Below are 57,671 nucleotides of genomic sequence, written 5' to 3' on the forward strand. Positions count from 1 at the left end.
TGCCGCCCAGATGTTTGACCTCGTGGCTGCTGTCGACAAATACCCTGAATTCATGCCCTGGTGTGGCGGCAGTCAGATTCTGTCCGAAGATGAACAAGGGATGCGTGCTAGTGTCACAATCGCTCTGGCGGGAATTCGCCAGACCTTTACTACCCAGAATGTACACGACTATCCGAACTCAATTGAGTTGTCCCTAGTCGATGGCCCATTTTCTTCATTGAAAGGGCGCTGGAACTTCATTGCACTAGCTGATGATGCGTGTAAAGTGGAGTTTTCACTGACGTATGCGTTTTCGAGTCGTACATTGGAAAAAATTGTTGGACCCATCTTTAATCGGATTGCCAGCAGTTTTATCGACTCATTTACAAAACGGGCTGAAGCTTGTTATGCATAAGCCCGACGACGTCAACTACCCCTCCCTAAAGGAAGGGCTTGTGAAAGCAAGCCAGGTTGACCAGGGTCAGCGGTTTCGCACCGCTACGTTTGTAACAGGTCGCTAAGACCCACTCCGGGATGATTTCTCAGTCCCGGACACTGGAAGGTTTGGATCATGCTGGCGAAAGGTAAAGCGCCGAAGGTTCTCACTGCAGTACGTTGTGCTGGAGCCGGTTACCAACATTCCCGAGGGGAGATAGGGCGCAAGCCTTGCGTGACTAGGCCTATGTTGACACACAGGGGGCTTTGTTTTGAAAGGAGTTTCGTCATCGCTGTATATGTATTGGACAAGCGAGGCAAGCCATTGATGCCCTGCACTGAGAAACGAGCCAGGTTGCTGCTGGAGCGCGGGCGTGCGGGGTACACCGGAGGGTTCCTTTTGTGATTCGGTTGATTGACCGAACACAAGAGGACAGTGTGTTGCAGCCACTACGCTTAAAAATTGACCCAGGCAGCCAAGGAACCGGCATGACACTGGTGCAAGATAAAGAAATCATCGACACAGGCACCGATGAGATCATCCGTCACGTCAAAGTACTGAACCTGATGGAGCTGCAACACTGGGTCGATACGACCATGGCCTGGATCAAGCGTCTTCAGCGCTGGGCACCGCTCACGGCCTTGTCGTATGAGCAGGTACGCTTTGACATGCAAAAGCTGCAGAATCCCGCAATCACTGGGATTGAATACCAACAGGGCACATTGTTCGGATACGAAGTGCGCGAATACCTATTGGAAAAATGGAAGCGCTCATGCGCTTACTGCAAGGCGGTCGATGTGCCTCTGGAAGTCGAGCATATCCAGCCCAAATCAAAAGGCGGCAGTGATCGTGTGTCCAACCTGACGCTTGCGTGCCGTCACTGCAATCAGCAGAAAGGCAACCAACCCATCGAGCAGTTTTTGGCTAATAAGCCGGATGTGCTCAAACGCGTACTGGCTCAAACCAAGGCCCCCCTACGGGATGCGGCTTGTGTCGGCACGGTCTCTGCAGTCACCCATATTCACCGACCAACCCTACTCATTCAATGTACGAGCCGGGACAGCTACCAAAGAACCCGATTAACTCGGCACGGCTTTCCCCGTAGCTACCTAATGCGTCAGAAACAGGTACATGGCTTTCAGACCGACGATCGGGTCAAGGCTATTCTGCCTTCGGGCAAAAAAGTCGGAACTCACATTGGCCGCGTCGCTGTTCGGCAAATCGGCAGCTTCAATATCCAGACACAGACCGGTGTCATACAAGGCATTGGCCACAAATACTGCCAGTTACTCCAACGGGGTGATGGCTATGGTTACCACCTGATAGCACAACACAAGATGGAGGAAGCGAGAGACAGGGTGGTCTAATGACTACGCGCTATCCCTCCCGGCACTAAAGTACCGGGTTTCTCGCGCAAAATTGATGACAAAGCGTGTGTCTGTTCAAGCGGGTGCGCGACCTGAAAATCATGAAGTGAACCCGGATGCCTTTGAAGTCACGGTGTGTTATGCCGTGACCAGTGATCTTATCTGGTATAAGTCATGTTCGCTGACGCTGGGCGCCTGTGTACAGGACGCCATTGAGGCAAGCGGTTTTGAGCAGGCGTTTCGGGAAGTGGATTGGGTTCGGGCAGGTGTAGGCATCTATGGTCAGCGCTGCTCAGCCAATACGCAGTTGAACCCGAATGATCGGGTTGAAATCTATCGACCTTTGGTGTTTGATCCCAAAGAGTCCCGGCGTCGTCGCGCACAACACCGCAAAAAACAAATTGCTAAAGGAGCACGCTCGAATGGAAAATAGTTTGTTGGTTGAAACGATCAGCTGTACAGATGGTAGTTTGGTTGGGATTGCAACGTTAAATCGTCCTCAGGCGCTAAACAGCCTGGATCTGGAAATGACCCGTATCCTGGATAAAGCGCTCAAAGACTGGTCGCAACAACCTGAAGTGGTTGCGGTGATTTTCCGGGGGGCTGGTGAAAAAGCGTTTTGCGCAGGTGGTGATTTGCACAGCCTGTACGACACGATGATTGAATACAAAGGTCAACCTGCCAGTGCCAATGAACACGCCAACCGTTTTTTTGCTGAAGAGTATGAGCTGGATTATTTGATCCATACGTACCCCAAACCCATCATTTGCTGGGGGGATGGCATTGTAATGGGCGGTGGTATGGGTCTGATGGCGGGTTGTAGTCATCGGGTTGTGACTGAAACGTCGCGTCTTGCCATGCCAGAAATCAACATCGGTTTGTTCCCGGACGTGGGTGGCTCCTGGTTGTTATCCCGTAGCCCAGGTCATACAGGCCTCTTTTTGGCGCTCACAGGGGCCTTGATCGGTGCTTCTGATGCCATCTATTGTGGATTTGCGGATCATGCGCTCGCCCGCGACCAATGGGAGCCTTTGTTGCAAGCGTTGCAAAGCACGCCTTGGGCACGCACAGCCGAGGATTTCCAGAAAGTCACTGATTTAATTCATGCATTGCCATCCATTGAGTTGCAGACCGGTCCTTTGGAGTCTCATCGCGCACTGATCGATCGGATCTGCCAGGAATATGACCTTGAGCGTATCGGTGTGAGTATTGCGGCATTGAGCCAGAATGAAGACAAATGGCTCTCCAGAGCAGGCCAGACTTATATGAATGGTTGTCCAGGCACAGCACGCTTATCGTGGGAGTTGTTGAGACGCGCCCGCCACATGTCATTGGCAGATATTTTCCGCCTGGAGTTTGGCGTGGCCGTGGAATGCGCAGCTGCGGGCAACTTCCAAGAAGGCATTCGTGCGGTGCTGATTGATAAGGACAGACAACCTAAATGGGAGCCCGCCACACTCGAAGAGACGGCAGGTGATTGGATGGCACCGTATTTTGCATTGAGCATTGACGATCCATCCCATCCATTGGCGACATTAGGACGTTAAAACTCGCTGACCTGATTTAAATGCGTTATTAAAGTAATGAACGGCTGATTCGTTTTGATGGCGAATCAGCCGTTTTAAATGGGCGGCTCATTTATATTGAACAAGCTTGTGCTTGCCCAATCTGAGGCGTTGAATTACTCAGCCGCTGTGCTGTAGGGCAGTGCCACGAGCTCAATCGCTTGTGCACCGTCTTCATTCATAACGGCAAGCTTTTCTGGATCTAGCTTGTCTAGGGGAGCTTCAAACAGAACAACGGCGTGTGCACCTTGATTGATTTGAGCCGTTTGAATCACGCGACCAACGGGTCTGTCGGATGCATCTTTCTCAACAATATCGGCGGCGGGTGCAAGTTCAATATTAGACTCCAGCGTTTGTCCAGCGTGCATACGACGTCTGACTTGCGTCCGGTAGTGCGCACGTGCGACAACTTCTTGACCTGGGTAACAACCTTTCGAGAAGCTCACGCCATCAATCAAATCCATGTTGAGCGATTGTGGGATAAATAAATCGCGCGTACTTTCAGCAATCCAAGGCAGTCCCGCCAGAATGTCTTGTGCTTGCCAGTCTTGATTGTCTGCAGGTTTGAGTTGACCCTCAAAAGCCATTGGCTTGTCGGTGGGACGTACAAGCCAAGCCCGAGCCTCATCTGTGTTTTTGGAGGGTGCGCGAGTGATCTGTCCCTGTTCGGTTGTGATGGTTTGCCAAACTGTGTCTGGTAAGGATGGCCAGTCGGCTTGGACAGCATCGGCAGACCAGTTTAATCCTAGAATACTTAGATCGTCTCTAACGGTAAATGTGGCTTTGCTGCGCATCACGAACATTCGGATACGTTTTAAAAAGCTCTCAGCCAAATCGGCTCGAATCAGTATACGCACGTCTTCTGCAGTGGGCCCTGGCAATAAAATCATGGTTGCCAGTAATCGGCCTTTTGGGCTGCAGTAGCCTGAGAGCGCTGCACGACCTTGGCTCAGAAGCTGTACATCTTGTGTGAGTTGTGATTGTAAAAAAGTGATTGCGTCGGCACCTTGCACTTCAATACAAATGATTTCCGGGCAAGAAACGAGTGTGGCAACCCCCGATTGCTTTGCTTGCATATTTTTTCCAGTTGTTCAGTTCATCAAATGCACATGGCAATGTCAACGATCAAGCACGGCAGTTCAGTGCATCGACCGCCAACATTGTGGTAGCTATGGCAAAATGATACCTACGTTCGGTGGTCAATGGTGGCAAACCCGTCCTAAGACTGGGGCTGCTGCTTCTCAGTTTGTTCGATTCGCCATCTTCCTTATCTCAACTGATTAGTTGCTATTGGCACGAGTCTGGAGCTGCTTTTTCAATGCGTTGGATGATTAAAACTCTGCTGGTGCTGTTGTTGCTTGCTGTGATTGCCGCGGGTGCGCTCGCGGGCTATGCTTGGCACTGGGTGCATCAACCGCTGGCTTTGTCTGCAACAACAATCGATGTGCGAGTGGCTCGCGGTGCAGGCTTGGGTGCGATTGCTGACACCCTGATTGAGCACGGTGTCACCATGCCCAGAGAGGCGTTTATCTGGTTGGCTCGTCTGAGCGAGAAAGATCGTCTGATTAAAGCAGGTGGTTATCAGATCAGTGAAGGCGAAAGTCTCTGGGATGTACTCAATAAAATGGCAAGTGGCGATGTGTCTCAGCGTCAAGTGGCTTTTATTGAGGGGTGGACGGTTCCTCAGGTGTTACAAACGCTACAAAACCATCCGGATATTACAAAAACATTGTCCGATGAACTGCTAGCAGATCAAACAAAATTGAGTAAGCATTTGGGTTTGAATGAGACCTACCTAGAAGGATGGTTGTTTCCAGATACTTATTTATTCCCTGTTGGATCGACCGATGAGGAAATTCTGCGTCGTGCTGTGCGTACGCAGCAAGAAATTCTACAAAAAGCCTGGGATGAGCGCGAAGAAGGCTTGCCCCTGAAGTCACCTTATGAGGCGTTGATTTTGGCATCCATCATCGAAAAAGAAACTGGCCGTCATGCCGAAAGAGCGCGCATTGCCGGTGTTTTTATCAATCGCTTAAAAACTGGGATGCCATTACAGACCGATCCCACGGTGATTTACGGCATGGGTGATTTATATCAGGGTCGCATTCGTAAAGCGGACCTACAGCGAGATACACCTTGGAATACGTATACGCGCAATGGTTTGCCACCGAGTCCGATCTCGACAGTCAGTCGCGCTTCACTCGAAGCTGTTTTACATCCTGAGGCGCACGATTATTATTATTTTGTGGCACGCGGTGATGGCAGCAGTGAATTTGCTAAAAATCTGCGCGATCACAATCGCAACGTGTCTATGTATATTTTGGGTAAAGGTAAACCACCGGCCAAGCCGCAGTCTGACACGGCTGGCGACAAAGCTCGTCCTTGATGTCATACACGGGTAAGTTGGACCTATTTATTTAGAAAGGAGCACTGAAGATTGTGAAGACCACAAGAGGTCGTTTTTTAACCCTAGAAGGTGTAGATGGTGCGGGTAAAAGTACCCATCTGGAATGGGCCGCCGAGCATCTCAGACAACTGGGGATTCCAGTGCTCTTAACTCGTGAGCCTGGTGGTACACCGTTGGGTGAGCGTTTGCGTGAGATTTTACTCAGTACGCCGATGGCGCTTGAAACAGAAGCGCTTTTGATGTTTGCGGCCCGTTGTGAGCATCTTCGCACAACAATTGAGCCCGCGCTCGCACAAGGGACCTGGGTGGTTTGCGATCGCTTCACGGATGCGAGCTTTGCATATCAAGGGGCAGGGCGAGAACTGGGTACAGCCCGCATCAAAGCGTTACAGCAATGGGTACATCCTAATCTTCAGCCTGATCGCACTTGGTTGTTTGATCTTGACTTAGGAACAGCGCGCCAGCGGATGACCGGTAGCCGCGATTTGGATCGGTTTGAGCGCGAAGATGCCGCTTTCTTTACGCGAACCCGCGGAGCCTACCACCAATTAGCTCAAAACGAGCCGAGCCGGTTTTTAGTGATTGATGCCAGTCAGTCGATTGAAGCGATTCGTGATGAGCTCGGCGTAGATTTAGATCGTTTGGCACGATCGAGTTCAATCTCTTAGGAAAGCTCGTTTGAATCTCGCTTATTACCCTTGGCAACGTGATTTTGCACAAATATGGCTTGCGCAACAGGATCAAATGGCCCACGCCTGGTTGTTTCATGGCTTAGAAGGCATTGGCAAACGGCAGCTCATTTTGGCGCTGGCAGCACGCCTTTTATGTGAAACACCTTCAGGGATTGATGCCTGTGGTCAGTGTCAGTCTTGTTTGTGGATTAAGCTGGGCCATCATCCAGATTTGATGCGAGTGCGACCTTCTGCCGTTGAGATTCAAGAAGCGCTTGATAACCCTCAGGAATCAATCGAAGTTGACAAGCCTCGTAGTTCAACGACCACCAAGCCGTCATCGCACTTGCTAGTTGATCAGATCCGTGCGCTTGAGCCCTGGTATCATCGCAGCACGCATCGATCAGGCTGGCGCATTGTGCTTTTATATCCGGCACAAGCCCTGATGGTTGAAAGTGCCAACGCTTTACTCAAGTCGCTTGAAGAGCCGCCCCCAAATACGTTGTTCTTATTGTCTACGCCCACACCCGATCGGCTGTTACCGACCATTCTGTCGCGTTGCCAACGGCGTCTACTCCCGACGCCGGATATACAGGTGTCCCAAACGTGGCTGAAAGCGCAAGGTGTTCAAAACCCTGAGTCCTGGCTCGCAATGGCGGGTGGGGCGCCTGTGCAAGCGCAGTTGCTGTCACAAACCATGGACAGCCCGTGTCCAGGCTGGTTGCAGACTTTAATTACTGATTTGGCCAGACAAGGTCAAACCAATTTGGCTGCGATTCAGACAGCTTTACAGGATGTGGAAGCCACCGCTTGGTTGGATAGTTTGCAGCGTCTAGCCATTGACTTGTGTCTGAGTTGTGCGCAGCAACCTGTGCGTTATCTTGTGACCTTACAAGCGCCGATTCAGGCATTGGCAGCACGTCAGCCGTTGACCCAGTGGATGCATTGGCAGCAATGGATTACAGAACAGCGCCGTTTTGCGCAACATCCTTTTAATGCACGGTTGTTTATCCGTGCTTGTTTACAGAAATTAGTGGATACCGTTCATTCATGAGTATTTTTATTGACTCACACTGTCATGTGAATTTTGATGCGCTGCGTGATGATTACCCAGCCATTGCCGAAAAAATGAAACAAAATGGTGTGCAACAAGCCCTGTGCGTCAGTGTCAATCTGCCCGATTGGGATAGCATGATGACCATGGTCGATGCACAACCCACGCTCTGGGCGTCCGTCGGTGTGCATCCGGGTTATGAGGATGCAATCGATCCAACGATTGATGATTTAGTCACACGTGCGCAGCATCCTAAAGTGGTCGCCATTGGTGAGACGGGGTTAGATTATTACTATGCGAAAGGTGATTTGACGTGGCAGCGTGAGCGATTTAGAACCCATATTCGGGCTGCGCGTGAGGCGCAGTTGCCTTTGATTATCCATACGCGTGATGCCGTTGAAGACACTTTACGCATCATGGAAGAAGAAAAAGCCCATGAAGTCGGTGGCGTGATGCACTGTTTCACAGAGTCTCTGGAGATGGCACAGGCTTGCATGGCGATGGGTTTTTACATCTCTTTTTCTGGGATTGTGACTTTTAATAGTGCCAAAGATCTTCAGGAAACAGCCAAATCGATTCCGCTAGAGCGTATGCTGATAGAAACAGATTCACCTTATTTGGCGCCTGTGCCATATCGTGGCAAACAGAACGATCCTTCCAAAGTGATCCACGTAGCTGAAAAACTGGCCGTCTTGAAGTCTGTCAGTCTTGATCAGATTGCGCAATCCACAACTCAAAATTTCTTCAATCTTTTTAATAAGATAGATGAAAAACATCATGTTAAACATTAAGAAGAGTTAATATGACATATTTCAGTTTAAGAAAATCCTATATCTATTTGTTTTTATTTACTTTGTTGATGTCATTTAGCTTGATATCTCAGGCACAAACCTCTCCGACTTCTAAAGACTTTTGGATTGATGTAGCCAATGATCGCAGTGATCGAGTGCGTACGCAATTGAATAGTGGGCTCGATCCAAATGTTCGCACAGAAATCGGTAATCCGCTGATTATGCAAGCAGTGCGCGATGGTGCGTGGGGTGTGTTTGATGTGGTCTTGGCGCACCCACAAACTGAAATTGACATTATGAATGGTTACCAGGAAACGCCTTTGATGTATGTGGCGCTCGTGGGCGATCTTGAGCGCGCCAAAAAACTGGTGGCTAAAGGTGCACAGATCAATCACCTAGGATGGACACCTTTGCATTACGCAGCAGCGAAAGGGCACGCGGATGTCGTGGAATATTTGCTTGGACTAGGCGCCATGCCCAATGCACCTGCACCCGATGGTACGACACCCATCATGATGGCTGCTCAAACAGGTGGCTTGACGGCTGTGCAAATTCTGCTTAAAGCTGGTGCGGATCCTGAAGCCATCAACCTCAGTGGAGAAAATGCAGTGGCCGCAGCTAAAAATGGTGGGCATAAGGATTTAGCCAAGGCCTTGAGCGATGTGATTAGTAAGCGCGATGCACAGCGCCAATCCAATTAAGAATGTCAGTCTTTGTCAGCTTTGGGCGCCGGTATGACAAAATAGAGCGCTTTCAATTCTCAAGTTGATTTGACCTTATAGGATGCAGATGAAAACAATTCAAACCGATGTCGCTATCATAGGAACGGGCACCGCAGGCATGACCGCTTATCGAGCCGCTGCTCGGACAGGCCAAAAAGTGCTTTTAATCAATGGCGGACCCTATGGTACGACCTGTGCTCGTGTGGGCTGTATGCCTTCCAAACTCCTGATTGCCGCAGCCGATGCGGCTCATGCAGTGCGTACAACGCGAGATTTTGGGGTGTATGTAAACGGTGATGTGGAGATTGACGGTGTCGCCGTCATGGATAGAGTCCGACGCGAGCGCGATCGTTTTGTGGGGTTTGTGTTAGAGGATGTCGAAGGCTTTCCTGAAACGGACCGTTTGGTTGGCTATGCGCGTTTTACCGGACCGAATACGCTACAAGTCGAAGACCACACACAGATTCAGTTTAAAAGTGCTGTGATAGCGACTGGATCCGCACCTTATATTCCTGAGAGCTTTAAGACCCTGGGTGATCTAGCGATCGTCAACGATGATGTGTTTGACTGGCAAGACTTGCCTGAAAGCGTGGTCGTCTTTGGACCGGGCGTGATTGGTTTAGAGCTGGGTCAGGCCTTGTCACGTCTGGGTGTTCGAGTTCGTGTCTTTGGTGTGAGTGGATCGCTTGCCGGGCTGACGGATCCCGTTGTACGAGAAGAAGCCAAAACCATTTTTCAGAAAGATTTCTACTTAGATACGAAAGCCGAAATCTTGGAAACATCCCGAGTGGATGACCAGGTTCGCGTACGCTATGTGAATTTAGATGGTCAGGAAGTGACAGAATCGTTTGATTATGCACTGATGGCCACGGGTCGACGTCCCAACCTTGCGGTACTGGATCTGTCCAAAGCTGGCATAGAGGTCGATGAATCTGGTTTGCCAAGCTTTAATACGCAAACGATGCAAATCGAAGACAAGCCAGTTTTTATTGCAGGTGATGTCAACGGCTATCTACCTTTATTGCATGAAGCCGCTGATGAAGGTTCGATTGCGGGTTTGAATGCAGCGAAGTATCCGGATGTGCAACCTGGGTTGAGACGTGCACATTTGGGCATTATCTTTACAGATCCACAAATTACGACCGTGGGCCAAGGGCCTCATGAGCTGGTGGAAGGGCAGTATGTAACCGGTTCTGTGAGCTTTTCGAATCAAGGTCGTTCACGAGTCATGCTTAAAAATCGTGGCGTGCTCCATTTATATGCAGAAAAACAAACGGGCCGTTTTTTAGGAGCACAAATGGTTGGACCTAGTGCGGAGCATCTTGGTCATCTGTTGTCATGGGCGGTTCAGCAAAACATGACGATTTCGCAGATGCTGCAAATGCCGTTTTATCACCCTGTGATTGAAGAAGGCTTGCGCACTGCCTTGCGTCAGACTAGCGCGGCGTTAAAGAAAGCAGACTAATCAGAAACAGATTGTAAACATATTGGGCTGCGGGTTTAGCAGCATTGAAAAACCGCATAACTTCCTGAGATTTCAAGATTTATGCGGTTTTTATTTGAAGGTTAAATGCCTTTAACTCTGGCTTAAGCGTCTTACGATCTGCCAGCTTTCAGAAACTCAGGCTTTAAAACACCTTGGAGTTCAGAGTAGGGGATCGTCAGGCTAGGTTGACCCATGGAACCGGGACCCAACACGTATTTGGCAAATGTGACCGTTAAGCCATTGGGCATCAGAGCGACATTATCCGTTGTCGCAAAAGGCCAGGTTTTTACGAAATCATCGATGTTGTCAATGTTGCCTTGTTTTTTCTGTTCAGCCAACCATTTTTGATGTTGCGCTTTTAGACGCGCTTCAAAAGCAGCTTGTGCATTGGGTAAGAGCATGGTTTCAAGCGTTGCAAAGGCGGGCGCGCCGGTAAGCCAGTTCACATACTGACTACTGGGTTCACCATGTGCACCGCCTGTGTCGATGTAATGCTCTAGGTTTAAAACAACCAGATTGTGCTGATTGCGCAAAACGTCTGTTTCAAGAAACTCGATAGTTCGCCAAGTGGCATGACGGTCAAAGTTTTTGATCAATGCGTCTACTGAATCAAAACCCGCAGGTTTTTCCGTCAGACTGCTGGCCATTGACAGCAGTTTTTGGTTCACCTGACGAGAAAATGCTTCTTGTTTATCAAACTGAACCGTTGAAACCTGAAGCTGTGCACATCGATCTTGCTGACAAGGGCCTGTGACGAACTGCTTGAGTTCGGTATAGGCCAGTGGACTTGTATCGTTTTGTGTGGCGATAGGCTGGGCAAGCGCAGAACCTGAAAAGGCCAGAGCAACACCCGACATCAGAAGAGGCAGTTTTTTAAACGAAGACATAAAAAATTTTCCTTAACAATGCATAGAGGGCGTCAAATAGACACCCTCAGAATACGCAAAGTTCCCGAATCTGCCAATTACCGACGATTTAATGGCGTTGCTTTTTCGCTGATAGTCTGACCTATTTCGTAAACGCGTTGGGTTGCCGGTCGGCTCGCAATGGCATCAAACCAGCGGGCCAAATTCGGGAAATCATCCAGATCCTGCTGCTGGCGCTCATAGGAATTCACCCACGGGAAACAAGCCATATCGGCAATGGAGTATTCGTCCACAATGAATTCACGGCCTTCGAGGCGTTTATTCAAAACACCATAGAGACGAGCGGTTTCCTTGACGTAACGGTCGATAGCATAAGGAATGCGTTCAGAAGCAAAGACACCAAAGTGATGGTTTTGTCCGGCCATGGGGCCCAAGCCACCCATTTGCCAGAACAACCACTCAGAGATTTGCAAGCGTTTGCGCCAATCGGTACTGGTGAATTTTCCTGTTTTTTCAGCTAAATACATCAGAATCGCGCCAGATTCAAAGACAGAAACAGGACCGCCACCTTGGGTAGGCTCGTGGTCAACAATCGCAGGAATGCGGTTATTGGGGGAGATTTCTAAAAAAGAAGGTTGAAACTGTTCATCCTTACCGATATTAATCGGATGAATAGTGTAGGGCAGTCCAGTTTCTTCGAGAAAGAGTGCGATTTTCTGACCATTGGGTGTCGGCCAGCAATAAAAGTCAATCATTGTGTGCTCCGTTTAGTTTTGTTTGTTGATTAAAAGTTGCTCAATTTGTTGTTTAAGAGAGATGGGTGGGGTCTTTGGCCCAAACCGTTGAACATTCTCGCCAGAACGATCAATCAGAAATTTGGTGAAATTCCACTTAATGGCTTTTGTGCCCAGTAACCCAGGTGCTTTAGACGTCAACCATGTAAAAAGAGGTGCCTGGTTTGAGCCTTTCACATCCATTTTGGATAAGAGCGGAAATTGCACGTCGTAGCGCGTTTGACAAAAATTTAAGATCTCATCTGATGTTCCAGGCTCTTGTTGGCCAAACTGATTGCATGGCACACCTAAAACAACCAAGCCTTGTGATGCATAATCAGCAAATAATTGCTGTAACTGAGCATACTGAGGCGTAAAGCCGCAACGGGAAGCGACATTGACGATCAGAACAACTTGCCCCGCATGTTGTGACAGAGGGTAAGGTTGTCCGTGAATATCATTCACCACAAAATCAGTGAGTTTGTTTTGTGTCAGCGTCAAAATAATCCTTTGGTCGCGTTGATGCGATGTCGAAATTTATTTGGGTCACATGGGTTGTACTGATTCAGATTGCGTTTTAAGTGCCAACTCTGATTCGCAGTCAGCATAGATTCTCTCAGAGAGGACAACTCTAGACCAGTGTTTGCGCACAAGTGGTGTGGTTGTCAGTCTACATCTAAGTTTAGCAACTGCGCTTAAAGTCAGTACTGTGCTCAGGTCGTATTCGCAGATGGGGCAGCAGACAGTTTATGATGTTCATAAGATGAATCAAATTGACTTTTATAGGATAGAGCGTGATGTTGACAATTAAGCGTCTCAGAAATGTGTTGCTGACAACTTGTGTGTTGGGAGTTTCCGCAGCGGGATCGAGTCTGGTGCAGGCACAAACAACTGAAAGAATACGTTTGGCGCCTGATTCCAAAGACAACATTTTGGCGCCAGCAGCTTCCTACGATGAGATCCTGAAAACCTTTGAGCGTGAAGCCAAAGCGGCTTACGCCATCGCCAAACAAGAATGCCAAGCGCTCAGTGATGCGCAGGAACGTAATCAATGTCTGGCCAAAGCCAGATTACAATACGATCAGGATTTACGCTACGCACAAGAACGTGCGCAAATGGGACATTAATAGAGGTCATTTGAAGTCGTCTTGATCGAGAAGGTGATTGATGATGGGTTATGCGCAAGGTTGAAATCCGTACAAATCCGATGAGATCAAATCAGGTTTTAGTCTTTTAAGTGTGGACTGCGCACGCTACATTGTCAGCCTTCGTTTAATCAGAAAGGAGGGCAGTCGTCATGGACACACAGTTAAAGCTAGATTTTTTGGGGGCGGCAGGGACCGTCACGGGCTCTAAAACACTGATCCGCGATGGCATGCACAAAATTCTGATTGATTGCGGCTTATTTCAGGGATTTAAAAACCTACGTCTATTGAACTGGGCACAGTTTCCCTTTGACGTGCGCAAACTGGATGCCGTGGTTTTGACTCATGCTCACCTAGATCACAGTGGCGCGTTGCCGCTGTTGGTGAAAGAAGGCTATCAAGGACCCATTTACGCCTCGAAATCGACAATCGATGTGTGCGAAGTGCTACTCAAAGACAGTGCCAAGCTTCAAGAAGAAGAGGCAGAATACGCAAACCGGCATAAAACAACCAAGCATGCGCCTGCAAAACCACTCTATAACTCTTCGGATGTGGCTGAAACGTTAAAGCTTTTCGAGCCATTAACGTTTCATGAGAAGCAAGAAATTCTGCCCAACGTGAATGTTACTTTGCAGTATGCGGGACATATATTGGGCGCTGCGAGTGTGCGTATCCATATTCGAGATCAGGAGATTCTGTTTTCTGGCGACCTGGGTCGTGCTGATGCGCCAATCATGATGTCACCAGAACCCGTGGGTGATGCAGATTATGTCGTGATGGAGTCGACCTACGGTAATCGGCCTAATCATCATGATCACCCAGAAGAGGAATTGGCTGAAATCATTAATGAAACGGTGCGACGGGGTGGGGCGATTCTTATTCCCTCGTTTGCGGTGGGTCGAGCGCAAATGCTTTTGCATGCCATCTCGTCCATGAAGCAAAGACACATCATTGGGCAAGATATTCCAGTTTTTCTGGATAGTCCGATGGCTGTGAATCTCACCCAGCTTTATGAGAAGCATCACGAAGATCACCGTTTTAGCCGACGCGGCATTCAGGATATATTTGATGTGGCGCACATGGTTCGAACCGTCGAAGAATCCAAGCAGCTCAATGCGATTAAGTTTCCGAGAATTATCATTTCTGCAAGCGGCATGGCTACGGGCGGTCGGGTTTTGCATCACTTGCGCACACTCGTGACGGATCATCGTAACTCTGTTGTGTTTGCGGGTTTTCAGGCTGGTGGGACTCGGGGTGCACGCATGGTGAGTGGAGAGCCCACTGTGCGTGTATTCGGTGAAGAACTTCCCGTACGTGCGGCTGTACATTGCATTAACGGATTTTCCGCGCATGCTGATGCGAGTCAGTTGTTAGATTGGTTGAGAAGCGCCAGTTCGCCACCTCGACGCGTCTTTTTGAATCACGGTGAGCCGACAGCTTCCGATACGCTCAGGCAACGCATTGAGAGAGAGCTTCAATTGAATTGCTGCGTACCACTCTTGGGTGAGCAGGTCGTTTTGGGTTGATTGATAACATTATCAATAGATTATTTAAAACTATTAAAGTAATCTATTGAGTAAAACCACAAACAAAATTTATCCTTAAAATAACTAATAAAAGACTTTAACTATGGCTGATACAACACTGAAATATAAAGAGTTAGGCATAGACACGATGCAGGAGTATGTGGCTTTTCTACAGATGGATTGCCATATTGTTCGTTCCGAAGGGATTCAGGCGCAAACGCGCGTTGAACTGATTGCTTGTAACATCCGAATTGTCGCGACAGTGAATGTGATTCACTCGGACATGATCGAGTGTGGTGAGATTGGTTTATCGATGAGCGCACAAGCCGCATTGGGGGTTCAGGAAGGTGATGAAATTATCGTTGCACAAGCGCCCGTAATGGACTCTTTAAGTGAAGTGCGCGGAAAGATTTATGGTGTACAGATCGATCGCCATGGCTTTGATGCGATTATTAAAGACATTTCAAAAGGTCGCTACACCGATATCCATATCGCGGCTTTTTTAACTGCAATGGCAGCGCATCCACCCGTGATCCAGGAGATTACCGATCTAACAGCAGCTATGGTGGATGTCGGTGAGTATTTGGATTGGGGTGCAACTCCGGTGGCCGATAAACATTGTGTGGGAGGCCTGCCAGGTAATCGAACCACCCCCATTGTGGTGGCGATTATGGCTGCTTGCGGTGTCACTATGCCTAAAACATCATCCCGAGCCATCACATCGCCTGCAGGTACGGCCGATGTGATGGAAGTGGTGACGCCTGTCGATTTGTCTGTTGAAGACATGAAGCGCGTCGTGCAAGAGCAGGGGGGATGTTTGGTTTGGGGTGGTGCGCTGGCTTTAAGTCCAGCGGATGATTTATTGATTCGGGTCGCTCGGCCTTTAGAGCTTGATAGTGATGCCCAGCTTGTGGCATCTGTTCTATCTAAAAAAATTGCAGCAGGTGCCACCCACGTGGTAATCGATATTCCCGTGGGGCCAACTGCCAAGATCCGAACTCAGGAACAGGCCATTCATCTTGAGAAAGTTTTGACTGAAGTTGCATTTGCCAATGGTTTACATCTGCGTGCGATTCGCACCGATGGTCGTGCACCCGTTGGACGCGGTATCGGGCCGGCTTTGGAAGCGCGTGATGTTCTTAAGGTTTTACGTTGTGAAGCCGACGCACCGCAAGATTTGCGTGAACGGGCACTAAAAATTGCTGCTGAGCTCCTGGAGTTTTGTGAAATCGTCAAACCCGGTCAAGGCATGCTGCACGCCGTTAGCATTCTGGATCAGGGTAAAGCACTGGAGCGATTTATGGCGATTTGTGAGGCGCAAGGTGGTTTTACAGAACCTCAGACAGCACCGATTCAACACCTCGTGCGTGCGAACCAATCCGGCGTGATCCGTGACGTACACAATAGGCGCTTATCGAGACTGGCGAAGTTACTCGGTGCGCCTGAAGCACAAATGGCAGGGATTGATCTGCATGCCAACTTTAAAGACACCGTGGCGCTGGGTGATCCTTTATTCACATTACATGCGCAAGCCTGGGGCGAAATGGAATACGCCAAGACGTATTTAGAAACCCATCCGTTGTTTCTGATTGAAGCGAGTGATTAATCCAGTATGTGATTAGTCACGCAAAGCTAGACGGGGAATGTTTGATCTAGGTGTTTTTGATGAAGCAGACTCGTCTAGAACTATATCTGAAAATTATGACTGAAATCGCATAATGTGTATTATGTAAAGTTGGGTGGCAACATAGTTGAATGATTCGGTCTTTTTGATCCTCAGTGATACCATTGACGTTTTATGAACAAACCACGGTTCTGACCCCGCAATGCGATGAATCGGTGGTTTGTCTTGTTTCTGAATAAGGGTCCCCCGATACATGGGCGTCACAATACTGTTAGAGCTGATGGGCGGCGTTGCACTCCTGCTATGGGGGTTGCATATGGTTCAGTCCGGCATCATTCGTGCATTTGGTGCCAAGCTGCGCCGTTGGCTCTCCAGTGTGCTGCGTAATAGAACCCGTGCTTTTCTAGCGGGTATTGGGGTGACCTCCGTTTTACAAAGCAGTACAGCCACGGCTTTTATGCTGAGCTCGTTTACGGCCTCAGGTTTAGTCCAGCTTGCCCCGGCCATGGCGGTCATGCTCGGTGCCAATGTGGGCACGACATTAATCGTACAGGTGCTCTCTTTTGATACGTCGGCATTTGCGCCCGTTATGATTTTGGTGGGTGTGATTAGTTTTAAACGAGCCAGCCGAACAATTTATCGAGATTTGGGGCGTGTCGCGATTGGTCTGGGCTTGATGTTGCTTGCGTTAGAAAATCTCGTGCAAGCGTTAAGCCCAATTGAACAAGCACCGGTTGTGCATGAGTTGTTCATGTCAATCACGGGTGACCCGATCTTAACCATTCTGATTGGCGCTGCCCTCACCTGGGCTTCGCATTCTAGCGTGGCCACGGTTCTACTCACGATGTCATTAGCATATTCCGAAGTACTGACACCGACGGCTGCCATGGCATTGGTGCTTGGGGCGAACTTGGGTTCTGCCATTAATCCATTGATTGAAGGTGTTGGCAGTGGCAATCCAGCCGACCGACGTTTACCTGTGGGCAATTTAATCAATCGGATTGTGGGTTGTGCGATCTTTGTACCGTTGCTGGATCCGATTGGCAATTTTTTACATTCCATCGAATTGAATCCAGGTCGGGCAGTTGCGGATTTTCATACGCTCTTTAATCTCATTATGGCCGGACTGTTTATTGTCCCTTTGATGCCGTTTTCGAGATTGCTGGAAAAGTTACTACCTGATCGTCGTAAAACGGCCGATCCAGGCGCCCCACTCTATCTTGACGAAAGTGCGATTGAAACACCGGCTGTCGCACTCACAACAGCCACGCGAGAAACCATGCGCATGGGTGATCTGGTCGATGCCATGTTAGATAACACAATGAAGGGATTACTGACAAATGACCGCAATTTAATCTCTGATGTCGGTAAAAAAGACGATATCGTTGATCGTTTGCATGAGGCTGTGAAGCTCTATGTAGTGAAAGTCACGCAGCAAAGCTTAGATGACAGACAAAGTCATCGCGCCATGGAAATCATGGGCATGGCAATCAATCTGGAACATATTGGCGATATTATTGAAAAAAATCTGGTGGAGCTGGCCAATAAGAAAATCAAGCGCCAATTGCAATTCTCCAAAGACGGCGCCGATGATTTGCTGGAATTTCAAAGCATTGTCCGCGACAATTTGCGTTTGGCGATGACGGTGTTTTTGACGTCAGATACGCGTTTAGCCAAAGAATTACTTGCGCAAAAGTCCAGAATCAGTGAGCTCGAGCTCGCTGCGTCAGAGAATCACATGCAACGCCTGCGTGAAGGTCGCATTGAAAGTATTGAGACAAGCTCGTTACATTTGGATATTTTGCGTGACTTTAAACGGATTCATTCTCACATCACTGCGGCAGCCTATCCAACATTAGAGGCGGCCGGTGAATTACAAGCCTATCGCCAGCATATTGCGTTATTACAAGCCCAACGGACTAAAGCGCAAGATGATCGTAAGAAACGCTAGAGGCCTTTGTGAATTCATTGCGTTAATTAGTTAGATAAACCATTCGTACTGATAAAACGAAGCCCCTAAAGTAATCGACCAGAAGCTATTGAGCGTTCTGGTCGATCAATCAAACAACGTAGATTATCTTTAGATTAGAGCCGCAATTGCATTACCTAAATCTTGAGTACTAGCAGACCCACCAAGGTCTGGTGTTCTAGGTCCATCAATCAGAACCGTTTCAATGGCTTTGACAATCTCATCATGCGCTTGGATCCATGCACCCTGCTCTGCCTCTGGCAATCCGCGCCCCAAGAAGTCAAGCATCATGGCACCGGACCAGATCATAGCAATGGGATTTGCAATGTTTTTTCCGTAAATGTCGGGCGCTGAACCGTGCACGGGTTCAAATAAAGATGGGAAGAGACGATCTGGGTTGAGGTTGCCGGACGGTGCAAGACCAATGGTTCCTGTACATGCAGGGCCCAGATCCGACAAAATATCACCAAAGAGGTTGGATGCCACCACCACATCAAAACGATCGGGTTGCAACACAAAACGTGCGCACAGAATATCGATGTGATGTTTTTCAGTGGCAACGTCTGGATATTGTTTGCCCATTTCCTCAGCACGACTATCCCAATAAGGCATGCTGATGGCAATGCCGTTGGATTTGGTTGCGATGGTTAAGGATTTGCGGGCACGTTGGCGAGCCATATCAAAGGCGAATTTAAGAACTCGATCAGTTCCTGTGCGGGTAAAGACGGCTTCTTGAACCACGATTTCACGGTCAGTGCCTTCAAATAAAACACCGCCTAGTGATGTGTACTCACCTTCAGTGTTTTCACGTACGACCATGAAATCAATGTCACCAGCTTTGCGACCGGCCAACGGGCATGGAACCCCATCAAACAAACGTACTGGACGAAGGTTGATGTACTGATCAAATTCGCGACGAAACTTCAGTAATGAACCCCAGAGTGAGGTGTGATCAGCCACGGTATCAGGCCAGCCCACTGCTCCAAAATAAATCGCATCGCAATCTTTGAGTTGATCTTTCCAGTCATCTGGCATCATTTGACCGTGTTTGGCGTAATACTCGCAGCTCGCCCATTCGTGATGCTCAAAAGTGAGTTTCAGATTGAGTTTTTTGGCCACTTTTTCGAGGATTTTCAAACCCTCAGGCATCACTTCGCGACCAATGCCGTCGCCAGCTAAAACTGCAATACGCATACCTTGACTCATAATCAATTATTCTCCAGATTCTTATTGATGACGATCTTTAACCGTCGCTCTATTTGTTGCTCTGTTTGCTGTACGGTGTGTGTCGATTACGTTCAGATCTGGCCGAACTCATCAGATAACTCAGCAGCACGGATGTGTGCAGCTTGAACCGCTTTGACGATTGTCTCCATAAAACCCTCTGACTGCAAGACATCCAGTGCCGCCGCGGTCGTTCCGCCTTTTGAAGTGACGTTTTCTCTTAAGGCGTGGATAGGTTCTTGGCTATTGGCTGCCAGAGCTACCGCACCCTGTACGGTTGCAATCGCAAGGGCTTTCGCTTCATCTGCGCTTAGGCCAACTTCAACGCCGCCTGCGATGAGCGATTCCAGAAATCGAAACACATAAGCAGGTCCGCTGCCTGAGACAGCAGTGACGGCATCAATTTGCGCATCGTTTACGACCCAAACGACTTGCCCTACGCTTTCTAGGACCTGTGTAGCCAGTGCCTGATGAGCTTGATTCACGCCGCTGCCAGCTGCTAAGCCTGTGACCCCCTGATTTACAAGGGCTGGGGTGTTCGGCATAGCTCGAATGATGTTGGTAAACGGTTGATCCGTTTCACCCAACCAGTTCGACAAGCTTGAGAGAGAAATCCCCGCAGCAATGCTAATGACCAGTGTGTCCGGTTTCAAAAATGGACGAATGGCTTGTGTCACAGCATGAAGCTGTTGTGGCTTGACCGCTAGAACCCAAATGTCACAACCTTCTAAAAAAACATCGGGTTTTGGTCGTGTTTTTAATCCTTGCGTAGCCCAGCGTTCCCGAGTTGGCTCATGAATATCCACCACCAGTAATTGGTCAGCTGGCAACCCTTGGCTGAGCAAACCGTTAATTAGTGCGCCGGCCATATTGCCGCCACCCAGAAAGGCAATTCTAGAAGGTATACTCACAAAAATGCATCCTGAAAAGTTGGGGTCAAAAAATAAGCACCCTACTTCAGGCGCTCAATGCATACTCGAGTACAACGCCCGCAAAAAGCGCAGCACCAAACCAGTTGTTGTGACGGAAAGCGCGGAAACAGGCATCGCGTTCACGATCACGAATCCAGTACAAATGGACACCTGCAATCGCGGCAGCCACCAACACACCGAGTGCGTATGGCCAACTAAAATCAAGCCAAACACCACACCAAGCCATCAGGGCAAGTGTGAGTCCATAGCAAATGCCAATAGCCAACACGTCAAACTCGCCAAATGTAATGGCGGCAGTTTTGAGTCCTAATTTCAGATCGTCATTGCGATCCACCATCGCGTATTCGGTGTCGTAGGCCACTGCCCAGAAGATATTGGCAACCAACAAAATCCACGCAATGGCGGGGACTGTGTCATTGATCGCAGCAAACGCCATGGGAATACCAAAGCCAAAGGCAATCCCGAGATAGGCCTGCGGTACACCAAATAAGCGTTTCATCAGTGGATATGTGGCCGCAATGGCTAAAGCTACAAATGAAAGCTGGATGGTCAGTGTATTTAATAAGAGCACTAAAAAGAATGCGATGAGCGACAGACCGGCTGCAACAAGCAACGCTTCTTTGGGTTGAATCTGACCAGTTGTCAGTACTCGATGCTGCGTGCGTTCGACATGCAAGTCAAAGTCACGATCAAAGTAATCATTGATTGCACAGCCTGCAGAGCGCATCAAAAATGTGCCAACAACAAAAACGAGGAGGATGGGCCATGGTGGCACACCTTCGGCCGCAATCCATAGTGCCCAAAGTGTGGGCCAAATGAGCAGCAGTGTGCCAATAGGCTTATCAATACGAACGAGTCGGGCATAAAGCCCGACTCGGTGCAATACGGCGCTGTGTCCCATTACTGCAGCATGGAACGCAACATCCATGCGTTTTTCTCATGCACATCCAGACGCTGCGTGAGAATGTCAGCGGTTGGCTGATCATTGGCGGCATCGGCTTTTGCAAAGGCAGCACGTGCCGTTTTAGCAACAGCCTCATTGCCTTTGACCAGCATTTCAATCATCTCCATGGCGCTAGGCACACCTTGTGGCTCTGCGATGGTTGAAAGCTTGCCATATTCGGCGTAAGTCCCTGGTGCATAGTGACCCAAGGCACGAATACGTTCTGCGATTTCATCTAGTGCGTTCCATGTTTCGGTGTACTGATCCATGAACATCTGGTGCAACGCATTAAACATAGGACCCGTCACGTTCCAGTGAAAATTGTGGGTCATCAAATACAAAGTGTACGAGTCGGCTAGCAGCTTGGAGAGTTCTTGCGCAACCGCGGCACGATCTTCTGAAGTGATGCCAATATTGATGGCGGGTGCATTATTTTTATCTGTCATCGCGTACTCCTTAACATTGTGATTGATGCTTTAAGCATAACATTTTCACGCGTGTTTAAGTGATATTTCCATGGCAAGAACGCGGCTTAAACCATGAGTTCTCGACGTACACCCTGTAAATCGGTGGCCATGATCGCTTCAGCGAGAGCTTCAATTGCTGGTAAGCGCGTAAATGTTTTGCGCCAAGCTAAAACAACTTGACGACTGGGCACCGGATCTCTAAACGGAATGTATCGAATCAGCGCTGATTCACTTGGATCCGTGGCAGCCACTGCGGTTTGCGGCATAACGGTCACCCCAATTCCTGCTGCAACCATATGGCGAATGGTTTCTAGTGAAGAGCCTTCAAATGTGCGTTGCATGCCTTCAGAGGTATCTGAATAATGAGAGAGCTCCGGACAGACCCCGAGCACATGATCTCTGAAACAGTGACCACTCCCCAGAAGCAACATGTTTTCTTGTTTGAGCTCGTCGGCTGCAATGGATTCTTTGTTTGCCCACGGATGTTTGCTCGGGACGGCAACGACAAAGTCTTCTTCATACAGGACTAAGGACTGCAACCCCGCATCGGGTAAGGGTTCAGCCATAATGGCACAGTCCAATTCACCTTGACGTACGAGCTCAATCAATCTGACCGTAAAGTTTTCTTGCAAAATCAAAGGCATTTGTGGTGTCTTTTGAATTTGCAAAGGGATCAGTTTAGGTAAAAGATACGGCCCGATTGTATAAATTACGCCAACATGTAAAGGCCCGGCCAATGGATCGTGACCCAAACGGGCGATGTCACGAATAGTTTCACTTTCCTGTAGGACTTTGTGCGCTTGCGCAACGATTCTTTGTCCAATCGGGGTCATGCTGACTTCTGCCCCACCGCGCTCAAACAAAGTCACACCCAGTTTGTCCTCTAATTTACGAATGGCAACAGATAGCGTTGGCTGACTCACAAAACAGCTTTCTGCTGCTTTCCCAAAATGGCGTTCTCTGGCTAATGCCACGATATATTTCAATTCCGTTAATGTCACTACCTACTCCATCGGTTGACCTAAAAGTTCAACCATTTAAATAGCTATGTCGGTTCGGCATCCAGCGATCAAGATGGGCTTGTGCAGATTCGGGATGATTTTCAAGCAGTTTGGTTGCCAGCGCCCTTGCCTGCTCCACCCAATAAGCATCTGCCTGATAGTCGGCAAATCGGAGTAAGGCCAAACCAGATTGTCGTGCGCCCAAAAATTCACCAGGTCCGCGTAATTGCAGATCACGCTCGGCAATCTTAAAACCATCGTCCGTTTCATACATGGCGCGAAGACGCTCACGTGCAATTTTTGAAAGCGGCTCTTCGAACATTAGAACGCATATTGACGCCCTTTCCCCACGACCAACCCTGCCGCGCAACTGATGGAGTTGCGCCAAACCAAATCGTTGTGCGTCTTCAATCACCATTAATGCGGCATTCGGTACATCCACGCCCACCTCAATCACGGTGGTGGTCACGAGCAAATCCAATTCATGTTCAGCAAAAGCTCGCATGACTTCACTTTTCTGAGCGGCGGGCAAACGACCGTGCACCAATCCGATGCGTACATGTGGCAGGGCTTCTTGCAACATTTCAAAGGCTAGTGTGGCGGTTTGTAGTTCAAGTGTTTCACTTTCTTCGATGAGCGGACACACCCAGTAAATCTGACCACCCTCTTCAATGGCGTTGGAAATCCCAGCAATCACTTCGTCGCGGCGTGCTTGGTTAATGAGCTTGGTGACAATTGGTGTGCGACCTGGCGGGCGTTCATCGATGACAGAGACGTCCAAATCTGCAAAAAATGTCATAGCCAACGTGCGAGGAATCGGTGTGGCACTCATTGACAACTGATGTGGAAAGATATTGGCTTTTTCTGACAAGGTCAGGCGCTGCATCACCCCAAACCGGTGTTGTTCGTCAATGATGGCTAGACCCAAATCATGAAACGCCACGCCTTGCTGAATCAAAGCTTGGGTGCCCACGATTAAATGCGCTTCACCGTTGGCAATTTGTGCCAGTGTTTCTCTTTTTTGCCGAGCACCTAAAGCACCATAAAGCCACACGCAACGGAGGCCGACCAATTCCGACCACTGATGAAACTTTTGAAACAACTGTTCTGAGAGGATTTCAGTCGGGGCCATGATGGCGGCTTGTTTGCCGTTTTCGACGGCCCTTAAAGCTGCCAACATAGCCACAATGGTTTTGCCACTACCCACATCGCCTTGCAATAAACGATGCATCGGGTAGTTCAGCGTCATGTCGTGATGAATTTGATCCAGACACCTAGTTTGCGCATTTGTTAACGTAAACGCCAACTGCGCCATCAATTGCTCAGTGAGTGATACTTGCGGAGGCACGGGTGCCTTCAGCGGAATGGCCTGCCGATGATGGCGAGCATAGCGGGCAGTGGCCAAACTGAGTTGCTGCGCTAGAAGTTCATCGAACTTGACCCGAACCCAAGCTGGATGGGTTCTCGACTCTAACGCATCGAGGTTTTCAGCCGGTGTTGGGGCATGCAAAATATGCACAGCGCGCGCAAAAGGCATGAGACCAAGCGGTTCATAAAACTCAGCACTGACCACCTCATCGAGCGTTGTGCTATCGATAGCTTTGCGCACTGCGTTGGCAATTTGCTTTTGACCTAAGCCATCGGCAGAGGGATAAATCGCTGTTAATGTTGTCGAGAGTGGCGCGTTGCAAACACTGACTTTAGGGTGCACCATTTCCAGCGTATGAAAGCCATGGCGCACCTCACCGCGAATTCTCCAGCGCTTGCCAGACTGCATTTGTTCGCGCTGACTCGGATAAAAATTGAGCCATCGTAATTGAATCTGACCACTATCATCTCGCACTGTCGCTACTAATTGACGTCGAGGCCGAAAAAGAACTTCTGAATGTGTCACCTCGGCTTCGATTTGAACAGATTGACCTGCTCGAGCTCTTGCGATGGGCATGACACGGGTTTCGTCTTCATAGCGTAAAGGGAAGTGCAAGACAAGATCCATTTGGGACGTCAGTCCCAAACGAGTCAGAACGCTGGCAGATGAAGTGGTTTTAGTCGCTTTTTTAGGAGAAGACATCCGAGACGCTGTGTGTTACGGATAAAAACTAAACAACGACCACTGCGTCGACCTCAAACGAGGCACCTTTGGGCAAGCTCGACACACCCAAGGTAGAACGTGCCGGATAGGGTTCATCAAACACTTCAGCCATGATCGTATTGACCTCCCCGAAGCGAGATAAGTCTGTGAGATACAGCGTGAGCTTTACCACATCGGTGCGTTGAGCACCGCAGGCTTCAATCACGGCGAGCAAGTTGTCAAAAGCCTGACGGACTTGGTTGTGAAAGCTGCTTTCAACCAACGATCCACTTTGTGGCTCAAGACCAATCTGACCAGACAGATAGTACGTTGTGCCTTTGGCGGCACCCACTGCCTGAGAATACGGACCGACGGCGCTGGGGGCCTGATCGCTGTGAATAATTTGATGGCTCATAGAGAAGACCTCATTCAGGTAACTTGTCATGGCTAAATATTCAGATTGATCACAAACGGATTGTTTAGATCATCTGTGCTTTAAAACCATGGTTTCTTTGTGTTTGCTTGTACTGAATCTTATCTGAAATTTCATGGAAAAGCCGAGATCACGAGCACTTTCTATCCACCAATGAGGTCTTTACTGTGATTTCTCGGCATCACCATGACTTCAGCGGATGTGCATTGATCCGCTGAAGTGTTAGAAAGCTTTTAAAGGCTGTAGTACATATCAAATTCAACGGGGTGGGTTGTCATGCGCAAACGCGTGACTTCCTGCATTTTTAGATCAATGTACGCATCAATCATGTCATGGCTAAAGACACCGCCTCGGGTCAAGAACTCACGATCCTGATCCAAAGCTTCAAGTGCTTGCTCTAAAGAACTACAAACCGTTGGAATTTTGGCGTTCTCTTCCGGTGGCAGGTCGTATAAGTTCTTGTCTGCGGGGTCGCCTGGATGAATTCGGTTCTGAACACCATCAAGACCCGCCATCATCAAAGCAGAAAATGCGAGATAGGGATTGGCTAATGGATCTGGGAAGCGAGCTTCGACGCGACGCCCTTTTGGATTGCTCACATAAGGTATGCGAATGGATGCAGACCGGTTTCTAGCTGAGTAAGCCAGTTTCACAGGCGCTTCAAAATGAGGTACCAAACGCTTATAGGAGTTGGTGCCTGGGTTGGTGATGGCGTTCAGTGCGCGGGCATGGCGAATAATGCCACCAATGTAGAACAAAGCGAACTCAGATAATCCAGCGTAACCGTCTCCAGCAAAGAGGTTTTGGCCATCTTTCCAGATGGATTGATGCACATGCATGCCAGAACCATTGTCACCGACAATGGGTTTGGGCATAAACGTGGCTGTTTTGCCATAGGCGTGTGCCACATTGTGGACGGTGTATTTCAAGATTTGGTTCCAGTCAGCACGTTGCACTAAGGTGTTAAACACCGTACCAATCTCGAGTTGCCCGGCGCCACCCACCTCATGGTGGTGGACTTCAACACCCACGCCCTGCTCTTCAAGGAGCAGACACATTTCGGAACGTAAATCGTGATGACTGTCGACGGGTGGAACGGGCACGTAGCCCCCTTTTGTCTGCGGACGGTGGCCTAGATTGCCACCTGGAAACTCAATGCCACGACTCCAAGCACCGGTTTCTGAATGGATTTTGACAAAACAGCCAGAGAGACCATCGTCCCAAGTGACGCCATCAAACACAAAGAATTCGGGCTCAGGCCCAAAATAAGCGGTATCACCTAATCCAGTTGACTGCAAATAAGCTTCGGCGCGCTTGGCTAAAGAACGCGGGTCGCGATCGTATCCCTTCATATCGACCGGGTCGACAACATCACAGGTCAGAATGAGGGTCGGTTCTTCGCGAAATGGATCCAACCGGGCTGTGTTGGGATCAGGCATCATCAGCATGTCTGATGCTTCAATACCCTTCCAGCCTGCCAGTGAGGATCCATCAAAAGGCTGACCCGATTCTAGGCTATCCTCATCGACTGTATGCGCGGGTACCGTCAGATGGTGTTCTTTACCGAGTGTGTCAGTAAAACGAAAATCAACAAATTTAACGTTGTGTTCGGCAATTTGTTTGAGAACGGCTTGTATATCCATCTGTTATTGTGCGGGAAACTTGAGGCGTGCCAAGTTTGATAGTCTGACACTGCGCTGTGTCTGATACCCGCTTCCTCCGGTTTGCTTGTGGCTATCAACTGATTAATCGGTGCGACTGCGTCCCTATCCGTATCTGGACTGACGATCAGCCTTTAAAACTGTCGAGATTGCAATATTGAAATCAATCTCTTAGCTCAGGTGTATTTTCCCATATCTTAAAGGTTTTCAGGCAAAAAAATGCTTTGCAGTGTTGTTAGATGACGCCAACCGAGTTCGGTTGCCACAATTCGTGTGGGATCTTCAGATAATAAGCCTTCATCCATTGCCCGATTGAGCGGTGCTGAAATTTCCCGCAGAGGCATGCCGGTGTAGCTTTCAAAGAGATCGCTAGGTACACCCTCTTTCAGTCGTAACGCATTGAGCATGAACTCAAAAGGCATGTCTTGGCGCTCAATGGTGGCATCATGCGTAATGTGCGAGTCATCTCTGCGTAAGGCGTTTTGCATCCACTGCTGTGGATTACGGGTGCGTGCTTGTCGAATGATTCGGTCTTGAAAGGACAACTTACTGTGGGCACCCGGTCCGATGCCTAAATAATCACCAAATCGCCAGTAATTCATGTTGTGCTGGCATTGTTGGCCGCGTTTGGCGTAAGCAGAAATCTCGTAACGATCCCAGCCATGGGACACGATTTCATCCGTGATCACATCTTCCATATCAGCCAAGGTATCGTCATCGGGCTGTTTGGGTGGATATTTTGCAAAGACCGTTTGAGGCTCGATTGTGAGCTGATATAAGCTTAGATGCCCTGTGGCATAGCCGCGAATTTCTTGCAGAGCTTGGCGCCATTGCGACAAAGTTTGCTCTGGCAAACCATACATGAGGTCCAGATTAACGCGCTCAAACGTCTGACAGGCCAGATCGATGGCATGGCGTGCCTGAGACGCGTCATGGATACGTCCTAAAGCAAGAAGCTGCGCATCATCCAGTGCTTGAACACCCAGTGAAATTCGGCTCACACCACTGGCGGCGTAGCCTTTAAACCGATTGGCTTCAGCCGTGCCTGGATTGGCTTCCAACGTAATTTCCGGCAAGATACAGAGTGGCAAGCGTGAGCGCACCATCATCAAAATTGCATCGAGCGTGGCTTCTGATAATAAACTAGGTGTACCACCCCCAAAAAACACCGCCTGAATTTGGCGACCCCAGACATTGGGTAAAGCCGCTTCTAGATCTGCCGTTAGCGCTTCCAGATACTCGGCTTCGGGTAACTGATCAGGGACTTCGTGCGAATTGAAATCACAGTAAGGACACTTTTTGATGCACCATGGCACATGAATATAGAGTGTCAGTGGTGGTGGTGCGGCCACACCCCCAACTGGTGCGCTCGGTGCCTGCTGGCGGCTGATCTGATCGGCTTGCAGAATGGGAATAATGCGGGAGTCTTGTTTCATAAAGTCACCGCGCAGCCCGCATCGGCTGCATTTGAGTGGGTGGCAGAAGATTTAGGTTGTGCAACAGAAGGCGTATTGAGGATTTCAATGAGACGCTGACTGGCCAAGGCACGATGGCTGATCTGGTTTTTAACGGCAGGATCAAGTTGTGCGACGGTTTTTTGCAGCGCGTCTATCCAAAAGTGTGGGTCGTATCCAAACCCATGCGTACCCTGCGCTTCTAAAACGATCTCGCCAGGCCAGATAGCTTGCGCAACGATTGGCAACGGATCTTCGGCGTGGCGCACTAAAACCAGCACGGCGACATAATAAGCATGACGGTTGGTTACCTGACTGAGGACCTGGACCAGCTTGGCATTGTTCAGTGCGTCTTGCTCCATCCCCTGCTGTGGTTGCGCAAAACGGGCTGATTGCACTCCAGGTGCACCATCGAGGGCACTGACACATAAGCCGGAATCATCGGCTAAAGCGGGTAAACCACTTTGCGCACTGGCATGACGGGCTTTGGTGAGTGCGTTTTCTAAAAACGTGCCATAGGGCTCGGGTGCTGGTGTAATGCCCAGGCTTTTTTGAGAAACGACCTCTATCCCTAGAGGGGCGAGTAAAGACTCAAACTCTCGGCATTTACCGGGATTTCCTGAAGCTAGGACAGTTTTTTCAAAAGCAGATTTCATGGGTTGGTAGAAGTTCTTCCTTAAAACTTGGTCGCAGATGCTGGGGGTTGGACCTCATCGGCAGGCACGTCTTCCAAGAGTAAATCCACCAGATCTCTGGCAAAAGCCGGGAGTTGTTTGAGGTCACGCACACAAATATGGAGTTCGCGCTCAGCCCATTGTTCTTTAAGTCGTATGGTATGCAAGTTCATGAGTCCGGCATAACGCATGGCTGCACGTTCGGGCACAACGCCAATCCCAACACGCGCTTCAATCATGCGACATACGGCCTCAAAACTGGCCACTTCGACCCGGAATCGTAAAGCAACACCCACCAAGTCCGCTTCTTTAATCAGAAAGGGGTGAATCGCGCTCCATTCTGACAGACCGACATAGTCGTATTCAAGCGTATCGACAAACGAAATGTTTTCACGTTTGGCTAGTGGATGATCTGGATGCGTCACTAACGTTAGGTGATCTTTGCGATAGGGTAAATATTCCAGTCCGACGCCAACGGGTTGACCAGCCACGATGCCAATATCGGCGGAACCTTCACTCACCGCTTTGACAATCTCAAAGCTTAAGTGCTCACGCAAGGTGACATTGACTTCCTGATGGTTGGTCAGATAGCGGCTTAAAACAGCGGGCATGAACTCTGTCATGGCAGTCGTGTTCGCGAGAACACGGATTTGCCCTTTTGTTCCGCTCGCAAATTCATGCAGATCGCCGCGTAGCTGATCAATTTGCATGAGGACTTGTCGGGCATGCTTCAGAAATGCTTCACCGGCAGCCGTGAGCGTGACGCCTTGGCTGTTGCGATGAAATAGTCGCGTCCCGAAATGCTCTTCGAGATTTTTGACGCGGTTACTTGCAGCGGGCAACGACAGATGGGTGCGCTCTGCCCCACGCGTGAGACTGTGCACGTTGCTAATGTTCACCACAAGTTGTAGATCGGTCAGGTCAAAATGGCTGGCCATGCAATATTTAGAACCACAAAAGCAATAATCGTTGGCTCGCCTGACCGTATTTGTACGGCTTTTGTGGCGAAGCCCCTAAAGATTTGAACAGAGTCGGTTCATAAGCGTAAAAGCGAGACTTAAGCAAACACCAATAGGCAATTTGGTCGCGGTACGGCAAAGTATGACTATGTTCAATTGTTTATTCTAAGCCAACTATGACAACGCACGCCGAAATGTACCAAGATATCCGCGAAGGGGTTCGTAGCCTTTGCGCCCAGTTCTCCGACGAATATTTCCGTAAGATCGATGAAGTTCGTGGTTACCCTGTCGAATTTGTGGATGCATTGACCGAAGCGGGCTGGCTCGCTGCCCTCATTCCTGAAGAGTATGGTGGTGCAGGTCTGTCCATGACGGAAGCTTCTGTGATTATGGAAGAAATCAACCGTTCAGGCGGTAACTCAGGCGTTTGTCACGGACAGATGTATAACATGGGCACTCTGGTTCGCCACGGTTCCAAAGAACAAAAAGAATTCTATCTGCCAAAAATTGCAAGCGGCGAATTGCGTTTGCAATCCATGGGTGTGACAGAACCGACAACCGGTACTGATACCACCAAAATCAAGACAACGGCCGTTAAAAAAGGCGATCGTTATGTGATTAATGGTCAAAAAGTGTGGATTTCTCGCGTTCAGCATTCCGATCTGATGATCTTGCTGGCCAGAACCACACCACTCGAAGAAGTTCAGCGCAAAGCCGACGGGATGTCTATTTTTATTGTCGACATTCATGATGCGGTTAAAAACGGCATGACCGTGCGCCCCATTCCAAACATGGTGAACCACGAGACCAACGAACTATTCTTTGACAATCTGGAAATCCCCGCAGAAAACCTGATCGGTGAAGAAGGCAAAGGTTTCCGTTACATTCTGGATGGTCTGAACGCAGAACGTTCGTTGATCGCTGCGGAATGTATCGGTGACGGCTACTGGTTTATTGACCGTGTCACCAAATACGTCAATGAGCGCATCGTGTTTGACCGTCCAATTGGTCAAAACCAAGGTGTTCAGTTTCCTATTGCAAAAGCGTATATCAACGTGGAAGCTGCAAGCCTGATGCGCTTTGAAGCCACACGTTTGTTTGATGCCGGCAAACCTTGCGGCACGCAAGCCAATATGGCCAAAATGCTCGCAGCCGATGCATCCTGGGAAGCTGCCAACGCCTGCTTGCAGTTCCACGGTGGTTTTGGGTTTGCGTCTGAATACGACATTGAGCGCAAATTCCGCGAAACCCGCTTGTATCAAGTTGCCCCCATCTCGACTAACTTAATCTTGTCTTATGTGGCTCAGCACGTTCTGGGTATGCCACGTTCTTTCTAAGGAATTGGGAATATGACGAACAATCTGAATCAACGCGACAATCCGAGCTCGGTTCTGGCCCGATTTGCGTCTGAGCTGCAATACGACGACATCCCGACAGACGTCGTGAGTCGTTGTGAAGACCTGCTGCTCGACACCATGGGTTCAATTTTGGCTGGTAGCGTGACTCGCCCTGTCCAGGCCATGGCCACATTTGCAGCGCAAATGGCGCCTACTGACGGTCCTAGCGAAGACTACGTCCGTCGCACAAAAACATCGCCCTACTTTGCTGCGATGGTCAATGCCGCAGCTGCACACGTTGTCGAGCAAGATGATGTGCACAATGGCTCCGTGTTTCACCCAGCGGCAGTTGTGTTTCCACCGGCGTTGGCTGTTGCGCAAGCCGTGGGTGCAAGTGGCCGTGAATTCATCACCGCCTGCGTGGCTGGTTATGAAGTCGGCATTCGGGTCGGTGAATTTTTAGGCCGTGCTCACTACAAAATCTTCCACACCACAGGAACAGCCGGTACGCTGGCTGCAGCTGTGACCGTGGGTCGTTTGCTTAAGCTGGATTTTGAGCAAATGTGTCATGCCATCGGTTCGGCGGGCACCACCGCTGCAGGCTTGTGGGAATTTCTCAAAGACGCCGCAGACTCCAAACAGTTGCACACAGCGCATGCGGCTGCAGCAGGTATGCAGGCTGCTTATTTGGCACGTGAAGGCTTTACAGGTGCCTCGCATATTCTGGAAGGCTCGCAAGGTATGGGTGCTGGGATGACCGAAGATGCGGATCCAGCCAAACTGGTGGATCGCCTCGGTACACGCTGGGCACTGGCAGAAACTTCCTTTAAGTTCCACGCTTCTTGCCGACACACTCACCCGGCAGCAGATGCGCTGCAGGCAGTGATGCAAGCGAACAATCTGAAAGCCGATCAAATCGCTTCTGTTGTGACGCATGTGCACCAAGGTGCGATTGATGTGCTCGGTCCCGTGACTGACCCCCAGACTGTTCACCAGTCCAAATTCTCCATGGGGACTGTCTTGGCACTGATCGCATTGCGTAATTCTGCCGATCTGAAGGGCTTTGATGAAGCGCTCAATAACGATGCAGTAGCCGCTTTCCGTAATAAAGTCACTATGGAGTTGGACGAAGAAGTTGACACCGCCTACCCACAACGCTGGATTGGTAAGGTCACCGTAACCACCACCGATGGTCAAACACTGTCAGGTCGTGTTGATGAGCCCAAAGGCGATCCAGGTAACACCCTGTCACGTCCAGAAATTGAGGACAAGACACGTCGCTTGGGGACCTACCAAGGTGCAGCTTCTGCACAGGAAGTTGAAGACATCATTGCGCATGTCTGGCAACTACGTAATCAGGAGGTGCTGCAAGCTTTGTTGTTAAAGCAAGCCGCGTAAAACCTGAGTCACACAAACTGGTTCATTCTGACTGAAGTTCCGTTTGTGTCAGTTGCTTGTGGGGCGTCTTCATGACAAAGTGAAGACGCCCTACTTGCGTATACACCCAAACGTTTGAAAAGTTCTTTGATCCAAGTGCTCTACCCTGTGACTGGTGCCTAAGCTGCAATGAACCGATCACCTTGAAAGACTGCTAAAGTGCAGATTGCTTACTATGATTGGACAAAGTGTCGGGCAAGGTCTGCTTAGACACTGCCGATCGAATCTGAACCTTCAACGCGTTAAACGCAGGAGACTTGCATGGATACCAAAGCCATTGATGCCATTGTGTTACCCAAACCAGTGGGTAATTTTTTGTTTTACAGAGTTGTGAGTGATCTGGTTTATCTGTCAGGTCAAACCTGCGCACGTGATGGACAGATGTTGTTTCAGGGACGTGTTGGTGAAGATCTTACTGTTGAGGAAGGTTATCAGGCGGCACGCGTTTGCATGGAGAACTTGTTTGCAGCCCTCAAAATGTCGGTCAATGGTGATTGGTCACGTGTACTTGAGTGCATCCGTTTGACAGGCTATGTCAACTCGCAAGCCCCTTTTGCAAAAACACCGGCTGTCATGAATGGTGCCTCTGACCTTGTGGTTGAAATCATGGGCGAAGAAGCAGGCCAACATGCTCGATCTGCTGTGGGTGTATCTGCCCTACCCGGCAATGCCGCTGTTGAGGTTGAAGCGATTTTCCGCATCCTCAACTGATTGGATAGTTGGTTTGACTCGGGTCACCACATGACTGTTGTCTTCGTGGTGGCCCGATTTGACACGATTCAAACTAAAACGAATGTCAAAAGTAAAACAGAAATAAATAGAAAAACAAAAATCTAAAAAGATAAAACTATTTATATCAAATAGTTACTTGATAATATTAATAAAATATTTAAAAAATAAATTTAATTGATTAATAAATAACACTATTGATTGATTTTAAAGATACAGATTTGTAATCAAATTTGATCTATTTTATTAAATTATTTCTATAGACTTTTGTTTTTTAACGCTTAGTCAATTCGTCTGTCTGGCAGTGTGTGCTGCATCTAGTAACTCACGAATACCTTTCTCAGCCAGATCCAATACTTTGTTAAATTGCGCTCGGTTAAACGTCTGACCTTCGGCTGTGGCTTGTACTTCAATGAGTTCGCCTTCGCCTGTCATCACAACATTCACATCGGCGTCGCAACTGGAATCTTCTTCATAGTCCAAATCGAGTCGGGCTTCACCATCCAAGATACCCACAGACACGGCTGCAACACGATCGGTGAGTGCGGATTTTTCTAAGAGGCCTTTTTGCAATAAGCCATCCATTGCATCAGCCAGTGCAACCCACGCACCCGTAATGCTGGCGCACCGCGTGCCACCATCTGCTTGCAAAACATCGCAGTCAATCTGAATCGTGCGCTCACCCAGCGCTTTCAGATCCACCACTGCTCTGAGACTGCGCCCGATTAGGCGTTGAATTTCTTGCGTGCGACCAGATTGTTTGCCGCGAGCCGCTTCGCGATCGGAGCGTGTATGGGTGGATCGTGGCAACATCCCATATTCAGCCGTCACCCAGCCTTGACCCTGTCCTCTTAGGAACGGTGGTACTTTATCCAATACACTGGCGGTACACAACACCTTGGTGTGCCCCATACTCACTAATACAGAGCCCTCTGCGTAACGTGTGAACTGTCGCTCAAAGGTCACGGGGCGCAAGGCATCCAAGGCACGCTCATCAAGGCGTGTCGAAGTCGTTATTGTGGAACCAGACAAGATGTTCTCCCTTATGAATCAATACAAACAACAATCGACCATCATACGCTGTCAGTTCAATCCTGTATCGAGGATGCGTCAACGACGTGTAGACAGAAGAACGTTTGGTTTTAGATATTTCTCCATGCAAAAACTCGCTGTCCTTGGTTTGGCGCTCAGTCTGAGTGTTTTGAATACGGGCGTTCTGGCAAGATCAACCGCGGATCAGGTGATTCCCAAGCCTCAGGCAGTTCTGAACTATCAAGATCGAGCCGCTATCTTTGAGCCCGTGCAAGCCCCCTATGGCATGGTGGCTAGTGATCATGTATTGGCTTCTGAGGTTGGTGCAGATATTTTGGCGCGCGGTGGGCAAGCTGTCGATGCTGCCGTGGCAACTGCTTTTACGCTGGCCGTTGTCCTTCCCTATGCGGGTAATCTGGGCGGTGGCGGGTTTGCCGTTTTATATCAACAGCAAACCAATGAGGCGCGTGCACTCGATTTTAGGGAAACGGCCCCTGATGAGGCGCATGAAACCATGTTTCTCGATACAGATGGCAATCCTGTGCCGGGCATGTCGATTCAGTCGACCGCTAGTATTGGTGTGCCAGGCAGTGTCGCAGGTCTCCTGACCTTGTTGGAAGAAGAAGGCACGATGACACGTGAACAGGTGATGTCTCAGGCCATTGCGTATGCGCGACACGGATTTAGAGTCACGCCGACGCTGGCCAGACTTTTGCGCAGTCATGAGAAGCATTTGTATAAATCAGCACCAAATCGATCCGTATTCTTTAAAAAACGTCAGCCTGAGGCAACATGTATCCTGATTGACTGCCCATTAGAGGCTTTGGAGCCTTTGCAGGTTGGAGATCTTTTAAAACAGCCTAATTTGGCGAAGACCTTGCAATCGATTGCAGACGATGGTGTTGACGGTTTCTATACCGGTGAAGTGGCGCAAGATATTGTGCAAACCGTCAATGAAGATGTGGGCGCCATGAGTCTGTCCGATTTGGCGAATTACCGCCCTGTCTGGCGAACGCCAATTCGGAGTGAATATCGAGGCATGGAGATCGTGAGCATGCCACCTCCGAGTTCAGGTGGTATTCATCTGGTGCAAATGCTCAACATGTTGTCACACTATCCGATTGCAGAGCATGGCTTTGGAAGTGCGATTAGTCTACATCTGCTCGCAGAAGTCGGTAAACGTGCCTATGCAGACCGAGCCCAATATCTGGGCGATCCGGATTTTACGAAGATTCCAGTGTCTTGGCTTGTCAGTCAAGACTATGCGCAAGAACGAATTGCCGATTTATCGTTGACGCAAGCCACATCCAGTGAGTCCATTGCAGCCGGTGAAGCACCTGAAGAAGGGACACAAACCACGCATTTATCGGTGACAGATCGATGGGGTAATTTGGTGAGCCTTACGACAACGCTGAATTTGAACTTTGGTTCGGGGTGGATGACGCAGCAAAGCGGGGTTTTGTTAAACAATGAAATGGATGACTTTTCTGTGAAAGCTGGTTTGGCCAATGCGTTTGGCCTCACAGGCAGTCAAGCCAATCGCATTGAGCCAGGTAAACGCCCCTTAAGCTCCATGACACCCACACTGGTTTTTAAAGATGGACAGCCCTGGTTGGCAACAGGTTCACCCGGTGGCGCACGGATTATTACGATTGTCTTGCAGCAAATCTTGAATATGGTGGATCATCGGATGAATTTGGCAACGTCAATCGCGGCACCCCGTATGCATCATCAATGGAAGCCTGATCGACTGTTTTTGGAGCCTGGCTATAGCCCTGATACGATTCATATTTTGCAGATGCTCGGTCAAAACGTTGAGGCTTCACGGGCTGCCGGTCGCGTGGAATCCGTAATTTTTACGCCTGAAATGGCACTGGGCTATTCAGATCCCCGAAGTGGTGATGGGGCTGCAATTGGACCATTAAGACTTAAAAAGAGCCGCTAAAGGCATTTTTGGCTTAGATAATCCGAATGCGATGAGTGGCTTAGAGGAAACGAAGACGCCAGCCTTTATAATCGCCCGTATTGAAAATGAAAATAAAGAATTGAGGTTATTAAATGCAAAGTATGACGGGGTTTGGCACGGGACGTGCGCAAGGCGATCCTGGTACTGTGACACTCGAAATTCGTAGTGTGAACAGCCGCTATCTGGATGTTTCATTCAGAATGCCTGAAGAACTTCGTTATGCAGAAATGAGCATGCGCGATCTCATCAGTCGTGCCATCAGACGGGGAAAAATTGAAGTTCGCGCAAGCTACGTACGTAGTGCTGAAAACGAAGCCCAGATGATCAGTCCATCCACGTTGGCTGCTGTGCGTGATACGTATCTCAATGCGCGTGAAACTTTACCTGAATTGCAAGCCCCGACGATGAGTGATTTATTGCAATGGCCTGACAACAACCGTGCACAAACAGATCCCCTCGCTTGGGTTGCCTTGTGCCAGCAAGCATGCCGCACCGCTTTGACTGAATTGCGAGCCAACCGGCTGCGTGAAGGTGAAAGATTGGCAGTTGTCATGCAAGGTCTTGCCCGACAAGTGGATGAGAAAGTCAGTGCGTTGACAGACCGTTTGCCAGAACTGATGGCCTTGCAACAAGATCGCCTTGCAACTCGCATGCGCGATGTGCTGGAGCAAGCGGCCCCTTTAAGTCAGATTAGTCCGTCCGAGCTGTCTGAACGCATCCATGCTGAAGCCAGTCTCTTCTCATTGCGTTCCGATGTGGCCGAAGAACTGGATCGTTTGCGTTCACATCTAGCTGAGCTAGAGGTGATTCTGGAAGATACGACTGATGCTGGTGGTCATGGAAAACGATTAGATTTTCTGCTGCAAGAAATGAATCGTGAAGCCAATACACTGGGTTCAAAAGCAGCCCATCTAGATATCACACGCACTGCCATGGATTTAAAGCTACTTGTTGAACAGTTGCGAGAGCAGATTCAGAATATTGAGTAAGGCACCCTCAACGCCTGGCTCATTCCTCTACAGAAGCGAACTTTTAACAACTAGTATTTAAGGACAAGCCGAAACCTTAGACCCCTGAGTGCTTTAGTGGGGCAATTTTCTGAACACTATCGGCCAAGCTCTTTCAAAACGCTGGATCATTGGTGATACCCAGCATAAATGCCAATTCGGCAACAGCGTAAACGCAACAACTTGCACGAACAGTCTTAGCGAACAAGCCTAATAGTTGGTTTGTTTTAGTCATTGATCTACACCTTCGTATTGACTGTCTTAGGATGTAGTTTTTATAAAACGATTTTTACGCTTTTATGCGCATAAAAATTGAAAATATTACACTTTTATGCGCATAAAAATGCAAAACAAAGTAAACTATCGGCTGATTAACGTTCTTAATAAGCAAGAAACAATGCAGCGCATCCTACTAAAGTCTCTGATGGTATGGAAAAACCAGTCGGTTCGTAAACCATTGTTGATCGATGGTGCTAGGCAAACAGGTAAAACGTACTTGTTGCAAGAGTTGTTTGGTCGCACATTTGCCAATGTTCTTCGTATCGACTTTTTAGAAAACCCCGCTTACAAAGAGGCGTTCGCTGGCTCACTTTCTCCAGATGATGTGTTGTTAAATCTTGAATTGCTCAGCAATCAGGCTTTTAACCCTGAAACTGATCTGCTAATTTTTGATGAAATTGGTGAATGTGAACGCGCCGTAACATCACTCAAATATTTTGCAGAAAAAACACCATCATATTTCGTTGCAGCCAGTGGCTCGAATATTGGATTGCTCAATACTTTCCCAGTTGGTAAGGTCGAGCAATACAATTTACGACCGCTCACATTTCAAGAGTTTATTTACGCCTCCAAGGAACAGGCGCTCATCAAAGCCTATGATGATCAGGCAAACACTCAGGTTGCACATACTCTGTTAATGGATAGGCTGACAGACTATTTTTTTACGGGAGGTATGCCAGAAGCTGTTAACGCTTGGTATCAGTACAAAGACTCGAGCATTTTAGAGCGTATCGAGAGAGTCTCTAAAATTCAAGCTGATTTAGTTGACGGGTATCGGCGTGATTTTGGTAAATACGCTGGTAAGGTGGATGCCACACTGATTGAATCAGTTTTTAATAGCATTCCATCACAGCTTTCACTTGTGTACGATGAGTCCGTTAAGCGTTTCAAATTTAAGAATGTGCACGAACGCAAATCTCGGTATAACGATTTCGAAACAGCCATTCACTGGCTCACTTGCTGCCGCTTAGCTTTGCCGAACTACCCGATTGAAGGACGACCAAAATCACCGCTAGCCGCTTATAAAAAAGAGAATATGGTCAAGCTATTCCTATTTGATGTGGGTCTGCTCAACCATATGCTGGGCAGTAGTTATTTAGAAATTAAACAGCAAGACTATGAATACAAAGGTTTTGTGGCAGAAAACTTTGTACAACAAGAACTGACGGCTATTGGTATTGACCCGAATTATTCATGGAGGGACGCTCGCGCTGAGATTGAATTCATTTTGGCGACCGATGAAGGCGACATTGTTCCTGTTGAAGTCAAAAGTGGGAAACGCACAAGAGCTCGATCGTTGGCTTCTTATATTGAAAAATGTGCACCCGTAAAAACCTTTAAATTAACCGGCACGCTAGGCTCATCTGCCCTTGAACAAACACATATCGTGATGCCTTTGTATTTTGCTCGATTTTTACCACAGAGGTGGTGAAGTGCTTGATGCTGTAAAGAGGTCTACACAAAATAACCTGATTGGTCACAATGTGTAGACCCGTTGTTCGATTGAATTCGCTTTGGCTAGATTGTTAGCCTCGACCCACAAATGGCATGTTGGTTGCCATGATGACCATGGATTGGACATTCGTTTCCAAAGGCCACTGTGCGATTTGAACAATGGCTTGTGCCACGTGTTCAACATCCATTCGAGGTTCGACTTTGGTTGAGCCGTCGGCTTGCAAGATACCTTTGGCCATACGGTCAGTCATTTCTGTCGCAGCATTGCCAATATCCAGTTGAGTGCAAGCAATGCCATAAGCCCGGGTATCAAGTGATATCGATTTGGTCAGACCGGCCACTGCATGCTTGGTGGATGTGTAGGCGATGGAATACGGTCGTGGTGCGTGGGCAGAAATTGATCCATTGTTAATAATGCGCCCACCCTGTGGTGTTTGTGCTTTCATGAGACGAATTGCGGCTTGTGCGCAATAAAACATGCCGTTTAAGTTGACATTGACGACATCTTGCCAAGTTTCAACGGGTAGATCCTCAATGGGAACTGCAGGTGCGCCCCGCCCTGCGTTGTTGAACAGGAGATCAAGTCGACCAAATTGTTGCTGAATCTGTTCAAACAACGCTTTGACCGCATTGGGATCTGTCACATCAGTTGGCATCACATGAAGCTGCTCACGTAATTCGGGGTGGATTTCACGGGTTTTTTCTAGGGTCTCTTGCTGTCGCCCAACGAGCACGACTTCCCACCCTGCTTTGGCCAATGCCAGAGCGCTTGCACGACCAATACCGGAGCCTGCGCCCGTGACCAATGCAACTTTTTGTTGTGACATGATTTTCCTCCTATGATGTGGTTCTTAAGCAGCTTTTGTGCTGATCTGCTATGCTTTGACGCCATTGTACGCAGCGAACTTCTCTTATGACTACTTCTGCCGGAAACGTTTATTTAATCACTGCACCCAGTGGCGCTGGTAAGTCCAGCTTGGTAAATGCCTTGCTTGCACGCGATGCAGGCTTGGCGCTATCAATCTCCTATACGACGCGTGCACCCCGCCCCGGTGAAACTGACGGTGAACACTATCACTTTGTGAGTGAAGCGCAGTTTTTTGAGATGCGTGATCAAAATGCGTTTCTGGAATGGGCGCAAGTCCATGACCATTTTTACGGAACCCCTAAAAAACCACTGGCCGATGCACTCGAGTTCGGTCGTGACATGATTTTGGAAATTGACTGGCAAGGTGCACGCCAAGTACGTCAGTTGCTTCCCGATGTGGTCGGTGTGTTTATTTTGCCGCCTTCACTCGAAGCGCTTGAAGATCGTTTACGCAATCGCGGACAAGATAGCGAGGCGGTGATTGCACGGCGTATGCAAAATGCGGGTGAAGAAATCCTGCATGCACCTGAATTTGAGTTTGTTGTCATCAATCAGGAATTCGATGTGGCTTTACAACAACTACAAGCCATCGTTCAAAGTCGACGTTTACGTTACGCACGTCAGAGTTTGCTGCATCGAACCTTATTCGAATCCTTCAAAATCCGTTGATTTTCCGCGGATTACGCGCTATAGCAGCCTATTAGCGGCTATGATAAAGGCGCAAGCGCATCTATTTATCAGATGGATCAGTTCATGACTGGTCCGCTTTGCGTTTTTTGTTACCCATTTATTTAACCTGAGTTAGGTACTTTATGGCACGTATTACTGTCGAAGACTGTTTAGAACAGATCCCCAATCGTTTCCAGCTGACGCTGGCTGCAACCTATCGTGCACGTGAACTGGCACAAGGTCATGAAGCCCGCTTGGATTCTAAAAACAAGCCCACCGTGGTTGCTTTGCGTGAGGTCGCAGCAGGCCTGACTGGTTTGGAAATGCTCAGAAAAGTTCCAACCTGAGTCTTCTGACTGACTTTATGAACGGACCGACGGATACTCAGCAGACTCTTCTCTGTTTCACAGAACAAGTGGACAACCTTCAGGTGGATTTTAGGTATGACACATTCTGAATCTTCTTTAAGAACTCAACCCAGCTTCCCTGAGGCGGGCTCCTTTGCGGGTCAAACTCAGTCAGTGTCTCCTGCCGCATCCGAACAGTCGAATGAATTCCAGTACGAAACCGTACAGAAGGAAGAATCTGCAGCCTTGGTGATTGCTGCAATGACCAACCTTCATAAAGTCGTCTCTGAATACTTATCACCCAAAGAAATCGAACAGGTTCGGGATGCGTTTCGTCTAGCCGATCAAGCACATCAAGGACAATTTCGTTCTAGTGGTGAGCCTTATATTACGCATCCGATTGCGGTGGCAGAAATTTGTGCTGGCTGGCAGCTTGATGTGGAAGCGATTATGGCCGCCCTACTCCATGACGTTATGGAAGATACGGGAGTCCCAAAATCCGAGCTCGCAGAACGTTTCAATCCAGATGTCGCTGAACTAGTCGATGGCTTATCGAAGTTAGATCGTCTCGGGTTCGAATCAAAAAGCCAGCAGCAAGCTGAAAGCTTTCGCAAGATGCTGTTGGCAATGTCGCGTGACTTGCGCGTGATTCTGGTTAAGCTTGCCGATCGTTTGCACAACATTCGCACGCTCGATGGCGTCAAACCAGACAAACAAAGACGCGTCGCTAGAGAAACACTCGATATTTATGCCCCGATTGCCAATCGGCTCGGTCTAAATCAAGTGTTTCGTGAACTGCAGGAACGCTGTTTTGCGGCGATTCATCCGAATCGTTTTCGGGTGTTACACAAAGCGGTTCTTGCAGCACGCGGCAATCGTCGGGAAGTGTTAACCAAAATTTTCGACAGCGTGAGCGCTGCCCTGCCCGCAGCTGGCATCGAAGCCAAGGTGATGGGGCGTGAAAAAACGCTCTTTGGTATCTATGACAAGATGAGTTCACAAAAAAAGAGCTTTTCAGAAGTCTTAGATATTTACGGTTTTCGGATTATTGTGCATACCCTGCCCGAGTGTTATTTGGCTCTGGGTATCATTCACCAGCTGTTTCGCCCGGTACCAGGCAAGTTCAAAGACTACATCGCCATTCCTAAAGTGAACGGTTATCAATCTTTGCACACCACGCTTGTGGGTCCTTTTGGAACGCCTATTGAGTTTCAGTTCCGCACAGTTGAGATGCACAATGTTGCTGAGCAAGGTGTCGCAGCTCACTGGATCTATAAAGCTAAGCATGAAACATTGAGTGACATTCAGAAGAAAACCCATTCTTCGTTGCAATCGTTACTCGACATTCAGAGTCAGACAGGTGACTCGAACGAATTTATTGAACACGTCAAGGTGGATCTCTTCCCTGACGCGGTCTACGTGATCACACCGGATACCGAAGTCGTATCTCTGCCACGCGGTGCGACGCTGATTGATTTTGCGTATTCAATCCACACTGATGTGGGGAATCGGGCCATGGCCAGTAAGATCAATGGCGAATATGTCCCACTCCACACCGAACTTAAAAGTGGTGACTCGGTCGAGATCATTACATCAGATGCGGCCAAACCTAGTACACAGTGGTTGAACTATGCCCGCACAGGCCGTGCGCGTTCTGAAATTCGTCATTATTTACGCACCATTCGTTACAAAGAATCGGTGCAGTTTGGTCAACGTTTGCTGACCCAAGCATTCTCTGGACTGTCGATTGACTATCCGGCTGATGATGATCCGACCTGGGACAAACTCGTCAAAGAAAGTGGCGCAAAATCTCGTGAAGAGATTCTGGCAGACATTGGTTTGGGTAAACGGTTGGCCGCTGTGGTTGCCAGACGTTTTGCCGCCGCACACCCACTGATTGCGACGACAGCTGCTGAAATTGACACCATGAGTGCGGCTAAAGCAGCCCCCATCCTGATTCAAGGTAATGAAGGTCAAGCCATTGTGTTGTCACGCTGCTGTGGTCCCATCCCTGGCGATGAAATCATCGCCAGCGTGCGAGCCGGTGCTGGTCTGATTGTGCACACTGCTGACTGTCCGGTAGCACGGCGTGCTAAAAATCGTGAACCAGAACGCTGGGTGGATGTTTCCTGGGATCAGAATACGGCCAAACACTTTGTGGTTCGGCTCGAAGTCATTGCACTCAATGAGCGCGGTGTGCTGGGACGAATTGCCGGTGAAATTGCCCAAGCCGACTCCAACATTGTTCAGGTCAACAGTCAGGATGATGCAGGTGAAACGTTGCTGATGTCGCTTTCCATTCAAGTCGAAGGCCGTAAACATCTGGCTAAAGTGTTTCGCACCGTGCGACGCATTCCACAAGTTCGCCGCATTGTCCGCGTCAAAGGTTAATCCGCCGATTTAAACCCGTCTCGGAGCGATGTATTTCGCTTCTGAGGCGTATGTGAGTTCCTCGGGTCTCAATATATACCCCCCCTCATCACAAAGAGCGTCGCGTGCGCGTATGATAGGCACACGCATTGACTAAGGTTTTATCCCGATTCGTTAACCAGGACGTCTTTTGTGAATAATCAACATCTCCCTATGCCCAACATGTTGCTGGGTTTGGTTTTGTTTTACAGCTCGATGTGGTCTTTATCCACCATGGATGCGAGTGGTAAATGGTTGCTGGGATTAGGGACACCATTAATTACGGTTGCCTGGATGCGTTATTTGGCGCATTTTGGCATTTTATGTGTTGTGGTGCTGCCTAAGCATGGCATTCAAATTCTACGCACCCAAGCGCCTCTATTTCAGTTCTTGCGTGCTTTTAGCATGCTGATCTCTACATTAACCGTCTTTACGGCATTGCATTATCTGCCACAAGCGCAAACAACAGCGATTGCCTTTCTAGCGCCACTGATCATGCTGGCATTAGCGCCTTGGGTACTTGGTGAGCAACAGCGTCTCGCTCGTTGGATTGCAGCCGTGATTGGGTTTGCCGGTGTATTGATCGTGATTCGACCGGGTGCTGGTTTGGATCCCATTGGCGTAATTTTTGCGTTGGCGACTGCTTTTTTCTTTGCAGTGCAACACTTGTTCAATCGCCGGGTGGCCGTGGATTCGGCTTACACCACGTTGATATGGAGTGGTTTATCCGGTGCCGTTGTCATGACTGTCACGTTGATCCTCACTTGGAAAGCCAGTGTCCCCGTGTTGTGGACCTTTAGTCCATTTCAATGGTTGGTCCTTGTTTCTATGGGGTTCACAGGCGCTTTAGGACATTTTTTACAAATCAAAGCCTATCAACATGCGCCGGCTTCATTTTTAGCGCCATTTATGTATTTGCAAATCACGGCTGCCAGCGCATTGGGTTGGTGGATCTGGGGAGATTTCCCTGATTTGATGACATGGGTCGGAATTGCTGTGATTATCTCGAGTGGGGTTGGAATTGCCTTCTATGAACGCTGGACGTTTAAAAATCGCTGATATGACTGCTGATATGGCCATTTAGTCAACTGAGATTGGGTCTGGTTTCTCGACCAATCGGCCATCCTGCATTTCCAATCGTCGAGCACACTGACTAGCCAAGTCCCGATCATGTGTGACTAGAATCAGTGTGGTGCCACGGGCGCGATGCATTTCAAACATGAGCTCGGTAATCCGTGCACCTGTGGATGCGTCTAATGCACCAGTGGGTTCATCGGCAAATAACAAATCAGGTTGTGTCATGAAAGCACGTGCCAAACTGACACGCTGCTGTTCACCGCCTGATAAAGTGGTTGGGTAGTGATGGAATCGATGCCCAAGCCCGACAGACTCTAGTAAAGCTTTGGCCTGCTTTTCATTGGTTCGGCCCATGAGTTCTAATGGCAGCATGACGTTTTCTAGGGCCGTTAGATTGGGTAGCAGGTGAAATGCTTGAAACACAAAACCGACGTGTTGGGCTCGAAATTGCGCGCGTTGATCTTCATTCATCGCAAACAAGTTTTGTCCGAGCAAAGAGACTTCGCCTGCACTGGGAACATCCAAGCCTGCTAGGAGTCCAAGTAAGGTCGATTTACCTGAGCCTGAGACGCCGACAATGGCAACTGATTCGCCGCGATTGACGTCAAAGTTGATTGAATCCAGAATACGCAGGTCTCCTTCTACGTCCTGAACCAATTTAGACAAACCCTTAACTCGAATAGCAAACTGTTCTGACATGAAATTACGGTCCTTTTTATTACACGGCGCAATGGCCATGTGTTTGAGTCTTTCAAGTGCGGGTTTCGTGAACGCACAGCTTGCGCAAGCCAGCCAAAATGTTCAAACACCGACTACCAACGCACAACACATTTTAGTGGTTGGAGACAGTTTGTCTGCAGCTTATGGCATTGAACGAGAACTTGGCTGGGTTGAGTTGCTTAAAAAACGCCTGCATACGATGAATCCACAGCATCAGGTGACCAATGCCAGTATCAGTGGCGATACCACAAGTGGTGGTGCGAGTCGTTTATCCGCTCTATTAGAGAACCATCAACCATCGATTGTGATCATTGAGCTAGGCGCCAATGATGCCCTACGGGGCTTACCTTTATCGATGAGCCAACAAAACCTGACCAAGATGATTGAGCAAGTACAACACGCATCCGCACAACCGGTCTTAATTGGGATGCAGATTCCACCCAATTACGGCCCAGCCTATACCAACGCCTTTAAAACGATGTTTGCAGATGTCGCACAAAACACTGGTGCGTCGTTTGTGCCTTTTTTATTGAAAGGCATTGAAATGGATCGCAACCTTTTTATTGAAGATGGCATTCACCCATCTGCGCAAGCACAACCCCAACTCCTAGAAAACGTTTGGGCGGTATTTGAGCCGCTATTGGATTAGCCGCTCGTCATCCATTTCCGTAATAGCAGAAGACATCAAAAAGCAAAAGGCCTGAGTTTGGATGTTAACTCAGGCCTTTTTGCAGACAATGCGAGAAATAAAAATTAAGTATTAGTCATTATCATTGGACTCAATCACAGCACGACCCTCAGGTGTGATTTTGGCACCAAATTGTTGACGCAAAATTTGCATCGCACTGGCCTCTTCCGCCTGTCCCAATGCCTGAGAGAACTGGGCTTGCAGTTGAGCGCGCTCTGAACTTTCAATTTGCAGATTGGGTTCAATGGCCAAAACGTCAACCAATGAATAGCCATTTGACGTTTCAACGCCAACGACACTGGGCACTTCATCTTGAGGAACAGCTAGGGCTGCGGACAGTTCAACTTCGCTCATATCCATCGCAGACACACGCGAGACGACTTGAGCCGATCTAAAGCCTAAAGCCTCACCACCTGCTTTGATGGCCTCATAGGCTTTCTCGCCCTCTTCTCGTGCCAGTTTGAGTGCGCGTTCTTGGGTCAGGGTGTCACGAATCAAATCTTGGACAATATCAAAGGACGGGATATGCGCTGGCTTCAAATCGGTGACGCGCAAAGCAATCATCGTATCAGCTGAAAGTTCAATAGCACCTGAGTTTTGGCCTGACTTTAAAACCTCTTCAGAAAACGCCGTTTGGCGCACACGCGGATGCTCAAGTAAAGCACTGACATCGGCTGTCATGGGCACTTCACGGTGCATCAAGGCATCGGATAAAACACCATCACGACTTAGACCATCGGCTTTTTGCAAGGTCAATCCCAATTGCTGCGCAATCGGTTCGAGTGCTTCAGGCTGGTCATAGACCATGGCTGTGAGTTGATTGCTCAGATCGGCAAACCGGGCTGAGGCCAATTGCATTTTGATTTGACTTTCGATGTCATCGCGAACCTGCTCGAGTGGTTTGACTGAAGCGGGCTGAATACCCGTAACCAGAATCAGGTGATAGCCAAACGGACTTTCGATGATGTCACTAATGGCGTTTTCATCTAAAGCAAAGACAGCGTTTTCAACTTCAGGCACCAGGGTGTCTTTGCCAATCCAACCCAAATCACCACCTTGGCTGGCAGAGCCTGGGTCTTTTGAGCGCTCTTTAGCGATGTCCGCAAAAGCATCAGGTTGTGCACGCACATCAGTCAAAGCTTGTTCAGCGTTGGCCTTGGCTTCTTGACGTGCTTCGTCACTTGCACCGGGTGGGACATCAAACAGAATGTGACTGACACGACGACGCTCGGCTTGACCGTAACGGGATTGATTCTGACCATAGAAAGACTGAATCTGATCGTCGGTGACGGTTACACCTTGGGTGGCAGCGTCTTCATCGAGTACGACATATTCAATGCTAACGCTGTCAGGCACCTCTAAAGATTTGGCATGGCTGTCATACCAAGCTTTGAGATCTGCTTCGCTGAGATCGACTTGATCCAGGTAAGCATCAGCTAAAAAGCGTCGAGTGGCCACATTGCGTTGTTCTGTCAACGCATTGAGTATGCCGTCCATCACTACTGTGGGGATTTGTGCTGTAGAGCCAATAGGCGTTAAGACTTGCGACAAAATCATATCTGAGCGCAATTGCTGCTCAAAATCATCGGGTGTCATGCCTTGTGCCGCTAAAACCTCGCGGTAGCGATCGGGAGAAAACTGACCGTCAACCTGTAAGACGGGTACGTCGGCAATGGTTTGGCGCAACATCTCGTTTGAAACACTATAACGGCCTGCCATGGCAGCAGCGACCAGTACACGTTGGTCAATCATTTGATTCAGCAGATTCTCACGAAACGCAGGTGTATCAATGGCCTGCGCATCAAACTGTGGGCCCAATTGCATGCGCATGGACTCGAGTTGAGCGCGTCTGGCCTGATCAAACTCAGGCAAGGTGATCGAACGATCATTCACAACAGCCAGTTCTTTTTCATCGGACATAAAGCTCATATAGCCTTCAAGGCCAAAGAAAGCAAAAGCCGGCACAATCAGAATCAGCAAAATAAACTGCATCCAGCGGCGGTGATTACGTATTAAATCAAACATGTTTTAGGTGCTCGTAAACCCTGATCAAATTTGGGATTGAGTGTAACACTGACACTCTGAAATCGTAGGCGTAATCGCTGACTTTACACCTATTTGCAGTCAATATGAACGAATTTTTAGCTGACTTTAAAGATCAACTCATCGCCTTTGCTTCAAAATCGTTCATCAGCTCGTAAAAAACGCCAAGTGCCCGGTGCCAATTCACCGAGCTTCACTTTGCCTACACGAACCCGTTTCAAGCCAATGACTTTAAGTCCGACGAGTTCACACATGCGACGGATTTGGCGCTTGCGCCCTTCTTTAAGCCTAAATAACAATTGATCGTTATTGAGCCAACGAACATTGGCAGGTTTAAGTGTTTGCCCGTCTAATTTGAGACCGTGATTCAGCAGAGCCAGTCCATTGGGGATGAGTTTGCCACTGACTCGAACCAGGTACTCTTTTTCAATATCACTGTCTTGGCCAATGAGCTGTCGAGCAATTCGACCGTCTTGTGTGAGCACCAAGAGACCTGTGGAATCGATGTCGAGTCGACCAGCCACGGCTAAGCCATGGCGCATCGTGGGCTTGAAACGCACACCACTGCGATCTAAAGGCGATTGGTTAGATGGCTTGATCAAGGTGATCGCGGGTTGATAACCATCTTCGGCTTGGCTGGATACAATCCCCATCGGTTTATGCAATAAAATGGTGACCCGATTTTGTTGGGTTTTTTGAGCCTGACCTTTCAGAACCAATTTTTGATGCGGCCATGCTTTGTCGCCCACTTGGGCAACTTCACCATCGACTGTCACCAGTCCCTGAGCCAGATAGAGGTCAGCTTCACGTCGTGAACACAAACCTTGTTGGGCTAGAAGTTTAGAGATACGCATTTTTTCCATAGGCTGCGATAATACGCCACTATGATGCCTTTTCTCAAAACGACCGGCTGGCAAGAACAGCCTTTTCCGAGTTGCTCCTCCATTCAAACGGCGTGGCTCATGCGCCCTGGTGCCCTAACCACGGGTTTACGTACGTTGGGTCAGTTCCATTTGCGCGTGGTGTTTGAAGGAATCGAGTCACCACGCTTGGAAGATCGCGCCCTCTTTGGTGATGGTCCAGTTTGGAACCGTGAAGTGCTGATGTCGATTAACAATCGACCCTGTGTGCTGGCTCGAAGCCTGACGCCTTTACGTGCATCCCATGGTTGTTGGCAAGGGATTCGCCGCTTAAGCAGCCGCCCTCTAGCTGATATTTTGTATCAAGATCCACAAATCGTACGTAGCCGCTTTGAAATTAGTCGCATTGGGCGTCATCACGGTTTGTTTCAGAGTCTGCAACGCAGTGGGCTTGAACTGAATCTGGACTGTGCGCTTTTGGCGCGCCGGTCTGTGTTTTGGCGCCAACATCAGCCTCTGATGGTGTCAGAGTGCTTTTTGCCTGATTTCTGGTCGATGGTGCTTTAGTCTGTGCAAGTTCAGTGGATAAAGTGACTCGCATCTGTGCCAATATTCCTTGCTCATCCATCTCTTGAAATAAAGTATAAATCTCTTGTTCAAGCACTCGAACTGCGGATGTCATTGGGCGATGGGCTGCTTTAATCAAAATCAATCGAGTACTGACTTCTGGTGAGATTAATCGGCGAACTAATAATTGTTTCTCGATGTCTTTGCCTGCAAATGCGGGACGTGCCAGCACACCGTGAACCTGTCCTTGAGCGACTAGTTCTAAAAGTAGCGGCAAATAATCCATCTCCTGCACAATCTCTAACGTGATTCCGATCTGTGAGGCTGCAGTTTCTAGGGTGCGTCGCAAGCCGTGATTGCCACTCGGTAAAATGAGTGGCAACTGCCTAAGCTCATTTAATTTAATCAATATCTCAGAGTCTTTAGCCTGATTTTGCGAAGCTTTAGACACAGGTGTTTGGCCACTGGAAATCAGATACAACCCCATGTCAGCCAAGTGTTGAGCTGCAAAATATTGACTGCGACGTGCATCATGCAAAATGGCCAAATCCACGCGAGCATCGACCAACCATTCGTGCACATAACCGCTATAGCCTGACACCACATTGAGCTCGATCTTTGGGTATCTTTCGCGTATTCGGCGCAATAACGACATCCCAATCAATGAAGCAACCGTGGGGGTGAGCCCTAGGGTAATTTTTCCGGCAGGTTGATCGGCAAGTTTTTTCTGGGCAGCCATGACATCGGTCACAGCGAGCAGAAGCGGTCTCATCTTGTCTAGAAAAGCTTCGCCTTCCGGTGTCAAAGAAACACCACGACCGTGGCGATATAGCAACCGTGTGCCACATTCTTTTTCCAAGCTCTGTATTTGGCGGCTTAATGAAGGCTGCGTGATGCCAAGCACCGCAGCTGCTCTAGACAGACTTTTGGTTTGTGCCACATGAATCAGATAATGCACTCGCGTTAAATCCATGCCGAGTGACTCCGTTGACTTGGTTAAATACTTTCACTGTTCTGTTATGCAATTAAATACTAACTGATATACAAAGAAAGTATTGAAACAGACGGGCTCAAGACGCAAAATGACTCTCATTCATTGTTCAGATTCTGGAAATTATCGTGCAAACCTCTTCTCATGCTCTGATGTCCGTCCTTGCAGCCAATGGCGTTGACCGTGTGTTTTTAGTGCCCGGAGAAAGCTATCTCGGCATTTTAGATGCACTCAATGAGTTTCCTCAGATTGACGTGGTGACCTGCCGCCACGAATCTGGTGCTGGGTTTATGGCGTGTGCCGATGGTCGTCTAACACGTCGTCCCGGCGTGTTTATGGTCAGTCGTGGCCCAGGTGCTACCAACGCCGCGATTGCTGTACACACTGCACAACAAGATGCGGTGCCTTTGATCATGATTGTGGGTCAGGTCCCTAAATCACATTTGCGCAAAGAAGCTTTCCAGGAAATTGATTACGGTCATATGTTTGGCCGAATTGCCAAATGGGTTGTTGAAGTCACCGATCCCGCTGAATTGGCGACCGCTACATTTAGAGCCATGCGAGTCGCGACCAGTGGTACGCCAGGTCCAGTCGTGATTGTCGTACCCGAAGATATTCAGCAACAGACGGTTGAGATTCCTGAATGGACATGTCCAGAGCCAGTTGCCACGACGCTGACTGAAGCCTCACATCAAACCCTAACTTCGCAAATTCAAAACGCAAAAAAACCGCTCATCATTGCCGGTGGCATGATGGATCAGCCCGGTGGTCGTGAAGCCTTGTTAGCCTTTGCGGAGCAGTGGCAAATTCCAGTGGCTGTCGCCTTTCGTCAGCAGGATTTGTTCCCCAATGAGCACCCTCTTTATGTGGGCGATTTGGGATTGGCCAATCCTCAGAACCAAATGGACGCATTTCACGAAAGCGACTTGATTATTGCGTTAGGCACTTTGTTAGATGACATCACCACACAGGGGTACACCTTCCCCAACCATCCTTGGCCACAACAAATACTGATTCATTGCTACCCAGACCCCGACGTCGTTGGTGCACAATTCAACGCACAGTTTGGCATTGTGGCCAATCCTGTCACGATTGCACAAAACTTGACACCTGCTCAGGCAGAGCCCGCCAATGCAACGCGTACAAACTGGATTGCTCGATTAAAAGGTCTGTATCAACAATACGCAGCCTGGCCTGATTTCACGGCACAGAATAAGTCGCAAGAGACAAAGCAAGAAGGTGTCCCTTTTGCGCAAGTGGTTCAAGCACTTAAACGTTTGGCCCCGTCGGACGCCATCATTGCCTTGGATGCTGGCACGTTTGCTGCACCGGTCTACCGTCATTTTGAGTTTCAGCCACCGCAACGTTTGATGGCACCACTCGTAGGTGCCATGGGCTACGGCACGCCAGCAGCATTGGCCAGTCAGCTACGTTTCCCAGATCGCAAAATCATCGGCATGGCCGGTGACGGTGGGTTTTTAATGACTGGCAATGAAATCATTTTGGCGTGCGAGCGCAAATTACCCATTCTGATGATTGTGTCAGACAACCAGTGCTATGCCTCGATCCGGATTCACCAGCTCCAAGAGTATCCAGGCCGTGATTGCCTAGGTACGGGCTTGTTCAATCCAGACTTTATTCAAGTGGCTAAAGGCTACGGCTTAGAGACACGTCGGATTGCCTGTGAGTCAGAAATTGAAGCAATCCTGAAAGAAGGTCTGGCCTATGAGGGTCCGATGCTCATTGAAGTGGCCTCACTCGCACCTTGATTCACAAATTTGTAGTCTGTTGTATGGGCACTGCGGTGCCCACTGAATGACTGAACTGGAGTTGTCTATGCATGCTCTCGAAAGACTGATTCTATTTTTCGAACGCATCTTTAATGCTTTAGCCGCGGTTTGCATGTTTGCCATCATGTTGATTGTGGGTCTTGATGTGGTGTTGCGTTACGCCTTTCATGCGCCGCTGATCTGGGCCTACGACTTGGTCAGCCTTTACTTCATGGTGGCTGTTTTCTTCTTTGCTGTTTCAGGAACCTATGGCGCCAATAAACATATTTCACTGGATATTTTAATTCAGAGATTTAGCCCGCTTGGTCAACGATGGGCTGAAGTTTTTACGTCTGCCATCAGCTTGGTGCTGTTCTCTCTGATTACGTATGTCGGTGTGGAGCGAGCCTGGAATGCATTCGTGCAAGGTGATGCTACGGCAGGCCTTGTATCGTTTCCAACTTGGATCCCGGCGGCCATTGTGCCTTTGGGCGTTGGTCTTTTGGTATTGCGACTGTTTTTTCGGTTTATTGGACAACTAGCCAGCATTCTCACGGGTCGTGACATCGTACAAAACATAGCGGCTTCACACGAACCCGGCGGGGAGATTTAAACCATGATTGCGATCACATTAACTGTTTTATTGTTGGTTCTCATGGTGCTGGGTGTGCCGGTTGGTTTTGCGATGGGCATTATCGGCGCCATTGGTCTACTGATCGTGGGCGACTGGGACATCATGATGGGCATTCTGGAAACCGTGCCTTTGTCAACGGTGAACTCCTATGAGCTCATTACCATTCCCATGTTTTTACTCATGGCTGAACTGGTCTTAAAAAGCGGTATTGCGGACGATTTGTTTGAGGCAGCCGCCGCCTGGTTTGGTAGTGTCCGTGGTGGTCTGGGTATGGCTACCTCAGTTGCTGGTGCAGGTTTCGGTGCGATTTGTGGCACAAGTACAGCAGCTGCTGCGACTTTGTCTGCCACGAGTTTGCCTGCCATGATCAAACACGGCTATGAACCCAAAATGGCCGCAGGCGTTGTGGCCATTTCAGGCACGCTGGCGATGTTAATACCTCCTAGCGTGATTCTCATCATTTATGGGCTGCTAGCCGAAGCCAATATTGGACGACTCTTGATTGCCGGGATTTTTCCTGGACTCTTGATTTGTCTGACAATCATTGTGACGGTTTATATCCTGGCGACTTTGGACCCCAAAGCGGCACCGACCACAGAGCCTAAATCCTGGGCTTACAAGTTCAAATTGCTCAAAGTTGTGGGTCCCATGTTAGTCCTGATTCTGATGGTGACGGGTGTGATTTACAGTGGCATTGCCACACCCACGGAAGCGTCTGCACTGGGCGCCTTTGGTGCATTGTTAATCACATTAATGCGTAAACGTGCTTCACCACGTGATCTTTTCGATGCCACACTGCGTGCAACGCAAGGCACCTGCATGATCGCCATGATTTTGTTGGGCGCCCATGTGTTTGGTTACTTCTTTACCTTGACGGGTGTCACACAAGATTTGGTCGGTTGGGTGAGTTCGTTGGATGCGCAGCCCTGGATGATTATGGCCGCCATCTTCCTCATGTATGTGATTCTTGGCGCTTTTATGGATCAGATCGCAATTCTGGTTCTGACAATCCCCGTGGTTCTACCTGTGGTTGTGACACTGGGGTACGACCCAATCTGGTTTGGCGTGTTGGTGATTGTGATTGCAGAGATTGGTTTACTCACACCACCGATGGGGTTGAATTGTTTTGTGGTGGCGTTTTATGCAAAACGCCCCGTGACAGAAGTCTTTGGTGGAATCTGGCCACACGTGCTGGCTCATTTTGTCGCCATCGGACTCATGATGGCGTTTCCGCAAATTGTGCTGTGGTTGCCGTCACTGATGTAAGCCTTAGGCATTGATTCTTCAAAAACCTAAAAACCTAAAACTAAGCAGCTTTTAAATTGTCGTTAATGACCTGTCCTTTGAGGAGATTCAAAATGAAAAAACAAGTCCTTCGTACCCTGACAGCCAGCCTGGCTACAGCGTTTACGCTGGGTGCTGGTCTGAGTGTCGCGCACGCAAAACCAGTCACATTGCGTGTGGCTGATATTTTGCCCAATGGTAGCTTTATCTATAACTTATCAACCAAGCCATTCATGGATGAGGTTGAAAAGCGCACCAACGGGGAAGTGACCTTTAAATACTTTCCAGGTCAGCAATTGGGTAAAGCCGCGGACATGCTCAAACTCACACAATCCGGTGTGACTGACATTGGTTATGTCGGACCGTCCTACTTGAAAGACAAAATGCCCTTGTCGGCCGTCTTGGAGCTGCCCGGTGCTTTCTCAAACAACTCATGTGAAGGTTTTGTGGCACTTTGGAACATGACGCATGATGGTGGTTTTCTGCAAAAACAAGAGTGGGATGCACAAGGAGTGATCCCGGTGTTGGTGTTGATGACACGTCACCATATCTTTGTCTCCAAAGACAAAGATATCAATACCATGGCTGATCTTGAAGGCCTGAAAATGCGCTCAGCTGGCGGTGCCATGGCCCGTACCCAAAGTGAAATGGGCATGGTCCCCGTTGATCTTTCGGCACCAGAAACCTACGAAAGCATGTCTCGTGGCACGGTTGACGGCACATTCTGGCCTGCACAAAGCTTGTTTGACTATGGTCTAGACGATCTGGTGAAAACTGGCAGCAACAAAGACCACGTCGCAGGGATTGTGTTGACCTATTCCATTAGCAAAAAAGCTTGGGATAAACTCACACCTGAACAGCAAAAAGTGATTATGGAAGTGGGTAAGGAAGTTTCGTCCACGAGCTGCAAAAACTTTGATGAAACTGAGCAAAACGCATTGAAGAGAATTCAGGACAAAGGCGTCAAAACATTGGCCTTTAGCGATGAAGATCAGAAAAAAATGTACGAAGCCTATGATCGTTCAGCACAAGCTTGGGCTAAATCATTGGATGATCGTGGTCGCCCGGGCTCTGAAGCGTTGAAAGCCATGCGTGAAGCGGTTGAGCAGGCGAAAAAAGAAATCCAGTAACACGTTGATCTAGCAGCTTGTGAATGGGTCGCCCCATCACGTCGAACAGGGGTTTGTTTGAAGCGATGGCGGCGATTGATTCCAATTTTTGATGTTTTTAAATGAAAACAAATTCATGAGCATATTCTCTTTACGTCGCGTTCAGAATATCGAAAACTTACGTCAACTGGCACGACGTCGGTTACCGCGTGCAGTATTTGATTTTTATGATGGTGGCGCTGAAGATGAATTGACGATGAAGTTCAATCGTCAAGCATTTGATGAAATTCAGTTCATTCCTAGATTGTTACGAAATGTCTCTGAAATTGATTTGGAAATAAATTTGTTTGGCAGTCCTTGTGCCCTACCCATGATGGTGGGTCCAACTGGGGCACCTGGATTTGGTTGGCCACGTGCGGAAATTCCATTGGCGCGCGCCTGTGCCAAGTTTGGTATTCCGTTTACGTTGTCGACCTCAGCCACAGTGTCAATCGAGGAGCTCGCACAAGAAGCACCCGGTCGACTCTGGTTTCAGGCTTATGTGTTTCGCGATAAGCCGTTTTTAAAGAAACTAATTACCCGTGCTAAAACCGCCCAATATGAAACTTTGGTGATCACAGTCGACATGCCGGTCGGGGGAAAACGTGAAAGGGATTTCCGAAATGATTTCGGATTACCCTTTCGCTACACTGTGCGCAATACATTAGATTTTGCGCGTCATCCAGGGTGGGTTTGGCAACAGCTGACAAATGGTTTACCTGAAATGGCGAACTTGCGAGATTTTGTGCCACAAGCAGCGAACTTAAATCAAGTGGCCTCGTCAGTCGGTAAGAGTTATGATCCCGCGCTCGATTGGGATGAGTTAAAGCGATTGCGAGATTTATGGCCTGGGTGCTTTATCGTCAAAGGTCTGCTGCATCCAGACGACGCAAGACAGGCTAAAGCCATTGGTTGTGATGCCATTATGGTGTCCAACCATGGCGGACGCCAGTTAGACGGGGCAATCTCGGCGTTAGATGCATTGCCCGCGATTCGTGAAGCGGTTGGGGAACACTTCACATTGATTCTGGATAGCGGGATTCGACGAGGCCGTGATGTGATGGCGTCTTTGGCCAGTGGCGCTGATCTGGTTCTTTTGGGGCGCGCCACACTATACGGTGTGTGCGCAGCCGGCCAGGCCGGTGCAGAAAAAGCCCTTGAAATCCTAAGCGATGAGTTACAGCGCACGATGCGTTTAAGTGGGGTCACAACACTTGAAGAAATTGGCCCCGAATTACTTCATCGCCGCTAATCCTTAGATTCTTAGATTCACCGACTCACAGAGTTTTTGCCGATTTTGTGACGCACTAAAGATTGCTCAGACCGGTCTTTTCTCGTCCTTTCAAGTCCTGCACTGCAACCCAAAGCGCAATGGTAATGACGGTCGCTATGATCAGCAAACCCACAACCATGGACACAGTCCAATCATAGTGCGACAAGCTGAAAAAGACAGCGGCCGTGATTAAAGCGATCCCCACGGACGTCCCCATGCGCTGCCCCGTTTGTAAGATGGCACCGGAACTGCCCGCATATTCCAAGGGGACTTCAGACAAAGTCAGTGCTTGGTTTGGACTGATGGTCGCCCCCTGCCCGATCCCAAAGACCCCAAGGGTCAATAAAAGCCACCAAACACTCAAACCATGTGTTGTGTTCAGAATCACCACAGCAATGGTCATGGCCAGACCCAGTAACGCAATGGCCAGCCCACCAATCACAATCTTGCGACCCATGCGGGCAACCCGATCCCCTGCCCAGTGGGCTGAATAGGCCGAAATTAAAGCCGAAGGCACACCCACCAGACCGGACAGGAAAGCTGACCAGCCATGCCCTTCTTGCACGTAAAGAGCGACAAGCACCCAAATACTGGTCATGCCAAAGAAATAGAGTGTCATGATGACAACCCCGTTTCGAAAGCTCGGAGTGACAAATAAAGACAGATCCACCATGGGGCTATGTCCCTGACGTTTGTAGCGTTGTTCCCAACGCACCCAGGCATACACTAGATAAAACCCAACAAACAGCAAAACCCAAAACCAGGCAGAACGTCCGGATTCCACAAATGGAAACAGAATTGCTAAAACGGCCAATGCCAGTAGCAACGATCCTACAGGATCCAACATGTACCACCAAGGGGCTCCAAAATGACGCTGTGCGA

General features: G+C 48.9%; 51 protein-coding genes and 2 pseudogenes (2 of these 53 cut by a window edge). 31 read left to right on the plus strand and 22 right to left on the minus strand.

What is annotated here, in order from left to right; genetic code table 11:
* The 4 genes and pseudogenes from ACOI06_RS00575 to ACOI06_RS00590 form a co-directional block, all read left to right on the plus strand.
* Positions 1–394, plus strand: the 3' portion of a protein-coding gene (locus ACOI06_RS00575) for a type II toxin-antitoxin system RatA family toxin (protein ID WP_420660487.1). Its footprint begins 38 nt before the window's first position; 394 of the gene's 432 nt are visible here — the last part of the coding sequence; the start codon falls outside the window, past its left edge; it ends in the stop codon at positions 392–394.
* 348 nt (positions 395–742) lie between these two features.
* Positions 743–1,782, plus strand: a pseudogene (gene iscB / locus ACOI06_RS00580) (RNA-guided endonuclease IscB).
* Between the two features lie 55 nt (positions 1,783–1,837).
* A complete protein-coding gene (locus tag ACOI06_RS00585) occupies positions 1,838–2,215 on the plus strand; it encodes an RnfH family protein (protein WP_420660488.1) in 378 nt (125 codons plus the stop codon).
* Positions 2,205–3,329: an enoyl-CoA hydratase/isomerase family protein gene (locus tag ACOI06_RS00590; protein ID WP_420660489.1), complete on the plus strand. Its 1,125-nt coding sequence runs from the start codon at positions 2,205–2,207 to the stop codon at positions 3,327–3,329. The genes ACOI06_RS00585 and ACOI06_RS00590 overlap by 11 nt, the downstream gene beginning before the upstream one ends.
* Positions 3,330–3,463: 134 nt before the next feature.
* Here the strand turns inward: ACOI06_RS00590 and ACOI06_RS00595 are convergent, their stop codons facing one another.
* On the minus strand, positions 3,464–4,423 hold the full coding sequence (locus ACOI06_RS00595) for a YgfZ/GcvT domain-containing protein (protein WP_420660490.1): 960 nt from the start codon (positions 4,421–4,423) through the stop codon (positions 3,464–3,466).
* Between the two features lie 242 nt (positions 4,424–4,665).
* Between ACOI06_RS00595 and mltG the strand changes: the two genes are divergently transcribed.
* The 6 genes from mltG (at position 4,666) to ACOI06_RS00625 (ending at position 10,457) form a co-directional block, all read left to right on the plus strand.
* Positions 4,666–5,733, plus strand: coding sequence for an endolytic transglycosylase MltG (mltG, locus tag ACOI06_RS00600; RefSeq protein WP_420660491.1), 1,068 nt, complete (start codon positions 4,666–4,668; stop codon positions 5,731–5,733).
* A gap of 53 nt (positions 5,734–5,786) precedes the next feature.
* Positions 5,787–6,422 (plus strand): dTMP kinase, encoded by a 636-nt coding sequence (gene tmk, locus ACOI06_RS00605; RefSeq protein ID WP_420660492.1) that lies wholly within the window; start codon positions 5,787–5,789, stop codon positions 6,420–6,422.
* A 10-nt stretch (positions 6,423–6,432) separates the two neighbouring features.
* Positions 6,433–7,479 (plus strand): DNA polymerase III subunit delta', encoded by a 1,047-nt coding sequence (holB, locus tag ACOI06_RS00610; RefSeq protein ID WP_420660493.1) that lies wholly within the window; start codon positions 6,433–6,435, stop codon positions 7,477–7,479.
* 2 nt (positions 7,480–7,481) lie between these two features.
* Positions 7,482–8,270 (plus strand): TatD family hydrolase, encoded by a 789-nt coding sequence (locus ACOI06_RS00615; RefSeq protein ID WP_420660716.1) that lies wholly within the window; start codon positions 7,482–7,484, stop codon positions 8,268–8,270.
* 11 nt (positions 8,271–8,281) lie between these two features.
* On the plus strand, positions 8,282–8,971 hold the full coding sequence (locus ACOI06_RS00620; protein ID WP_420660494.1) for an ankyrin repeat domain-containing protein: 690 nt from the start codon (positions 8,282–8,284) through the stop codon (positions 8,969–8,971).
* Positions 8,972–9,059: 88 nt separating this feature from the next.
* Entirely contained in the window at positions 9,060–10,457 is a 1,398-nt protein-coding gene (locus ACOI06_RS00625) for a dihydrolipoyl dehydrogenase (protein ID WP_420660496.1), read from the plus strand.
* 131 nt (positions 10,458–10,588) lie between these two features.
* On the opposite strand, the gene ACOI06_RS00630 is transcribed toward ACOI06_RS00625, so the two are convergent.
* From ACOI06_RS00630 to ACOI06_RS00640, 3 genes are all read right to left on the minus strand, one after another.
* A complete protein-coding gene (locus tag ACOI06_RS00630) occupies positions 10,589–11,365 on the minus strand; it encodes an RsiV family protein (RefSeq protein WP_420660498.1) in 777 nt (258 codons plus the stop codon).
* 77 nt (positions 11,366–11,442) lie between these two features.
* Entirely contained in the window at positions 11,443–12,099 is a 657-nt protein-coding gene (locus tag ACOI06_RS00635) for a glutathione S-transferase N-terminal domain-containing protein (RefSeq protein ID WP_420660499.1), read from the minus strand.
* Positions 12,100–12,111: 12 nt separating this feature from the next.
* Positions 12,112–12,618, minus strand: a complete 507-nt coding sequence (locus ACOI06_RS00640; protein WP_420660500.1) for a glutathione peroxidase — start codon at positions 12,616–12,618, stop codon at positions 12,112–12,114.
* 296 nt (positions 12,619–12,914) lie between these two features.
* Here ACOI06_RS00640 and ACOI06_RS00645 point away from each other — a divergent pair, with 296 nt between their 5' ends.
* The 4 genes from ACOI06_RS00645 (at position 12,915) to ACOI06_RS00660 (ending at position 18,363) form a co-directional block, all read left to right on the plus strand.
* Positions 12,915–13,244: a hypothetical protein gene (locus ACOI06_RS00645; RefSeq protein WP_420660501.1), complete on the plus strand. Its 330-nt coding sequence runs from the start codon at positions 12,915–12,917 to the stop codon at positions 13,242–13,244.
* 170 nt (positions 13,245–13,414) lie between these two features.
* Complete coding sequence (locus ACOI06_RS00650) at positions 13,415–14,788, plus strand: MBL fold metallo-hydrolase (RefSeq protein ID WP_420660502.1); 1,374 nt, start codon at positions 13,415–13,417, stop codon at positions 14,786–14,788.
* A gap of 103 nt (positions 14,789–14,891) precedes the next feature.
* On the plus strand, positions 14,892–16,394 hold the full coding sequence (locus tag ACOI06_RS00655; protein WP_420660503.1) for a thymidine phosphorylase family protein: 1,503 nt from the start codon (positions 14,892–14,894) through the stop codon (positions 16,392–16,394).
* 271 nt (positions 16,395–16,665) lie between these two features.
* Positions 16,666–18,363, plus strand: a complete 1,698-nt coding sequence (locus ACOI06_RS00660) for a Na/Pi cotransporter family protein (protein ID WP_420660504.1) — start codon at positions 16,666–16,668, stop codon at positions 18,361–18,363.
* Positions 18,364–18,492: 129 nt separating this feature from the next.
* Here the strand turns inward: ACOI06_RS00660 and ACOI06_RS00665 are convergent, their stop codons facing one another.
* From ACOI06_RS00665 to ACOI06_RS00715, 11 genes are all read right to left on the minus strand, one after another.
* Positions 18,493–19,587, minus strand: coding sequence for a tartrate dehydrogenase (locus ACOI06_RS00665; protein ID WP_420660505.1), 1,095 nt, complete (start codon positions 19,585–19,587; stop codon positions 18,493–18,495).
* A 92-nt stretch (positions 19,588–19,679) separates the two neighbouring features.
* Positions 19,680–20,516: a pyrroline-5-carboxylate reductase gene (proC, locus tag ACOI06_RS00670; protein ID WP_420660507.1), complete on the minus strand. Its 837-nt coding sequence runs from the start codon at positions 20,514–20,516 to the stop codon at positions 19,680–19,682.
* A 46-nt stretch (positions 20,517–20,562) separates the two neighbouring features.
* Positions 20,563–21,465: a 4-hydroxybenzoate octaprenyltransferase gene (gene ubiA, locus ACOI06_RS00675; RefSeq protein WP_420660508.1), complete on the minus strand. Its 903-nt coding sequence runs from the start codon at positions 21,463–21,465 to the stop codon at positions 20,563–20,565.
* Entirely contained in the window at positions 21,438–21,926 is a 489-nt protein-coding gene (locus ACOI06_RS00680) for a Dps family protein (RefSeq protein WP_420660509.1), read from the minus strand. The genes ubiA and ACOI06_RS00680 overlap by 28 nt, the downstream gene beginning before the upstream one ends.
* An 86-nt stretch (positions 21,927–22,012) precedes the next feature.
* Complete coding sequence (locus ACOI06_RS00685; protein ID WP_420660510.1) at positions 22,013–22,948, minus strand: LysR substrate-binding domain-containing protein; 936 nt, start codon at positions 22,946–22,948, stop codon at positions 22,013–22,015.
* Between the two features lie 28 nt (positions 22,949–22,976).
* Positions 22,977–25,019, minus strand: coding sequence for an ATP-dependent DNA helicase RecG (gene recG / locus ACOI06_RS00690; RefSeq protein ID WP_420660511.1), 2,043 nt, complete (start codon positions 25,017–25,019; stop codon positions 22,977–22,979).
* A 28-nt stretch (positions 25,020–25,047) separates the two neighbouring features.
* Entirely contained in the window at positions 25,048–25,434 is a 387-nt protein-coding gene (locus ACOI06_RS00695; RefSeq protein ID WP_420660512.1) for a Rid family detoxifying hydrolase, read from the minus strand.
* Between the two features lie 251 nt (positions 25,435–25,685).
* Positions 25,686–27,095, minus strand: a complete 1,410-nt coding sequence (gene glnA / locus ACOI06_RS00700) for a type I glutamate--ammonia ligase (protein ID WP_420660513.1) — start codon at positions 27,093–27,095, stop codon at positions 25,686–25,688.
* A gap of 215 nt (positions 27,096–27,310) precedes the next feature.
* Positions 27,311–28,549: a radical SAM family heme chaperone HemW gene (gene hemW, locus ACOI06_RS00705; protein ID WP_420660514.1), complete on the minus strand. Its 1,239-nt coding sequence runs from the start codon at positions 28,547–28,549 to the stop codon at positions 27,311–27,313.
* Positions 28,546–29,223 carry an RdgB/HAM1 family non-canonical purine NTP pyrophosphatase gene (gene rdgB / locus ACOI06_RS00710; RefSeq protein WP_420660515.1) on the minus strand — a complete coding sequence of 226 codons (678 nt, stop codon included), beginning with the start codon at positions 29,221–29,223 and terminating at the stop codon, positions 28,546–28,548. Before rdgB ends, hemW begins: the two co-directional genes overlap by 4 nt.
* 20 nt (positions 29,224–29,243) lie before the next feature.
* Positions 29,244–30,179 (minus strand): LysR substrate-binding domain-containing protein, encoded by a 936-nt coding sequence (locus ACOI06_RS00715; RefSeq protein WP_420660516.1) that lies wholly within the window; start codon positions 30,177–30,179, stop codon positions 29,244–29,246.
* Positions 30,180–30,376: 197 nt separating this feature from the next.
* Here ACOI06_RS00715 and ACOI06_RS00720 point away from each other — a divergent pair, with 197 nt between their 5' ends.
* From ACOI06_RS00720 to ACOI06_RS00730, 3 genes are all read left to right on the plus strand, one after another.
* On the plus strand, positions 30,377–31,537 hold the full coding sequence (locus ACOI06_RS00720; protein WP_420660517.1) for an acyl-CoA dehydrogenase family protein: 1,161 nt from the start codon (positions 30,377–30,379) through the stop codon (positions 31,535–31,537).
* Positions 31,538–31,549: 12 nt separating this feature from the next.
* Positions 31,550–32,935 (plus strand): MmgE/PrpD family protein, encoded by a 1,386-nt coding sequence (locus ACOI06_RS00725; RefSeq protein ID WP_420660518.1) that lies wholly within the window; start codon positions 31,550–31,552, stop codon positions 32,933–32,935.
* A gap of 300 nt (positions 32,936–33,235) precedes the next feature.
* Entirely contained in the window at positions 33,236–33,685 is a 450-nt protein-coding gene (locus tag ACOI06_RS00730) for a RidA family protein (protein WP_420660519.1), read from the plus strand.
* A gap of 303 nt (positions 33,686–33,988) precedes the next feature.
* On the opposite strand, the gene rph is transcribed toward ACOI06_RS00730, so the two are convergent.
* Positions 33,989–34,735 carry a ribonuclease PH gene (gene rph / locus ACOI06_RS00735; RefSeq protein ID WP_420660521.1) on the minus strand — a complete coding sequence of 249 codons (747 nt, stop codon included), beginning with the start codon at positions 34,733–34,735 and terminating at the stop codon, positions 33,989–33,991.
* Positions 34,736–34,859: 124 nt separating this feature from the next.
* Between rph and ggt the strand changes: the two genes are divergently transcribed.
* The 3 genes from ggt to ACOI06_RS00750 all read left to right on the plus strand — a co-directional run bounded on the left by ggt (position 34,860) and on the right by ACOI06_RS00750 (position 39,419).
* The gene (gene ggt / locus ACOI06_RS00740) at positions 34,860–36,680 is read left to right on the plus strand and encodes a gamma-glutamyltransferase (protein ID WP_420660522.1); all 1,821 of its coding nucleotides are present in this window, start codon (positions 34,860–34,862) and stop codon (positions 36,678–36,680) included.
* Positions 36,681–36,793: 113 nt separating this feature from the next.
* Positions 36,794–37,690 carry a YicC/YloC family endoribonuclease gene (locus ACOI06_RS00745; protein ID WP_420660524.1) on the plus strand — a complete coding sequence of 299 codons (897 nt, stop codon included), beginning with the start codon at positions 36,794–36,796 and terminating at the stop codon, positions 37,688–37,690.
* Between the two features lie 361 nt (positions 37,691–38,051).
* Entirely contained in the window at positions 38,052–39,419 is a 1,368-nt protein-coding gene (locus tag ACOI06_RS00750) for an ATP-binding protein (RefSeq protein ID WP_420660525.1), read from the plus strand.
* A gap of 94 nt (positions 39,420–39,513) precedes the next feature.
* Here the strand turns inward: ACOI06_RS00750 and ACOI06_RS00755 are convergent, their stop codons facing one another.
* Positions 39,514–40,269: an SDR family oxidoreductase gene (locus ACOI06_RS00755; RefSeq protein ID WP_420660527.1), complete on the minus strand. Its 756-nt coding sequence runs from the start codon at positions 40,267–40,269 to the stop codon at positions 39,514–39,516.
* 86 nt (positions 40,270–40,355) lie between these two features.
* On the opposite strand from ACOI06_RS00755, the gene gmk reads away from it, so the two are divergent.
* The 4 genes from gmk (at position 40,356) to ACOI06_RS00775 (ending at position 44,794) form a co-directional block, all read left to right on the plus strand.
* Entirely contained in the window at positions 40,356–40,979 is a 624-nt protein-coding gene (gene gmk, locus ACOI06_RS00760; protein WP_420660528.1) for a guanylate kinase, read from the plus strand.
* Positions 40,980–41,122: 143 nt separating this feature from the next.
* Positions 41,123–41,326, plus strand: a complete 204-nt coding sequence (gene rpoZ, locus ACOI06_RS00765; protein WP_420660529.1) for a DNA-directed RNA polymerase subunit omega — start codon at positions 41,123–41,125, stop codon at positions 41,324–41,326.
* 261 nt (positions 41,327–41,587) lie between these two features.
* Positions 41,588–43,717, plus strand: a complete 2,130-nt coding sequence (locus tag ACOI06_RS00770; protein WP_420660717.1) for a RelA/SpoT family protein — start codon at positions 41,588–41,590, stop codon at positions 43,715–43,717.
* A 171-nt stretch (positions 43,718–43,888) separates the two neighbouring features.
* A complete protein-coding gene (locus tag ACOI06_RS00775; RefSeq protein WP_420660530.1) occupies positions 43,889–44,794 on the plus strand; it encodes a DMT family transporter in 906 nt (301 codons plus the stop codon).
* Positions 44,795–44,815: 21 nt separating this feature from the next.
* On the opposite strand, the gene ACOI06_RS00780 is transcribed toward ACOI06_RS00775, so the two are convergent.
* Complete coding sequence (locus ACOI06_RS00780) at positions 44,816–45,511, minus strand: ABC transporter ATP-binding protein (RefSeq protein WP_420660531.1); 696 nt, start codon at positions 45,509–45,511, stop codon at positions 44,816–44,818.
* On the opposite strand from ACOI06_RS00780, the gene ACOI06_RS00785 reads away from it, so the two are divergent.
* Positions 45,510–46,181, plus strand: a complete 672-nt coding sequence (locus ACOI06_RS00785) for an arylesterase (RefSeq protein WP_420660532.1) — start codon at positions 45,510–45,512, stop codon at positions 46,179–46,181. The genes ACOI06_RS00780 and ACOI06_RS00785 overlap by 2 nt on opposite strands.
* 111 nt (positions 46,182–46,292) lie before the next feature.
* On the opposite strand, the gene ACOI06_RS00790 is transcribed toward ACOI06_RS00785, so the two are convergent.
* Together ACOI06_RS00790 and ACOI06_RS00795 are read right to left on the minus strand one after the other, a co-directional pair.
* A complete protein-coding gene (locus ACOI06_RS00790; RefSeq protein WP_420660533.1) occupies positions 46,293–48,245 on the minus strand; it encodes a SurA N-terminal domain-containing protein in 1,953 nt (650 codons plus the stop codon).
* Between the two features lie 152 nt (positions 48,246–48,397).
* The gene (locus tag ACOI06_RS00795; protein WP_420660534.1) at positions 48,398–49,126 is read right to left on the minus strand and encodes a pseudouridine synthase; all 729 of its coding nucleotides are present in this window, start codon (positions 49,124–49,126) and stop codon (positions 48,398–48,400) included.
* A 99-nt stretch (positions 49,127–49,225) separates the two neighbouring features.
* Here ACOI06_RS00795 and ACOI06_RS00800 point away from each other — a divergent pair, with 99 nt between their 5' ends.
* Complete coding sequence (locus ACOI06_RS00800; RefSeq protein ID WP_420660719.1) at positions 49,226–49,690, plus strand: chorismate--pyruvate lyase family protein; 465 nt, start codon at positions 49,226–49,228, stop codon at positions 49,688–49,690.
* Between the two features lie 97 nt (positions 49,691–49,787).
* Here the strand turns inward: ACOI06_RS00800 and ACOI06_RS00805 are convergent.
* Positions 49,788–50,663, minus strand: a pseudogene (locus ACOI06_RS00805) (LysR family transcriptional regulator); the annotation flags it as partial.
* Positions 50,664–50,809: 146 nt separating this feature from the next.
* Between ACOI06_RS00805 and ACOI06_RS00810 the strand changes: the two are divergent.
* From ACOI06_RS00810 to ACOI06_RS00830, 5 genes are all read left to right on the plus strand, one after another.
* Positions 50,810–52,450 (plus strand): thiamine pyrophosphate-binding protein, encoded by a 1,641-nt coding sequence (locus ACOI06_RS00810; protein WP_420660535.1) that lies wholly within the window; start codon positions 50,810–50,812, stop codon positions 52,448–52,450.
* Between the two features lie 67 nt (positions 52,451–52,517).
* Entirely contained in the window at positions 52,518–53,063 is a 546-nt protein-coding gene (locus ACOI06_RS00815) for a TRAP transporter small permease (RefSeq protein WP_420660536.1), read from the plus strand.
* A 3-nt stretch (positions 53,064–53,066) separates the two neighbouring features.
* On the plus strand, positions 53,067–54,350 hold the full coding sequence (locus ACOI06_RS00820; protein WP_420660537.1) for a TRAP transporter large permease: 1,284 nt from the start codon (positions 53,067–53,069) through the stop codon (positions 54,348–54,350).
* Positions 54,351–54,442: 92 nt separating this feature from the next.
* Complete coding sequence (dctP, locus tag ACOI06_RS00825; RefSeq protein ID WP_420660538.1) at positions 54,443–55,498, plus strand: TRAP transporter substrate-binding protein DctP; 1,056 nt, start codon at positions 54,443–54,445, stop codon at positions 55,496–55,498.
* Between the two features lie 115 nt (positions 55,499–55,613).
* Positions 55,614–56,768: an alpha-hydroxy acid oxidase gene (locus ACOI06_RS00830; protein ID WP_420660539.1), complete on the plus strand. Its 1,155-nt coding sequence runs from the start codon at positions 55,614–55,616 to the stop codon at positions 56,766–56,768.
* Between the two features lie 55 nt (positions 56,769–56,823).
* Here ACOI06_RS00830 and ACOI06_RS00835 read toward each other — a convergent pair whose 3' ends face one another.
* Positions 56,824–57,671, minus strand: partial view of an MFS transporter gene (locus tag ACOI06_RS00835; protein WP_420660540.1) — the 3' portion only. 646 nt of this gene lie beyond the right edge of the window; 848 of the gene's 1,494 nt are visible here — the last part of the coding sequence; its start codon lies off the right edge, out of view; it ends in the stop codon at positions 56,824–56,826.

The sequence above is a fragment of the Orrella sp. 11846 genome (assembly GCF_048820935.1).
Taxonomy (GTDB): domain Bacteria; phylum Pseudomonadota; class Gammaproteobacteria; order Burkholderiales; family Burkholderiaceae_B; genus Algicoccus.

Coding starts and splice junctions, on each gene's coding strand:
- ACOI06_RS00770 (WP_420660717.1), top strand. CDS start 41,588: ATGACCAACCTTCATAAAGTCGTCTCTGAATACTTATCACCCAAAGAA.
- ggt (WP_420660522.1), top strand. CDS start 34,860: ATGCAAAAACTCGCTGTCCTTGGTTTGGCGCTCAGTCTGAGTGTTTTG.
- ACOI06_RS00590 (WP_420660489.1), top strand. CDS start 2,205: ATGGAAAATAGTTTGTTGGTTGAAACGATCAGCTGTACAGATGGTAGT.
- ACOI06_RS00695 (WP_420660512.1), bottom strand. CDS start 25,434: ATGAGCCATCAAATTATTCACAGCGATCAGGCCCCCAGCGCCGTCGGT.
- ubiA (WP_420660508.1), bottom strand. CDS start 21,465: ATGGATGTTGCGTTCCATGCTGCAGTAATGGGACACAGCGCCGTATTG.
- ACOI06_RS00665 (WP_420660505.1), bottom strand. CDS start 19,587: ATGAGTCAAGGTATGCGTATTGCAGTTTTAGCTGGCGACGGCATTGGT.
- ACOI06_RS00800 (WP_420660719.1), top strand. CDS start 49,226: ATGCGCCCTGGTGCCCTAACCACGGGTTTACGTACGTTGGGTCAGTTC.
- recG (WP_420660511.1), bottom strand. CDS start 25,019: ATGTCTTCTCCTAAAAAAGCGACTAAAACCACTTCATCTGCCAGCGTT.
- ACOI06_RS00720 (WP_420660517.1), top strand. CDS start 30,377: ATGACAACGCACGCCGAAATGTACCAAGATATCCGCGAAGGGGTTCGT.
- ACOI06_RS00625 (WP_420660496.1), top strand. CDS start 9,060: ATGAAAACAATTCAAACCGATGTCGCTATCATAGGAACGGGCACCGCA.
- ACOI06_RS00630 (WP_420660498.1), bottom strand. CDS start 11,365: ATGTCTTCGTTTAAAAAACTGCCTCTTCTGATGTCGGGTGTTGCTCTG.
- ACOI06_RS00815 (WP_420660536.1), top strand. CDS start 52,518: ATGCATGCTCTCGAAAGACTGATTCTATTTTTCGAACGCATCTTTAAT.
- ACOI06_RS00645 (WP_420660501.1), top strand. CDS start 12,915: ATGTTGACAATTAAGCGTCTCAGAAATGTGTTGCTGACAACTTGTGTG.
- hemW (WP_420660514.1), bottom strand. CDS start 28,549: ATGAAACAAGACTCCCGCATTATTCCCATTCTGCAAGCCGATCAGATC.
- ACOI06_RS00655 (WP_420660503.1), top strand. CDS start 14,892: ATGGCTGATACAACACTGAAATATAAAGAGTTAGGCATAGACACGATG.
- ACOI06_RS00635 (WP_420660499.1), bottom strand. CDS start 12,099: ATGATTGACTTTTATTGCTGGCCGACACCCAATGGTCAGAAAATCGCA.
- ACOI06_RS00820 (WP_420660537.1), top strand. CDS start 53,067: ATGATTGCGATCACATTAACTGTTTTATTGTTGGTTCTCATGGTGCTG.
- ACOI06_RS00680 (WP_420660509.1), bottom strand. CDS start 21,926: ATGACAGATAAAAATAATGCACCCGCCATCAATATTGGCATCACTTCA.
- ACOI06_RS00595 (WP_420660490.1), bottom strand. CDS start 4,423: ATGCAAGCAAAGCAATCGGGGGTTGCCACACTCGTTTCTTGCCCGGAA.
- glnA (WP_420660513.1), bottom strand. CDS start 27,095: ATGGATATACAAGCCGTTCTCAAACAAATTGCCGAACACAACGTTAAA.
- ACOI06_RS00660 (WP_420660504.1), top strand. CDS start 16,666: ATGGGCGTCACAATACTGTTAGAGCTGATGGGCGGCGTTGCACTCCTG.
- dctP (WP_420660538.1), top strand. CDS start 54,443: ATGAAAAAACAAGTCCTTCGTACCCTGACAGCCAGCCTGGCTACAGCG.
- ACOI06_RS00780 (WP_420660531.1), bottom strand. CDS start 45,511: ATGTCAGAACAGTTTGCTATTCGAGTTAAGGGTTTGTCTAAATTGGTT.
- ACOI06_RS00755 (WP_420660527.1), bottom strand. CDS start 40,269: ATGTCACAACAAAAAGTTGCATTGGTCACGGGCGCAGGCTCCGGTATT.
- ACOI06_RS00750 (WP_420660525.1), top strand. CDS start 38,052: ATGCAAAACAAAGTAAACTATCGGCTGATTAACGTTCTTAATAAGCAA.
- ACOI06_RS00745 (WP_420660524.1), top strand. CDS start 36,794: ATGCAAAGTATGACGGGGTTTGGCACGGGACGTGCGCAAGGCGATCCT.
- rdgB (WP_420660515.1), bottom strand. CDS start 29,223: ATGAAATCTGCTTTTGAAAAAACTGTCCTAGCTTCAGGAAATCCCGGT.
- gmk (WP_420660528.1), top strand. CDS start 40,356: ATGACTACTTCTGCCGGAAACGTTTATTTAATCACTGCACCCAGTGGC.
- ACOI06_RS00790 (WP_420660533.1), bottom strand. CDS start 48,245: ATGTTTGATTTAATACGTAATCACCGCCGCTGGATGCAGTTTATTTTG.
- ACOI06_RS00585 (WP_420660488.1), top strand. CDS start 1,838: ATGACAAAGCGTGTGTCTGTTCAAGCGGGTGCGCGACCTGAAAATCAT.
- mltG (WP_420660491.1), top strand. CDS start 4,666: ATGCGTTGGATGATTAAAACTCTGCTGGTGCTGTTGTTGCTTGCTGTG.
- ACOI06_RS00725 (WP_420660518.1), top strand. CDS start 31,550: ATGACGAACAATCTGAATCAACGCGACAATCCGAGCTCGGTTCTGGCC.
- ACOI06_RS00730 (WP_420660519.1), top strand. CDS start 33,236: ATGGATACCAAAGCCATTGATGCCATTGTGTTACCCAAACCAGTGGGT.
- ACOI06_RS00620 (WP_420660494.1), top strand. CDS start 8,282: ATGACATATTTCAGTTTAAGAAAATCCTATATCTATTTGTTTTTATTT.
- ACOI06_RS00795 (WP_420660534.1), bottom strand. CDS start 49,126: ATGGAAAAAATGCGTATCTCTAAACTTCTAGCCCAACAAGGTTTGTGT.
- ACOI06_RS00715 (WP_420660516.1), bottom strand. CDS start 30,179: ATGGCCAGCCATTTTGACCTGACCGATCTACAACTTGTGGTGAACATT.
- ACOI06_RS00785 (WP_420660532.1), top strand. CDS start 45,510: ATGAAATTACGGTCCTTTTTATTACACGGCGCAATGGCCATGTGTTTG.
- ACOI06_RS00830 (WP_420660539.1), top strand. CDS start 55,614: ATGAGCATATTCTCTTTACGTCGCGTTCAGAATATCGAAAACTTACGT.
- ACOI06_RS00650 (WP_420660502.1), top strand. CDS start 13,415: ATGGACACACAGTTAAAGCTAGATTTTTTGGGGGCGGCAGGGACCGTC.
- rpoZ (WP_420660529.1), top strand. CDS start 41,123: ATGGCACGTATTACTGTCGAAGACTGTTTAGAACAGATCCCCAATCGT.